This window comes from Asticcacaulis sp. (genome assembly GCF_051954415.1).
Classification (GTDB): Bacteria; Pseudomonadota; Alphaproteobacteria; order Caulobacterales; family Caulobacteraceae; genus Asticcacaulis.
The window spans coordinates 114,026-170,653 of sequence record NZ_JBQCHT010000035.1 but is presented as its reverse complement, the minus strand read 5'-3'; the positions used below and the strand labels follow the sequence as shown (position 1 = coordinate 170,653).

Genomic DNA, 56,628 nt, shown 5'->3' with positions numbered 1-56,628 from the left:
GTCGCCTGAGCGCCAAGTTCGACACGCTGAACTTCGCCATCGGTGGTTACACCGGCAAGCTCGGTCAGGAAGTCGCCGGCGGCGCCGCCACGCCGAACACCGCCACCCGCTTCAACGCCCTGGCCGCATATATCGGCGAGCGCAGCCGTTTCGGCGTCGAATATTTCTCGGCCAACGACTATTCGGCCGCCCTGGTCAAGGATCCGCTTAACGAGGACAAGGCTGACGGCGTGTCGGTCTTCGGTTCCTACCGCCTGACCCCGGTCTATACCGTGTTTGCCCGCGCTGAAGAAGTGAAGCCCTCGAAGACGCTCTCGCCGTCCAAGAAGGACAAGTACTATAACCTCGGCGTCAACTTCACGGCCTACAAGGGCATCCAGTTCGCCGCCGTCGCCAAGCACGACGAGATCACCTCGATCGGTCACAAGACCGAATCCAACGAAATCGGTATCTGGACCGAGGTTCGTTACTAAGAATTGCCGGGCGGGCCGCTGAGTGATCACGGCCCGCTTTCGCATTCGGTTGTCTTTTAAATTCCGCGCGCTGTAACAAAACTGTCGCAATAACGCGATAGAGCATCCGGACAGCCCGCAAAACATCCCTTCCAAGGAGATACGCATGTTCAAGTTTCTGAAAGTGGCCCTCGCCGCTGCCGTGATGACCGCTTCGGTCGGCTCGGCCGCCATGGCTGCCGATTCGATTTCCGGCGCCGGCGCCACCTTCCCGGCCCCGCTCTATGCCAAGTGGGCTGAAGGCTATAAGCGCTCGACCGGTATCGCGCTGAACTACCAGGCCATCGGTTCCGGCGGCGGCATCAAGCAGATCAAGGCGAAGACCGTTGATTTCGGCGCCTCCGACAAGCCACTCACCCCCGATGAACTGGACTCGGCTGGTCTCTACCAGTTCCCGACCGTTGTCGGCGGCGTTGTCCCGGCCATCAACATTCCGGGCGTCCCCACCGGTAAGCTGAAGCTGCCGGGCGCTGTCCTGGCCGATATCTTCCTCGGCAAGATCACCACCTGGAACGATCCGGCCATCGCCAAGTGGAATGCGGGCCTGAACCTGCCGGCCCTGCCGATCACCGTCGTCCACCGTTCGGACGGCTCCGGCACCACCTTCCTGTTCACCTCCTACCTCGGCATCGCCTCGCCGGAATGGAAGCAGAATGTCGGCGCCTCGGACGCCGTTGAATGGCCCGCCGGTGTTGGCGGCAAGGGTAATGACGGCGTCGCCGCCCTCGTTCGCCAGACCGCCGGTTCGATCGGTTACGTCGAATACGCCTATGTCATGAAGACCGGCATTGCCTACGCCCTGGTCGCTTCCAAGGACGCCACCTGGCCGATGCCGACCGCTGCCAACTTCAAGGCCGCGACCGCCGGCGCCGACTGGGCCCACGCCCCCGGCAACTATGTGCTGATCCTGAACCAGCCGGGCGCCAATGCCTGGCCGATCACCGGTGCCACCTTCATCCTGATGTACAAGGAACAGGCCAATGCCGCCAAGGCCGCCGAAGTTCTGAAGTTCTTCGACTATGCCTACAAGACCGGCGACTTCAACGCCAATGAGCTGTACTATGTGCCGCTGCCGGCCACGGTGAAGTCGATGATCCGCAAGCAATGGTCCGCCAATATCAAGGCGAACGGCGCCGCGGTCTATAACTCGCCGAACAAGTAAGATCAGGACGGCCTGACAAGGAAGGCGAGGATGACCTGATAGGCCATGCCTCGCCTTCTCTTGTTTCTGCTCTCCGCAGCCCTTATAGCTGCATCCCGAAGATGAACCAGGACGAGATTTATGTCTGCTGAAACCAAGTCGCCCCGCTTCGATCCGACTGACCCGATTTTTCGCTGGGTGTCGTTCGGCGCCGCCACCCTGCTGCTGGTGGTTCTGGGATCGCTGATCGCTTCCCTGGTCTATGGCGGCTGGCCGGCGCTTTCGACCTTCGGCCTGGAATTCTTCCTCAAGTTCAAGGACTGCCCGGCGGGGCATGGCGGTCATTTCTGCATCGATACGCCGTGGAATCCGGTGACCGATGTTTACAGCGCCACCGCGCCGATTGTCGGTACGATCGTCTCCTCCTTCCTCGCTCTGCTCTTCGCCCTGCCGATCGCCATTGGCGTCGCGGTTTTCCTCACGCAATTCTGCCCGCGCTATCTCGCCCAGCCCCTGTCCACGGCGGTTGAGCTTCTGGCCGGCATCCCCTCCATCGTCTACGGCATGTGGGGCCTGTTCGTTTTCGCCCCCTGGTTCGCCAAGACCATCCAGATGCCGCTCATGATCGCGGCCTCGCAGGATCCGACTTCGTGGGTCGCCAAGCTGGTGGCGGGCATCCCCAATGGCGCCAACCTCTTCACGGCCTCGATCATTCTGGCGATCATGGTCCTGCCCTATATGGCCTCGGTGTTCCGCGAGCTGTTCCGCTCCATTCCGGCGCAGGTCCGCGAAGCGGCCTTCGGTGTCGGCGCCACGCCGTTTGAAGTCACGACCTCGGTCATCATCCCCTATGTCAGAAAGGGCATGATCGGCGTGATCATGCTGGGCTTGGGCCGCGCGCTCGGCGAAACCATGGCCGTCACCTTCATCATCGGCAATTCGCACCGTTTCCCGAAGTCGCTGTTCGATTCATCCTCGACCATCGCCTCGACCATCGCCAATGAGTTCGCCGAGTCGACCTCAGACCTGCATACCTCGGCCCTGGTGGCCTTGGGTCTCATTCTCTTCCTGATCACCTTTACCGTGCTGGCGATTGCGCGCTGGCTCCTGTCCACCCAGCGTTACTAAGGAGAGACACATGGATCGCGCGCTTCGCCGTAAAATCGCCAACTACATCTTCATCGCCCTGTGCGTCATCGGCACAGCCATCGCCCTGGGCGCCCTGGCCCTGATCCTGTGGTCGCTGTTCACGCAGGGCATCGGCGGGATGAACCTGAAAATCTTTACCATGGATACGCCGGCGGCCGGTTCCGAAGGCGGCCTGCGCAACGCCATCGTGGGCTCCATACTGATGTGCGGCGTCGGCATGATCATCGCCGTCGTGGTTGGCATCCTGGCTGGCACCTGGCTGGCGGAAATCGGCGGCGACACGACCTACGGCCACGTCGTCCGGTTCCTGAATGACGTTCTGCTGTCGGCGCCCTCCATCCTGATCGGCCTGTTCGTCTACGAACTGCTGGTCTTCAAGAGCAACCCGCTGTCGCTGGGCCACTTTTCCGGCTGGGCCGGCGCCATTTCGCTGGCTATTCTGGCGACGCCGATCGTGACGCGGACGACCGAGGATATCCTCAACCTGCAACCCAATGCCCTGCGCGAAGCGGGCATGGCGCTGGGGGCCTCGCAGTTCACCACCATCCGCAGCATTATCTGGAAGGCGGCCGGCTCCGGCCTCCTGACCGGCGGCCTGCTGGGCTTTGCCCGTATCTCCGGCGAGACCGCGCCGCTGCTGTTCACGGCCCTGGGCAACCAGTTCTATAACGGCGACCTGAGCCAGCCCATGGCCAGCCTGCCGGTCACCATGTTCAATTTCGCGCTTACGCCCTACGAAGACCTCAACAAGCTGGCCTGGGCCGGTGCGCTCCTGGTCGCTGTCGCGGTGCTGGGGGTCAATATTCTTGGCCGCTGGATCGCCCGCGAAAAGAATGCCGGTCACTAAATCCTCTTTGCTCATTCAACTGAGAACACGTTCATGACAACCGACACGACCTCCCCGGATTTCAAAAGCGTCATCGTTCCGCCGCCCGAAGGCAGTCTGGTGCTTGAAATCAGGAAGCTGAACTTCTTCTATGGCCAGCATCAGGCGCTGTTCGGTGTCGATTTGCCGGTGAAGAAGAACGCCATCACCGCCCTGATCGGTCCGTCGGGCTGCGGGAAATCGACCCTGCTGCGCACGATCAACCGCATCTATGATCTCTATCCCGGCCAGCGCGCCGAGGGCGAAATCCTGTTTGAAGGTGAAAACCTGATCGGCCCCAAGGTGGACGTGGCCGCCCTGCGTGCCCGTATCGGCATGGTCTTCCAGAAGCCGACGCCATTCCCGATGTCGATCTATGACAATGTCGCCTTCGGTGTGCGCCTGCACAGTTCGAAGTCCAAGGCGGAGCTGGATGAACTGGTGGAAAGTTCGCTGCGCAAAGCGGCGCTGTGGGACGAAGTGAAGGACAAGCTGCACAAGTCTGGCCTCGGCCTTTCCGGCGGCCAGCAGCAGCGTCTGTGCGTGGCGCGCGGCATTGCCGTCAACCCGGAAATCCTGCTGCTTGACGAACCGGCCTCGGCGCTTGACCCGATTTCCACCGCCAAGCTTGAAGATACGCTGGAAGAGCTGAAGAGCGACTACACCATCGTCATTGTGACGCACAACCTGCAACAGGCGGCGCGCCTGTCGAACTATACGGGCTTCATGTTCCTCGGCAAGATGGTCGAGTTTGGCCCGACGGAAGAACTGTTCGTCAAACCGAAGGTCGACAAGACCGGCGATTATATCGGCGGTCGCTTTGGCTAATGGGGTTTGGGGCCTGTGGCCCCAAGCCTTTCCCTTCCAATAAAAAAGCCTCGCTTTTAAGAGCGAGGCTTTTTTATTGGATTGAAGAAGATGTGGGGTCACGGACCCCAAACCCCGTTCGCTCAATGCACGTACAATGTTCGCGCGTCGCTGTCGAAGGTCGTGCCATCCGTTCGCGTGGCGCGGATACTCAGCTTGTGCTCGCCCGATGTCAGCGACCCCGCCGGGAACTTGAAGTCATATTGCAGCTTTGGCCAGTTGGGATCGTATTTCAATATGTCCGGCACACGGAACGCCTCCGGATCAAGTCCATACCGCGCACGCGTCACCACCTTGCCGTCCAGCAGCACATCGACCGCGGTGACGCCCTTGGGATCGGCCGCCACGCCATGATAATTACCGGTGTCGTCGCCGGCCAGGAATTCCCCGCGCTCCGGATGAGCGATATAGGCTTGCGGGAAGAAGGCGCAGGGCGCGCCGGAAATATCACCCAGCGGATGCACCCTGACCCGCGCCGTGTAGAAATCGACGGCCATCTTGTACGGCGGCAGGGCCACGACACGGAACGGCTCTATCTCCTCGAAATTCTGGCAAAGTTTGGTGTACATCGCCACCTTGTCCGCCTCGTGATAGATATAGGACGGTTCCAGCATGGCCAGCATCACGCCCTTTCCGGCCTGTTTTTGCAGTAGGGCCGACATATCCAGCCCCCACTTGTGGCGCGCCACCACGAAGCGCGTCAGTTCGTCGTTCGGATCGTCCAGAGTATAGAAGCGGCGATGGCTGTCGCCCGATCCGGGAAACTCCATATGGACCGCGCTCATATGGCTGTTGGCCGCCCACGCCACATCCGGGCCGAAGCGTTGCTTGGCGCGGGCATCGGCGGCGGCGATATCGGGCTCAAGCAGGGACCAGTTTTCGTTTTTGAGAATATTGTGCTCGCGCAGCGCATAGGGCAGTTCCGCCGAATGGACAAAAGCCCACTGATAGGCGGTGCCGGCAATGCCGACCGCCAGCGCCATCAGCGGCGCCGTGGCGATCACGGCCATGCGCAGGTTGCGGTTGCCTTGGGTCGCGGCCCGGCTCATGAAATTTTCCAGCAGGTCCGGCACGAAGGGCAGCAGCGGAATAAAGGCCATGAAGGGCCAGTGCGGCATGATCTTCTTGTTAAAGATGGTCTGTACGCCATAGAAGAAGAGAATGACGACAAACTGCCAGGCCAGCAGGCTTTCCGGCTTGTCGCGGTCGCGGATCAGGCCATTTTTCGCGGCCACAACCATGGCGGTGAAAAAGACCGGCGTGCCCATCGCGAACTGGGTTTCAAAATAGCTCAGAAGACGGCCGGGATCGGGCTTGAACTGCGGACGGTTCAGCACATGGAACTGGATGGCCGGCCAGTCATTGAGCGCATTGTAGATCAGCGAAGGCATCAGGCCCAGCAGGGCCACGCCGGCGGTGATCCATACGCCAGGTTTGGTCCACAGCTTGCGCCCCTGCGCAGTGGCCAGCATGAAGACGACGACAGCCAGACCCGGCGCCAGGAAACGGAAATGCACCAGCAGGCCAACCGCGGCGCAAACACCGGTCAATACCCACCACTTGATCCGGTCCTGCTGAATGGCACGTATCAGGCAGCCGAGCATCAGGGCCATCAGCACCTGCAGGGCGCCTTCGGGGTAGAAGACCGTGCCATTGAGCGACAGGGGCGGCAGGAGCAGGGCGATCATGGCCGCCCACAGCGCGTTGCGGTGGCTGACCAGCGGCGTGGCCATGAAATAGACGGCGAAGGGCATCATCGTGGCGATGATCAGCGAGATGATCCGCAAGGGCAGGACGTGCCAGCCGAAGATCGTTGTCACCAGCCGCGCCAGCCAGGGAAAGCCGGCGGGAATATCGGGATAGCCGAGATCGAGATAGGCGCCGGAGACGACAAAATGGCCTTCTTCCCAGATGACATGACTGATCAGGGCGACATAGAATTTCCAGGCCAGCAGAATCGCGCCCAGTATGAAGGCGGCGCGGATCAGGCTTTTGTCATCACCCAGGAAAGGTTTTTGCAGCGCCAACGGCGGACGCTCACTATTCAGATCGTAGAATTCGGCCATGCGGTCTCCCCAGTCAGTCCCGACTTATAGCGGGCCTTGGGGAGCGGGGTAAAGACCCCTATGCCTTGACCCGTTCGCGGGTGGCTGCGGAGACGGTGTAATCGGCGGCGACCCGGACATCGCGCAGGTGGCGCACTTGGCGGATCGATTCTTCGTAGAGCGGATGGGCCTTGTAGGCGCGGAAATCTTCGATCGTGTTGAATTCGCCATAGACGATGACGTCGATCTCATTGGCGATCTGGTCGATTTTCTCGTTATAGGCGACTTCCAGCAGGGCGGCGTGCTCGATCTGGGTCAGGACGGACAGGCCGCGATAAATGGCCTCACGATCCGCTTCATTCGGGCTGGAAAACATAACGATGTGACGGATCATGGCGGCTCTTTGGGCAGGCTTTTCGTAACAAATCGAACGATCCCGTTCCCTTAAACCGTGAGGCCTATCCGTCAAGCGCCGATTTTGCCGCAGATGCTATTCGAGGGTGTTTTATTCCCCTGCCAACCCTTCGGCGTGGCCACAGGCGCGATCATGGACATGCACCGGGCGATGATAGAGATAGTTGCAGGTGTGGCCGGCGGCGATCAGCAGGGCGCCGATCACGCTCATGGCCACTTCCACATCGCTGAGCGCGGGGATAAAGGCGGCCAGGGCCAGCAGGATCAAACCGCTGACGATGGGGGCGGAAATCTGCCATTTGCGCCAGACATGCGAGGCGCGAATGGCCCACAGGCTGATCGGCGCGGCGGTCAGCACCAGGGCGGCATGGACCCAGCTTCCGGTAAAGGGGGTGAGCGCCGGCAGCAGAACGACCAGGAACGGCAGGGCCAGGCAATGCACCACGCACAGGGCGGAAAGCGCCAGAGAGGCGATATCGAGCCATTTTTTCTTCAGGTAAGGCATGGGCAGTGGTACCGTGGGGCGGCGGAAACGCCGTAGTCATGCAGATATGTTATATTGTAACTTTTTGCAAGGCCGCAGGCGAAATATAATTGTGAAGAGGGGCTATGATCACCTTTGCTGAGATAGAAAGCCAGGCCATCGAGCGCAAGGGCGACCTGGTGCCGCTGCTGCATAATCCCTTGCCGGTAAAGGCCATTGCCGCCATTCCCGATGACCGCTGGCTGTCGCAGATGACGCGCTGCATTTTCGAGGCGGGGTTCAACTGGGATCTGATCGACAGGCGCTGGCCGCAGTTCGAAGCGGCCTTTGAAAACTTCGACATTACCCGCTGGGTCTTTATGTCGGATGACGATCTCGATCATCTGCTGAAGGCGCCCGGTCTGGTGGCTAATGCGCAGAAGATCCGTTCGGTCGGCGAAAATGCCCGGTTTATTTCCGATATCGGCAAGACGCATGGCTCGGCCGGCGCCTGGTTCGCCGACTGGCCTGCAGGGCGGTATATGGAGCTGTGTCTGGAACTGAAGGCGCGCGGCGCGCGGCTCGGCGGCATAACCGGCCAGCGCATGATGCGGCGCATGGGCGTCGATGCTTTGATCCTGACCCCGACAGTTATCAAAGCGCTTAACCACTGGGGCGTGATCGAAGGCGAGCCGACTTCGAAAAAGGCTTTTCTTGCTTTGCAGGCCGTGCTGGATGACTGGCGCACTGAAACTGGATATGGCCTGAACCATATCAGTCAGATTCTGGCCTGGTCGATCGACTGAGCAGGATACCAAAATAAGACCTTGCGTATTTAATAAATCAATTTTAGTTATTTCGCCAATCCGGACCACACGGACATCGGGAGACGATAGAATGAATGCGCAACAGCGACTGGCGGACCTGCGCGCCGAGCATGAGGCCCTGATCACGGCGCCCAATGCGCCGCAGCCTCGCACTAACGGCATCTATCAACGCTGGCAAAATCCGGTCGTCACCGCCGCCCATGTGCCTCTGGAGTGGCGTTACGATTTCAACCCGCAAACCAATCCTTTCATGGCGGAGCGGATGGGCATCAATGCCACCTTTAATGCCGGGGCGATGAAATGGCAGGGGAGGTACATTGTCGTGGTCCGCGTTGAGGGCGATGACCGCAAGTCGTTCTTCGCCGTCGCCGAAAGCGTCAATGGTGTCGATGGCTTCCGTTTCTGGCCCAAGCCGGTGGTGCTGCCGCAGACAGACGACCCGGACACCAATGTCTACGATATGCGCCTGACGCAGCATGAAGATGGCTGGATCTATGGCCTCTTCTGCACCGAACGTAAGGACAAGGCCCTGCCGGACGATCTGTCAGCGGCGACGGCGCAATGCGGCATTGCCCGCACCAAGGACCTGATCGACTGGGAGCGTTTGCCGGACCTGATCACGAACTCCGGCCAGCAGCGCAATGTCGTGCTGCATCCGGAGTTTGTGGACGGTAAGTACGCGCTCTATACGCGTCCGCAGGATGGCTTTATATCGGTCGGTTCCGGCGGCGGCATCGGCTGGGGGCTGTGCGACGACATGACCAAGGCGGTGGTCGACAGGGAAGTGATCGTCGATAACAAGGCCTACCACACCATCAAGGAAATCAAGAATGGCCAGGGACCGGCGCCGATCAAGACGCCGGAGGGCTGGTTGCATCTTGCCCATGGTGTGCGCAATACGGCCGCGGGGCTGCGCTATGTGCTCTACATGTTTATGACGGCGCTGGATGAACCGTGGAAAATCATCCATGCGCCGGGCGGGCACTTCATAGCGCCGCAAGGGCCGGAGCGCGTCGGCGATGTGTCGAATGTTACCTTCTCCAATGGCTGGATCGCCGATGACGACGGCAAGGTCTTCATCTATTACGCCTCATCCGATACGCGCCTGCATGTGGCAACCTCAAGCGTGGCGCAACTGATTGATTACTGCAAAAACACGCCGGCTGATCCGCTGACCTCGGCCGCCTGCGTACAGCAGCGCATCGATCTGATAGACCGCAATGCCGCTTACCTGGCGGCCAAATGAGTCTGCGCGAGGAAGCCCGTGCTGAGAGTCTGCGTTTGCTCGACTGGTGGGCAAACCATCTGGTCGATGCCCGCGGTGGCTTTTATGGTGAGGTCGACGCCAATGACAAACTCGTATTAGACGCATCGAAAAGCATCATCCTCAATACGCGCCTGCTGTGGTTCTTCAGCGCCATGGCCGGGTGGTGGGGCGATGCACGGGCACTGACCCTGGCAAAGCGCGCGGCGGACTATATCCGCAGCTATTTTCTAGATATCGAACACGGCGGCCTATACTGGATACTGAAGGCGGACGGCCAGCCTGAAGATACGCGCAAGCAAGCGTACGCGCAGGCTTTTGCCGTCTACGCCTTCGCTGAATATCACCGCGCCACGGGCGATGCGGCCGCGCTCATCTTCGCGCACGATTTGCAGAGCCTTATCGAGGCGAAATACTGGGACGCGGAAAACGGCGGCTATATCGAGGCGCTGGACCGCCAATGGAATCCGCCGCTTGATCAGCGTCTGTCCGACAAGGATCTCGATGCGCCGAAGACGATGAATACGCACCTGCATGTGCTGGAAGCCTATACACGCCTGCATGAGGTGGCACCGACGGATGACACGCGCACGGCTTTGCACCGTATTCTCACCCTGTTTCTCGATCGCTTCGCCGGTCCAGATGGTCATCTGCGGCTGTTCTTCGACATGAACTGGAACGACCTGACGCGTTCAGTCTCCTATGGTCATGATATTGAAGCGAGCTGGCTGATCTGGGAAGCCGCTGAGGCCCTGGGCAATGAAGCCTTGCTTGTGCGGGCGCGACCAATTGTGATGGCTTTGGCGGAAACGGCGCGAGGCGAAGGCATGAGCGAGGGCGGAGCATTCAGCTATGAAAAGGGTTTTGAGGGCCACCTAGATCCGGATGGCGAATGGTGGGAGCAGGCCGAGGCATTGGTCGGCTTTGTCAATGCCTGGCAGATGACTAGCGAGGCGAACTGGCTGGACGCGGCTGAGAAGGTCTGGGCCTACACCAGGGCGCAATATGGCGCCGGTGGCGCGTCCGAATGGACCTGGTATGCGGCCTCTGCACCAAAAGATAAAATCTATAAGGCAGGGCAATGGAAGTGCCCTTATCATAACGGACGGGCCATGATCGAACTCGATCACCGGCTCGCATAAATATAACACAACAGGGGCAGGGACATGAACTTACAACCAATCGACCTCGCCATCGTCGCTGGCTATCTGCTGCTCACCGTGGGCCTTGGCTTCTGGGTGGCGAAGCTGGCTTCCGGCAGTATCCAGGGCTACTTCCTGGCGGGCAACAAACTGCCGTGGTGGGTATTGGGACTTTCCAATGCGTCCGGCATGTTCGATGTCGCCGGTACCATGTGGATGGTCGGGCTGCTGGTTGTCTATGGCCTGAAATCGGTGTTCATTCCGTGGCTGTGGCCGGTGTTCAACCAGGTGTTCCTGATGGCCTTTCTGGCGATCTGGCTGCGGCGCTCCGGCAAGCTGACTGGCGCCGAATGGATCAGTTTCCGCTTTGGCGAAGATTTCGGCGCCCGCGCCTCGCATCTGATCAATGTCGTCTTCGCCCTGATCATGGTGGTCGGGATGCTGGCCTTCGGGTTCTTGGGGATCGGCAAGCTGGCGGCTGAGTTTATCCCCTACAGGTTTTCGGCCGACCCGATGATCAATGACAAGATCTACGGCCTGATCGTCGTGGCGCTGACCACGGTCTATTCGGTCAAGGGCGGTATGTATTCGGTGGTGATGACCGAAATCCTGCAATTCTTCATCAAGTTGGTGGTGTGCATCGCCATCGCCTGGATCGCCGTGTCGCTTGTGACGCCGGAGATGATCCGCGCCGTGGTCCCGGCGGGCTGGCATGACATCTGGTTCGGCTGGAAGCTCGATCTCGACTGGGCAGGGCTGGCCCACCGCACCGCGCCGGACCAGAAGGTGGTGGCCGATACCGCCGTCTCGGTTATCTCGAAAGAAGGCTACTCCGCTTTTGGCATCTTCTTTATCCTGATGACCTTCCAGGGCGTGCTCAAGGCCATGTCAGGCCCGGCGCCCAACTATGACATGCAGCGGCTGCTGTCGGCCCGCTCGCCGATCGAGGCCGCCAAGATTTCCGGTTTTGTCAATGTGGTGCTGCTGTTCCCGCGCTATCTGATGATCGCCGGCATGGCGGTTCTTGCCCTGTGTTTCATCGGGCCGCAATGGACCCATATGCAGGCCGCGGCCGCAGCTTCGGGCCAGAGCTTCACCGGCGATATCGATTCCATCCTGCCGTGGGTGATCCGCAACTATATGCCGCCGGGCCTGATGGGTCTGGCGCTGGCGGGGATGCTGTCGGCCTTCATGGCGACCTATTCGGCCTCGCTCAATGCGGCGCCCGCTTATGTGGTCAATGACATCTACCGTAAATATATCCGCCCGGATGCGCCGCAGAAACGGCTCGTTCACCTGAGCTATGCCACCTCCCTGACCTTTGCCGTACTGGGGGCGCTGATCGGCTGGCAACTGACCTCGATCGACGGCATAGTCGGCTGGATCACGACCGGCCTCTATGGCGGCTATACGGTGGCCAATGTGATCAAGTGGTACTGGTGGCGACTGAATGGCACTGGCTATGCTGCCTCCATGGCGCTGGGCGTAGCGGTGGCCATGTGGATGGCGGTATGGAAAGATCCGGTCACCGGCCAGGCGATCAATGCGCTGGCGGCCTTTCCGTGGCTGCTGCTGGCCTGTCTGGCGGCGGCGGTGCTGGGCTCCTATGTGACCAAACCGACCGATATGGCGACCTTGAAGCTGTTCTACAAAAAGACCCGGCCCTGGGGTTTCTGGAAGCCGGTTCTGGAGGCCCTGCGCGCCGATGAGCCGGAGACCCAGCCCAATCGTGACTTCTGGCGCGATATGTTCAATTCGCTGACCGGCGTGGTGTGGCAGACGGCGATCACCGCTTCGGCTATCTTCCTTATCATCCGCGAAATGGACCGCTTCTGGCTGTCGCTCGGATTGGTGGTGCTGTGTTCGGTGGTGATGAAGTTCACCTGGTGGGACAGGATGCGGGATGAGCCGGCGTAGGATTTAATGCACGTCCCATCGTGGGATTTGCTGTTCAAATAGGGGAAGCATGTCGAGGAAATATCTCTTTATCAATCCATTTGGTGGGTATCCTGCCGGGGCTGGTATTTTCTACGAATGCAGGATTTGTGGAGAATCTGTACTATTCATGCCCGAAAATGCGGCGGCATGTGCATATAGGAATATCGTTGTTGACGCAGATGCTGGAAGGGTGTCCGTAAAGAACAAGTCAAAGTTCAAGGCGTATACAGAAGCATAGCTAGGCCTGACCGGCAAACTGCTTAAGCAAGACACCCCACCACCACGCCCTTCGGGCGCGGTCCCCCTCCCCGGCAAAGCCGGGGAGGTATAATTTTCTTGTACCTCCCCAACTTGTTGGGGAGGGGGACCGCGCCCGAAGGGCGTGGTGGTGGGGTTTCTTGCTTTGCTTCCCTTGCGCTGAACTGTAATCGTATTACATACAGTTGATATCGAAGGAGTATCTGCCGTGAAAATAGAAATCTGGTCCGATGTCATCTGTCCGTTCTGCTATATCGGCAAGGCGGAACTGGAAACCGCGCTTAAAGAATGGGGCGGCGAGGCCGATATCAGCCATCGCGCCTTTCGGCTTTCGCCCGGCCAGGCGGTGATGCCGACCGACCTGATGTTGCAGAAGAAGTACGGCATGAATGCGCAGCAGGTGACGACCAGCCAGGCGCAGGTCACGGCGCGTGCGGCACAGGCCGGGCTGGAATTTCATCTCGACGGCACACTGGCCGGTGATACCACCGATGCCCACCGCCTGATCGCCTTGGCGCAAGGCCATGGCAAGCAGGCCGAGGCCGTCGATCGGCTTTATCGTGCCTATTTCACCAACGGCCGCAATATCTTCGATCGCGCCGTGCTGCATGAGATCGGTGCGGAGCTTGGCCTGGCCGCCGCGGATATCGATGCCGCCTTCACCTCGTCCGATATCGACATGTCCATCGCGCTCGATCAGCGCCAGGCCCAGGCCTATGGCGTGCGCGGCGTGCCATTCGTGGTGGTCGATGGCAAATATGCCGTCTCGGGGGCGCAACCGGTGGCCGCTTTTCTGCAGACGCTTCAGGCCGCTGAGGCGGAGGCCAAAAAGACTCCGGTCGTCGAAGGCGATGCCTGCGGCATAGATGGCTGCGACTCCGCATAAAATAAATTGCCCGACTCAATTGGCGAAAGGGGAGGCGCGGCCTATATAGCCGTTTATCCTCCATTCCGAGCCAGTCGAAAGCGACCGTCTGATGAGTCCCTCCCAATTACAGAATGCCCCGATGCCGAAGCCAAAAGCCAAGGCATCGGAGACGATCGCCTTTCTCAAGCCCTACCTCTGGCCGTCGGACCGCACCGACCTGAAGATCCAGGTCATCTGGGCGCTGCTGGCCATGCTGGTCGGCAAGGTGCTGACCGCCTTTACGCCGCTCACCTTCAAATGGGCCACCAATGCGCTGACCGTTCATGCGCCGCAACTGGCCCATCCCGACTGGTGGACGATGATCATCGGTATGCCGCTGGTCATGGTGGCGGCCTATGGCATTGTCCGCATCCTGTTCAACGTCTTCAACAATATCCGTGACGCCATGTTCGCGGCGGTGGGGCAGCACGCCGTGCGCGGCCTGGCCAATCGCGCTTTTGTTCACCTGCACAATCTCAGCCTTCGCTTCCATCTCCAGCGCCGCACCGGCGGCCTGTCGCGGGTGATCGAACGCGGCAAGGCGGGGATTGAAACCATTATTCGCCTGACCATGATGGTCGGCATCCCCACCATTGTCGAATTCGTGCTGACCGCGGCAATCATCGCCTTCCAGTTCGACCTGATCTATGTCGCCGTCGTGGCGGTGACCGTTGTGGTCTATGTCTGGTTCTCGATCGTAGCCTCCAACTGGCGCATCTCGATCCGCAAGGACATGAACGAGGCCGACTCGGATTCGATGTCGAAGGCGGTGGATTCCCTGCTGAATTTTGAGACGGTCAAATATTTCGGCAATGAGGCGCACGAGTCCGCGCGTTATGACCGTGCCACGGCCATGTATGAAAAGGCGGCGATCAAGACCTATACCTCGCTGGCCTGGCTCAATATCGGCCAGACGGTGATCTTCGGCATTGGTATGCTGGCAGTCATGGTGATGTCGGTGCTGGAAGTGATGCACGGCACCAAGACCCTGGGCCACCTGGTCATGGTCAATGCCTATATGATGCAGCTCTCCATTCCGCTGAACTTTATCGGCACGCTGTACCGCGAAATCTCGACCGGCCTGATCGATATGGAAGCCATGTTCAAGCTGCTGGACGAGCCGCAGGAAGTCACCGACAAGGCCGATGCCCCCGATCTCGTGATCAGCGATGGCAAGGTAGCGTTCAAGGACGTGATCTTCTCTTACGATCCCGACCGCGAAATCCTCAAAGGTGTGTCGTTCGAGATTCCCGCCGGCAAGACGGTGGCGGTGGTCGGGCCTTCGGGCGCCGGCAAATCCACCCTGTCGCGCCTGCTGTTCCGCTTCTACGATGTGAAGGGCGGGTCGATCGAGATTGACGGCCAGGATATCCGTGAGGTCAACCAGGCATCCCTTCGCAAGGCCATCGGCATGGTGCCGCAGGATACGGTCCTGTTCAACGATACGGTGGGCTATAATATCGGCTATGGCCGCTATGGCGCCTCGCGCGAGGAGATCGAGGATGCTGCCGAGGCCGCCCAGATCGCCGGCTTTATCAGCACCCTGCCGAAGGGCTATGAAACCGAGGTCGGCGAGCGCGGTCTCAAGCTTTCCGGCGGGGAAAAGCAGCGCGTGGCTATTGCCCGCACCCTGCTGAAGGCCCCGCCGATCCTGATCCTCGATGAAGCCACCTCGGCGCTCGATACCCATACCGAGCGCGAAATCCAGGCGTCGCTTGATGACGTCTCGAAGAACCGCACGACCCTGGTCATCGCGCACCGTCTGTCCACGGTCGTGGGCGCCGATGAAATCCTGGTGCTGAAGGATGGCGTGGTAGCCGAGCGCGGCAGGCATTCCGACCTGATGAAGCTGAACGGCATCTATCACTCGATGTGGGAGCGTCAGCGCGCCGCCGACGCCGCCCGAGAAACGCTTGCCAAAGTCGCTGCGGAAGTCGAATAGCCATTTTCAGAGCTTGCATCATTCTGAGGCGATAGCGGTAGCGTGTGGTTGCCCTGAATATCTGTATCATCTGTGGATCAAAAACTGACTTTTGCGCGCGCTCCGGCGCCGAAAAGAAGGGAAACCACAGATGACACAGATATTCGTGATCATCTCACGCTACCGCTATCGCCAGTAAGTTAGGCTTGGAATCTTCCGCTTCGCGGGAAGGCGAAATGGTCAAAAAAAAAGCCCCTCGCGCCAAAGGGTGCGAGGGGCTTTCTTAGCTTTTTGGGCAGCTTACATCGAAGACGAAGTGGTCGTCGTCGTGGTCGTGGTCGACATGGCGGCATCCGACATGGCGGCGTCGGAGGCCGGGGCCATGGCGTCAACGGCCGGCGACGTCACCTCAGTCGAGGTTTCAGTCGTGGTCGTCGTGTCGGCCGGCTTAGAGCAGGCAGCGACCGAAAGCGAAGCGGCGGCGACGGCAGCGATAGCGATGAACTTGAACGTATTGCGCATGATTGTGATTCCTTCTCACCAAGACGTGAAGGACTATGGCGAAGGGGGCATATGGAAGCGCTGTGGCTGCGGGGCGAATTCCATAAAAATCTCATAAGGAAATTTTACGGCCCGGCTATTGAGCCACCCAGCCGCCGTCGATCGACAGGGGGGCGCCGTTGATCGCCTTGCCGGCATCCGAGCACAGGAAGACGGCCAGCGCGGTGATATCCTCCACGCTGACGAATTCGCCGGTTGGCTGAGCGGCCAGGATAACCTCCTTGATCACCTGTTCGCGCGTCATGTTACGCGCCTTCATGGTGTCGGGGATCTGCTTGTCGACCAGCGGCGTATGGACATAGCCGGGGCAGATGGCATTGGCGGTGATGCCGAAGGTGGCGCCTTCGAGCGCGATGGTCTTGGTAAAGCCCAGCAGGCCATGTTTGGCGGCGACATAGGCCGATTTGAACGGCGAGGCCACCAGCGCGTGGGCCGAGGCGATATTGACGATGCGGCCCCATTTTTTCGCCTTCATGCCGGGGAAGGCCAGGCGCGTGGTATGGAAGCTGGAGGTTAGGTTGAGGCCGATGATGGCGTCCCACTTTTCCGGCGGAAAGTCCTCGATCGGCGAGACGAACTGGATGCCGGCATTGTTGACCAGGATATCGACTCCGCCGAGATTGTCGTTGATGTCCCTGAACAGCGCCTCGATCTGATCGGCCTTTGTCAGGTCGGCGCCATTGAACCGCACCTCAACGCCATGTTCCGCCGCCAGATCAGCGCGGACCTTTTCGATCTCGGCGGCATCGCCGAAACCGTTCAGCATGATCTTCGCCCCCTGCGCCGCCAGCCCTTTCGCTATCGCCAGCCCGATGCCGCTGGTGGAACCTGTGATGAGGGCGGTCTTACCGGAGAGCGACATGGGCTTATTCCTTAGGTTTCTTGGGGGAGGAGTCTTGTGCGTGGGAAGCGACATTGAGCGCCTGCTTGCCGCATTGTTCGACAAAGGTCATGGTCGCACGGGTCTGGTCCTGGCCGTATTTCAGGCAGGTGGCGGCCCAGCGTTTCTGCAGGTCGGCCATGCTGGCCGCATCGTGCTTGGCGGCAGCCTCGTTCATCAGGGCAATGGCTTCCTGGGTGAAGGCGGCGGTATCCTCGGCATAGCGGTGCGAGGTGGTGCTGATCATCTCGATCAGGTTGATCAGGCTGCGCGCGGCGCGCTGCTGCTGGTCAGCCATCAGGCGCAGGCCATTCTCAAAGGACGAGGGGGTGGTCATGTCCGCTGACTCCTCAGGCAGATGCGGCATATTCTCAGGCGAATACCGCAAAACTATGGCGGTTTTCGCACAGTTGCGCAAACGCAAAACAACCAAAGCAGGGCTAATTCCAAGGCCATTGGCCTTGGCAAGGGCGACTGCCCGCCAAAGAACCCTATTGGGCTGTTGCGAGGAGGCCCGTGCCGCCAAAAGACTAAAAAAACCGCGCTAATTCAAAAGAATGGTGCCCAGAAGAACCTTGGCGCCCTTGCGGCCTAGGATCGCGTCGGTGGCGGCCTGAAGCTGCATGGCGATGAAATCGGTATTCACCATGGCCCTTGAGTTGAGCGTACCGGCATAGGCCTGCAGGCGGGCGACATAGGCGTCCTGAAGGCGCGGTTGATAGAGCTTGATCTGTTCGACCAGCTTGGCGTCCTCGCAATAGAGGCCCATGTCGACGCTGAGCGTGCCGTGCCGCCGGCGGCTGGCCTCGGTAAAGACGTTTATTGTCTTGAACTGCGTGTAGTTTTCGCCGCCGCCCTTTTTCTTGGGTTCGGAAGCGAAGGCAGCCGGTGCGATAAGACCGGTTGCGGCGGCAAGGGCGAGGAACTGTCTACGGATCATTTCAGCAGTCTAACCCCAGTGGCGTTAAGGTCCGGTTTATATGAGGTAAATATGAAATTTACCATAAATTCAATGGCATAAGTCAACGCGGAATTAAGGGATTCCCGGTATTTTTGATAAAGGCAAAGGGCGACGGACAAATTTCAACCTCATGAACCTGCTTCATTCACAGACCCAGCGCCTGTTGCGAAAGGTCAATTGTCCGGCGGTCAGTCTGCTGATCGTCGAGGATAATGATGCCTCGCGCCGCCTGGTGATCGAGTTGCTGCGGGCGGCCGGCTTCGTCAATCTGAGCTTTGCCCGAAATGCCGAAGAGGCGCTCGACCATTTGCAGAACCAGGCGCCGGACCTCATGCTGCTGGACTGGAACCTGCCAGGGATGTCGGGCCTGGAACTGGTGACCCTGATCCGCACGGCGGCGCACCGGCCGGATGTGCGCGTCCCGGACCCGGCTTTGCCGGTCGTCATGCTGACGGCCCGTCAGCGCGCCAATGACGTGGCGCTGGCGCGCGATGCGGGGGTCAGTGAATTCGTCGTCAAGCCGTTCTCCACCAGTTCCCTGCTGAAGGCCATCTCGTCGGCCCTGACCCGGAAGCGCCCGGCCTCGACGGCATCAGCCTCGCCCGAGCGTCGCCGCCGTAAGGCGCAACTGTTTCCAGGGCTGCTGCGGCGGCCCGAAGGCGGGGCAACGCACACGCCCGTGGAAGCCGGTCTCCAGACCTTGCGTGGCCTTATGGGCGCCCGTGGCCAGGCGCCGCAAATCGAAAATATCAATCAGGTCGTCCGGCATCTGATGGCGGAACAAGCCCAGGCGCACGCCTTTCACCGACATCTTGTCGAACAGGCGACCCAGTCCCTGAACGATTATGTGACATCAGCCGGGAAGGCTGCCGATACCGAGGTCATTGACGTGCATATCGATGCGCTGATCCGCCTGAACGAGACGCCTCACGCTGATCCCGACGAGGCCCTGAATATCGTCCGCCACCTCAAGGTGCTCGTCACCAAACGCAAAACCAGCCGCCGGCTCGCCTCCAGGGTTACCCAATGAACGCTTTCACCACTCTGGACAGCCGCGTATCGCTTAATAACACCCTGTCGAACCGGGATGTGCGCAGCCTCGCCAATCTCGGCGAGACAGCCTCGACGAGCCGTGTCCTCAACCTGTCGGCCGTCCACGTCAATTCCGCGCACGAGAAAGACTACCAGTTGCGGCCGTTCTTCCGCGATTCGCAGATGAATAAGGCCATACTGGTCAAGCATACCCTGCGCGCCAACGAACGCGAACTGTTCGGCCGTTATCGCCGCACGGCCACCAAGATTATCCTGCCTTTCGACGCGACGGACCTCAAGCTGGGCGGGCGCTCCATCCTGGTAAACCAGATCGGTTTCGATGCCTTCTGCCGCGGCTATTTCGGCGACGACATCAATGCCAATGCGGATGTGCAGATCCTGCGCCTGCTCGATCAGTTACCCTCGGTCGATCCCTTCCTGGTGCGCGAGCACTTGTCGCGTCATGGCTATAAGCCCGGCGCCTGCTATCTGAAGATTTCACCCTACGATATCCAGCGCATGATCGGCTTCGCCAATGAAGAGATCGAGCGGCTGGTGCGCACGGCCTTTTCCGGTTCGGTCGGCGGATCGGCCATCAAGCTGGCCGGCAAGATTCTCGCCAATGAGCTGGATTCCGAACTGTGGCCGCTGAAAGCCACCCTGCGCATGGCGGACGATGAGTTTTCCGACGGCATCTTTTCCTGGCGCGGCTTCCTGTATTTCAAGTGGCGCCACATCGAATTGCAGGACGAGATGCGCAAGGTACTTGAGGGGCTTTCCACCTACCAGCCGATCGGCGCCTGCGATGACGGCACGCGCGACTACCTGAAAGAGGTGCGCCCGCGCCTGGCGCAACGCATCGTCAATGCCGTTGCCAGCGTCGGCCGCACGCTGAATGTCTATGACCGGGCCTATCATGCCCTCGTGCATGGCGAAAATCCCGGCCCGTTCCGACGCTTCCTGCTCGATGGGCCGAGCCTGTTCTTTGAACTGGGGGAAAGCATCGGCATTCTCAGCCACATCGCCTCCTTCTGGAGCTACCGTATGGGGCAGTCGATGATGACCCAGCGCCTGACGCCGTTTGAATATGGCGACATCCTGATGGATTTCGAAGACTCGCTGTCGGTCGTCTCGCTGGATGACGAGGCACGCAGCGAATGATCGGCACCAGTCTCGCCTTCAGCGACGGCCTGAACCGCGCCGCCACGGACAGCGATTTTACCTCGATACGCGAGGTGCGCAACCTCGCCAACCTGAACCGCACCTGGTCGTCCTGCCGGGTGCTCAATCTCGCCAAGATCTACACGGCCTATAAGGACAATGAGGATTATCTCGCCAAGCCCCTGTTCGAGCATTCGGCGCTGAATCGCGCCCTGATCCTCAAGCACACCCTGCGGCTCGACGAACGCGATCTCTTTCCCAATGGCCGCCGCACCGTGACCAAGGTCATCCTGCCCTATGATCCCTACGACCTGCGCCTGGGCGGCCGTTCGTTCTTCGTGCGCCAGACCCAGTATGAACCGATGATGCGCACCTATCTTGGCATCGAGGACATGAGCAAGAACCGGGATGCGAAGATCCTGCGCTGTATCGACGACCTGCCGTCCCTCGATCCGTTCCTGCTGCGTGAGCATCTCGACAAGGCCGGCTGCCATCCGTCCGGCGTCTATTTCCAGATTTCGCCGCAGGATCTGAAGGCCATGACCGCCTTTACGGCGCGCGAAATTGAAAACCTGGTCAATGTGGCGCTGGGGCAGGGCAAGAACAGCCGGGGCGCCACCCGGCTGGGCAACAAGATCCTGTCGGATAATCTCAGCAAGACCCTGGCGCCCCTGCAAATGACCTTGCAGATGACCGACGAGGAATTTCAGGAAGGCATCATGTGCTGGCGCGGCTTCCTCTATTACAAATGGTGCCACGTCGAATTGCAGAGCGGCCTGCGCGATGTGCTGGGCGGCCTGGGCAGTTACCGCACCTCGGGCAGCTATGATGAGTCGCTGCGGGGGTATCTGAAAAAGGCGCGGCCGCGCATCGCCAAGGCGGTGGTCGAGATCATCAATGACGCCCGCGATACGCTTGACCACTATGACCAGGTCTATCACGCCCTGGCGGTGCGGCGCGATCCGGAACCCTTCCGCCAGTTCCTGTTGTTCGGCTCAGAACTGTTCCTCGAACTCGGCCACAAGATCGGCATCCTGAACCATATATCGTCGTTCTGGAAATACCGCATGGCGCGGCTTAACCGCAAGGGCGCGAAGCCGCTTCAGGATATCGAATTTGCCGACATGCTCGTCGATTTCGAGGCCAGCCTGTTCAACAATCTGAAGAAAGACCCGATGCGCCAGCGAGCGTAGGGGAAATCTCCTCCCCATTTCTCAAATGGGGAGGTGGCATTTGCGTAGCAAATGACGGAGGGGCGCCCCTCCACCGCTTCGCGGTCCCCCTCCCCACTTCTTAGGGAGGAGATTTTTACTTATCCATCAGCTTCTGCATGAAATAGGTATAGTCGATGGCGTACCTCCGGGCGCGTTCCGGCAGGTTGGAGGCCGCCGCATGACCGCCTTCGGTATTCTCATAATAATAGAACGGCAGGCCCATTTCCTCGAACAGGGCCGCCATCTTGCGGGCGTGGACGGGGCCCACGCGGTCGTCCTTGGTCGAGGTCTCGAACAGCGGTTCCGGATAGGCGACGCCGGCCTTCACATTGTGATAGGGCGAGATGCCACGCAGGAAGGCGCCTTCGACCGGATCGTTCGGATCGCCGTATTCGCCCTGCCACGAGGCTCCGGCCGACATTTTGGTATAGTTCACCATGTCGAGCAGAGGCACCTGCACATCGACAGCGTTCCACAGATCGGGGCGCTGGGTGAGCTGGACGCCCATCAGCAGGCCGCCATTGGAGCCACCCATGATTCCGAGGTGGCGCGGGGTGGTGATCTTTTTCGCAATCAGATCCTCGGCCACGGCCTGGAAGTCATTATAGATATTCTGGCGCTTGGTCTTGAGGCCGGCCTCATGCCAGGCCGGGCCGAATTCGCCGCCGCCGCGGATATTGGCCAGCACGAAGGCGCCGCCCTTTTCCAGCCACAGCTTGCCAATCGTACCGGAATAATAGGGCGTCGAAGAAACCTCGAACCCGCCATAGGCATTGAGGATGGTCGGCGTCGTGCCGTCGAGCGGGATGTCCTTTCGAGCAATCAGGAAGTAGGGCACTTTCGTGCCGTCCTTCGAGGTGGCCCAGAATTGCTGCACCTGGAGGCCATCTGCATCGAAGCGCGCCGGCGAGGTCTTGATCTGCTCCACCGTGCCGGTCGCCGCATCGGCATTGAGCAGGGTGTTGGGGATCAGGAAGGACGAGACGCTGACCAGCACACGGTCGCTCTGATCGTCGGTCGAGACGATATCGAGCGCCGAATTGGCAGGCAGGTCGAGTGTCTTCGCCGACCATTGGCCGCCGGTGTAATCATAGCTCCAGACCTCGCCGGTGACGTTTGACAACAGCGACAGGATCAGGCGGTCTTTCGTCTGGCTGATACCCTCGACCGACTGATGCGCATCGGGCTGGAAGAGCAGGGTGGGTTCCAGCTTCGCCGGGTCGGCAAGGGCGTTCTTCAGGTCGAACACCAGCACGGCGCCGGTCTTGAAGACCGTGCCCTTCGCCGAGGCCCAGTCCTCTTTCAGCGAATAGATCGCCTGGCCCTTCATATAGCCATTGAAGTTCGACGACTGCGGCAGGGGCAGTTCGACCGGCTTGTCACCGACATAGAAAAGCTGCTGGCTATGGAAGAAGTCGAGGCCGCGATAGGCGTAGTCCATGACATATTTGCCATCGACATCACGCAGCACGGTACGTCCGGCGCTGACATCGGATTTCGTGCCGCGATAAATTTCGACCGCCTGGTCGAGGGTCTGGCCACGCTTCAGCACCTTGGTGATGTAGGCGTAGGAGGATTCCGTGACATCGCCCGGCGTCCATTCGCGGGTGACATAGAGCGTATCGGCGTCGCGCCAGGTGACGCTCTGCTTGCCTTCGGGCAGTTCGAAGCCGCCCTTGATAAAGCTTTTCGTCGTAATATCGAACTCGCGGACAATGGTGGCGTCCTTACCACCGTCGGACAGCTCGATCAGGCAACGGGTATAGTCGGGCGCCAGGCAGTTGGCGCCTTCATAAACCCAATTCTTGCCTTCGGCCTTGGAGAGGGCGTCGATATCGAGAATGGTATCCCACTGCGGGTTGGCGGTCTTGTAGCTTTCCCAGGTCGTCTGGCGCCACAGGCCGTGCGTATGGTCGCTGTCCTGCCAGAAATTCTGCACCAGACCCTTGTGGGCGAAGGTCGGGTAGGCGATGCGGTCAGTGGCCTGGAGGATGGCCAGGGCCTCGGCTTGATTCTGCGCGAAACGCGGGTCTTTGGACAGTTTATCTATCGTGGTCTGGTTATGCGCCAGCACCCACTTCATGGCCTCGGCGCCGTCGATCTCATCGAGGAAGGCGCGCGGATCGGGGGCATCTTTCGGCGCGGTATTGGGGTTGTCGGCGACGGCCTTGGCAACTGTGGTCATGGTCTCTGCGTGCAGGGTAAAGGGAGACAGGGGCAGCGCAACCAGCGCCGTTGTCACACATAGCGATTTCAGGGAAATTTGCATCGGAGGCCCCTCATATTTCTTTTTAAGATAACGGTTGAAACTAACCGCTTTATGGGACTTGGCAAGCTGCGTTGGATTACATTTTTTTAACGCTCAGGCCGCGGGGCCTTCCTCGCAAAGGGACTGGGCGCCCCCCTCGGCGCGCGTCGCGCTTGCCAAAATGTGCGGCATTTTGGAGAAGATGGAGATTGGCTTTGAAAAAGTACTTTACAAAATAAAGTTCTTTAGTCATTTATGATGACATCTTCAAAGGAGCTGTTTATGTCAACCCTGTCCCTGACAAACGAAACGTCATTCGATGCCTCCCAACCCGCCGCGATGGAAGGCGGCATGACCTTCTGGGCGGGCCTGAGCTTCGGCGCGGCCAGCTTCGTGCAGTATCTCATTCTGTCCGGCCATATCACCCTGCCGCACCCGGCCCTGATGGGGCTGCTGTGGATGGCCGCCGCCCTTGCCTTTGTGCTGTTCGGCATTGTCTTCAAGGTGGGCAGCGATCGCCTGATGCTGCAACAGCCCGCGGTCAGGCGTTTTCGCGCGGTCTGGGGCACGCTGATCCTTGGCGCCGCTGTAGTGATCGCTGCCCTGATGATCATGATGGTCAGGTTCGGCGCCGCCGCCAATGCCAGCTTCATAATCTCGCCGGTCGCTTTGTCAGTCTACGGTGTCGGCTGGCGCGTGGCGGGGGTCATGACCGGAAAATCTTGGCCGAAATGGCTCTCATTGGGCGCTTTCGGGGCGGCGATCGGCCTGGCGCTGCTGGCCGGCCGGCCTGAACAGTCGCTGGCCTATACCGCCGCCCTCATCGTCTTCGCCATCCTGCCGGGCCTGTCGCTGCTGCTGCGTCCCACCACCAACTAATCCGAACAAGGAATAATCACGATGTCCAATCTGCAATCCGATATCGACTACATGAAATCCCTGGCCGAGGCCGGCGGCAAGGGACCGCTCAGAAATGGCGCCACCCTGTTCTGGGCCGGCCTGCTCTACGGCCTCGCCGCTATCGGCCAATATGGCATGATCGTGGGCTGGCTGCCGAAATCCGGCGCGGTCTCGGCCTTTATCTGGTTCGGCGCCAGTATTATCTTCGGCATCATCGCCACGGTTTTCTGCCTTGACCGCCTGCGCATCAAGGGATCGGTCAGCAACCGCGCCACGGCCTCGGCCTGGTCGGCGGTTGGCCTGGGGATCGTCGCCTTTCTGATCAGCGTGGCGGTGAATGCCAATATCTACCAGAACTTCGAGCCGCTCTCCTATGTCATCGCCCCGGTAATCCTGCTGTTTTACGGCATGGGCTGGTGGGTCAGCGCCCAGATGTCGGGCCTGGGCTGGCTGAAGCTGATCAGTCTCGGCAGTTTTGTCGCCGCGCCAGCCGTCTCTTGCCTGGCCGGCCAGCCGGTCCAGATGCTGGCCTATGCCGGCTGCCTGTTTCTTTTCGCCATGGTGCCGGGCCTTGTGCTGATGCGCGCTGAAAAGGTTTAAGTATGGGCGACGATTTCAATATCGAGGCCATTGACGACGTCATCCACGGCCGTCTGCGGCTGGGCGTCATGGCCTTTTTGTCGACGGCCGGTTCGGCGGATTTTCCCCTGCTGAAAAACCGGCTGCAGGCGACAGACGGCAATCTGTCGGTGCAGTTGCGCAAGCTGGAAGAGGCGGGTTATGTGCTGATCGAGAAGGCGTTTGTCGGCAAGAAGCCGCAGACCACCGTGACGCTCACCGACTCGGGACGTGCTGCCTATATCGGCTATCTCGACGCTATGCGAAAGCTGATCGCGGACTCGGAAGGATAAGTAAGAACCCCCACCACCACGCCTCAAGAGAGGCGCGGTCCCCCTCCCCAACAAGTTGGGGAGGTATAAGAAAGAAGGGGCGCGGTGGTGGGGGTTCTTACTTCCTGCCCTCACGAAAAAATCATTTCATTTGCAACCAGATCGGCGTTACAATTCCGGAAAAGAGGAGGCGCCAATGTTGGATGAAAAACACGGGATCGTCGGCGGTTATGTGCCGGAACGCGCCGACTGGACCATCGACCAGGACTGGCACCTCTACACGCCTGAGGAACACGCCACCTGGAAAACGCTGTATGAGCGCCAGATGAAGCTGATCCCCGGCCGGGCCTCGCAGCATTATCTCGACGGCCTGGCCGACCTGCCGATCACCGCCGATACCATTCCGGATTTCGAGCGCCTCTCCGACGCCTTGGAAAAGCGCACCGGCTGGCGCGTGGTGGCGGTGCCGGGCATGGTGCCGAACGATGTCTTCTTCACCCATATGGCCAATCGCCGCTTCCCGGCCGGGCAGTTTATCCGCAAAGGGCACCAGCTCGATTATCTTCAGGAACCGGACGTCTTCCACGATATCTTTGGTCATGTGCCGATGATGGTCAATCCGGTGATGGCCGACTTCATGCAGGCCTATGGCGAGGGCGGCCTCAAGGCTATGCGCCTGGGTGAACTGGACCGCATCGCGCGGCTCTACTGGTATACAGTCGAATTCGGCCTGATCGCCGAAAACAGCGATGTGCGCATCTTTGGCGGCGGTATCCTGTCATCCTTTACCGAGACGCGGTTCGCGCTGGAAAGCCCGTCGCCCAACCGTATCGGCTTCGACCTGGAACGTGTCATGCGCACGCATTACCGCATCGACGAATTCCAGGAGACCTATTTCGTCATGCCGTCGATCGATACCCTGTTCGACATGGCCAATACTGATTTCGGCCCGATCTATGAGTGGCTGAAGTCCGTGCGGGATTACGGCCTAGCCGAAGTCCTGCCGACCGATCATATCTATACCCGCGGCACGGGCGAATATCACCGGGCGCTGGCCTAAAATTTGACAGCGCGTCGCGCCCGTGGTCTGTGGTTGGAAAACGGGAGCCAACACATGTCCATCCATCGTCGTCACCTGCTGGCCAGCTTTTCGGCACTCGGCCTTGTCGGCCTGTCCGCCAATGCCGCCGCCGTCAGGCAGCCTTATCAGAAGATCGGGTTGCAACTTTATACGGTGCGTGATGCCTTCGCCGCCGATCCGGCCGGCACTCTGCAAAAGGTCAAGGCGCTGGGTTACGACTATGTCGAAACCATATCTTATGGCGGCCTGACGCCGGCGACCTTCAAGGCGAAACTGGCGGAGATCGGTCTGAGCGCACCGTCTGCCCACATCGGCCTCAATGACTGGCAAACCCGTCCCGAAGCGGCGCTCGACGACCTGGTGGCGCTGGGCGCCGAATATGCCGTGCTGGCCTGGATGCCGCCGGAAGATCGCAAGGACTGGAAGGCGCTTGGCGACAAGATGAATAAATGGGGGGCTCTGGCCAAGGCGCGCAATCTTAGCTTCGCCTATCATAACCACGATTTCGAATTCACCAAAACCGCCGGGGGCGAGATGCCCTATCATTTGCTGCTGGAAAATACCGATCCGTCGCTGGTCAATTTCGAACTGGATTGTTACTGGGCCAGCTTCGCCGGTCATGATCCGCTGCATATCCTGCAAAAGCATGGCGACCGTATTCGGATGCTGCACCTGAAGGACAAGCTGGCGGATGGTTCGATGGCGCCAGTCGGCGAGGGCACGATCGATTTCTCTGCCGTATTGGCCAAGGCGAATGAACTGGGTATCAAATATGGCTTTGTCGAACACGACAATCCGACCGATCCGTGGGCCAGCATCGCCACGAGCATACGGACTTTGAAGGGGTAAAACCCTCCTCCCTACGAAGTGGGGAGGTGGCAGCGCAGCGCTGACGGAGGGGCGCCCCACCGGCCCTACGCGCCACCTCCCCCTTATGATGGGGAGGAGAAGTAATCTATTACCCCGCCTTCGTCTGGTAATAATCCCCCAGCACGAAAAACGCCTCTTTGCGCTGGCCGGTTTCGGACAAAAGCCCCTTGCGGTTCCAGCCCTGCTGCCAGGTATTCTGGCGGCGTGGCGAACGGAAGTCCTTGAGGATCCATGGCGACATGCCGGCCAGGAAGGGAATATGGTCGGCCATTTCAAGCGTCGCCTTATAATAGCTCGCCTGGTAGTCCTCGCTGAAGCGGTGCTGCTGCGCCGGATCGTGATAGCCGTATTTCGCCCCGGCGCCGAATTCCGAGAAGATCATCGGCTTGTCGTAATCCGAATGCCAGACGGTCTTGCGGACATCTTCCAGCGTGCCGTTGCCGTACCAGCCATTATAGGTATTGATGCCGATGACATCGAGATAGGCGGCCAGCGGATCCTTGATCGAAATGTCGTTGGGGCCGTTGCTTGTGGCGGTATTGAGCGCCGCCGAAATCAGCCGCGAGCCGTCGAGATCGCGGGCTTCCTGAGCCAGCGCGCCGAGGAAATGATTGCGGGCGTCCGATACCGGCGTTTCGTTGCCCACGCTCCAGATGACGATCGAGGCGCGGTTGCGGTCGCGCAGGATGTTTTCGGCGATCATCTTTTGCGCCGCCTGGAGCGTTTCCGGGCGGGTAAAATTGGCGCTCCAGTAGACCGGGATTTCGCTCCAGACCAAAAGGCCCAGTTCATCGGCCATGCGTGTCGTCACTTCGGAATGCGGGTAATGCGCCAGCCGGACAAAATTGCCATGCAGGCCGGTCTTGATCTCGGTCAGCAGGGCGCGCGACGCTTCCGGCGTGATGCGGCGCGAGGGATTGGGGCCGAACTCTTCCTCGTGCAGAGAAATGCCGCGCAGGAAAAGCGGCTTACCATTGAGAATGATCTGGCTGCCCTTCACCTCGATGGTGCGGAAACCGATGCGGTCGGTCAGGGTATCCGTGCCCGAGATGACGGTGACGTCGTAAAGCGTCGGTGTGTCCGGCGACCAGCGTTTCAGCCCGGCCGGCGCCCTGGCCGAGAGACTGACGAGGCCATCAGCATCGGTCGTACCTTTTAAGCTCAGTTTCAGCCCCGGCACGCTGACCTCAACGGCCTGCCCGGCCTTGTCAGCGCCTTCGAGCGCCACGTCGGCGGCGATGCGGCCATCTTTTGTCAGGCGGATGAAATCATCATCGATATAGGTCTGTGGCGTGGTGACGAGCGTGACATCGCGCGTGATGCCGCCATAGGTTTCCCAGTCAGTGACGGTCGGCGGAATGGTATCGGGCGTGCGCGTCGAATCGACGGCCACGACGAGATTGTTGTCTTTCGCCCGCAACTTGTCTGTCACGTCGAAGGCGAAGGGGGTGAAGCCGCCTTCATGCTCGCCGATGACCTGGCCGTTGAGATAGACGGTGGCGCGGTAATCGGCCGCGCCGAAGCGCAGGAAAATGCGCTTGCCCGCGCTATCAGGTGCGTCGAAGCGCTTTTGATACCACATCAGGCCGTTATAATAGCGCAGTTGCGGATCGTAGCCGATCCACGAGCCGGGTATGTCGGCCACCGGCGCGCGGCCCAGGTCGTATTCATAAAGCGCGTTGGGATTGTCGCGCGATGCCTGCTCGACATTGACATCGGCGCCGCGGGTTTGGGAGACCTTGAAAGGCCGACCCAGGAAATCGGCCTGGCCGTCGCGGTAGGGGTCGACGCTGTAATGCCAGGGACCGGACAGCGAGATATTCTCTCGCCGGTCGGCATTGACCAGCACGAATTGCGGCACCAGCGCGGCATAGGCGGCGTTGTCGGCGGGCTTGGCCGGGGCCGCGTAAAGCGGCGTGGCGGCCAGGATCAGGGCGGCGACAGTGGATGCGAGAACGGGCCTGTTTTGGCGCATGACGGTTTCCTTGCCTGTTGTTTTCAGCAAGGCTATCCGCTTAAGACACCGGTGGCAAGGTGCCGCAGAATTGACCAGACATGGTGCTTGTCAAAAGCCGGACCGGCGCGCAAGATGCCATTATGCGACCTCTGCTTTCGACTGATGACCTATCCGCTCTGCCGCGGGATTTGCCTGACTGGACGCTAGAAGACGGCGGCAAGGCGATTGCGCGTCACCTTAAATTCGCCGACTTCAAACAGGCATTCGCCTTCATGACGCGGGTTGCTGCCGAGGCCGACCGGATGGATCACCATCCCGAATGGTCCAATGTCTATAATACCGTCTCGATCCGCCTGACGACGCATGATTCCGGCGGGCTCACACACAGTGACGTCAAACTGGCCCGGCTGATCGATCGGGCCGCCTCAGGCGTATAAGCCACTCACGCATTTAATTTTTATTTTTCTGTCCGTAGTTCTGGTTCTACCAATTAGTTAGTGATCCCCTGTCTTCAGGGGTCCGGCGGCGTCTATATTTAGAGGATCACGGAATACCCATGCTCGAAAAGAAAAACACCATTCTGATCGTTGATGACGAAGAAGAAATCCGCAAGATGCTGAGCATCTTTCTTGATGCGGCGGATTTCAAGGTGTGCGAATGCGATTCAGGCAAGCAGGCCCTGCGCATGAGCGCTTCGGTTCGTCCCGATCTTATCCTGCTCGATCTCGGCCTGCCCGATATCGACGGCAAGGAAGTCATCACCAAGATCCGCGAATGGTCGAATGTGCCGATCGTCGTGCTGACCGCCCGCTCGGAAGATGCCGACGCGGCTCCGGCGCTGAATACCGGCGCCGACGACTATGTCACCAAGCCTTTTTCGGCCGAAGTCCTGCTGGCGCGCATCAATGCCAACCTGCGCAAGTCTGCGGTCAAGGAGGTCGGTGATCCGGAGATCGTGCATGGGCCGATCCGTATGGATCTGGTGCGCCATGAGGTCTTCATCGATGACGAGCGCATCGGTTTCACGCCGAAGGAATATGACCTGCTGCGCTTCTTCCTGGTCAATCGCGGACGGATGCTGACGCACAAGCAGATCCTGAAGGAAGTGTGGGGCCCGGCCCACCTGGAGGATACGCAATATCTGCGCGTCTATATCGGCCAGGTGCGCGATAAGCTGGAGACCCGTCCGGGCCTCGGCAAGTCGATCGTATCGGAATCCGGCATCGGTTACCGCATGGATATGGTCAGCTAAGGTTTCGTGTACATACGGCAACACAATCCGGCAGGGTATGCCCCTGCCGGATTTTTTGTATCCGTTTTCCGAAGGGAGGGCGCATTTATTCCATCCTTATCTTCTAATCGTGGGTTGTCTTTGTATATTTATGACCGGTCGCATACCGTAAACTTAATTATCTGCGCCATTCAGGGCGGGGTTGTATAGGAGAACGCTATGCTCAACTGGATTGTCACCTTCTTTATTCTGGCCGTTATCGCGGCCTTCTTTGGTTTCACGGGCCTGGCCGGCACCTTCGCTGAAATCGCCAAGTTCATTGCCGTAATCTTCGTGGTCCTGTTCGTGGCCAGCCTGGTCTACCGCATGATCACCGGCCGCAGTGCCAATCCGCCACTATAGCTTTCTGGGCTGGAAGCTTTGATTATGAAAAACCGGCCCTGCAACGGGGCCGGTTTTTTTGTGTCTGGCAGCGATCTTCCTACGCCTTCTTATTGGCGTACCACAGGGTGAAGATAGCGCCGCCTTCGGGATGATTATGCAGTTCGATACGACCGTCGAGCAGGCGCATGATGTACTGGCTGATGGTCAGGCCGAGGCCGGTTGAGGCATTCTGCTGGTCAGTCTTTTGCAGGCGGGTGTATTTGTCGAAGACCGCTGCCTGCTTTTCCAGAGGGATGCCTTCGCCATGATCGCGGATGCGGACAAAGCCCTCATTGCCTTCCAGGCCGTATTCGACCTCGATTATTGGCTCGATGCCCGGACTGCCGGTCTTGCGGCCGCCAAATTTGAAGGCATTGTGCAGCACCAGGCCGATAGCGCGGCTGCCGAGCATCGGATCGGTCACCAGGTCATCGGCGGGCCCGATGGCGGTAATCTTGATTTCGCCCTTTGTCTTGAGCGGCCCCAAGCGCGCCAGGCTGTCATTGATCATCTGGCCGAGGCGGGCGCTTTCAAAGCGCGGCCTGACCGCATCGGCCTCGAACTTGGCCATGTCGAGAATGTTGGTAATGAAATGATCGAGACGAAAGGCTTCGGTCAGGGCCGAGCTGATCAGCGACTTGCGTTTTTCCTCGCTCAACTTGTCATACAGCATGGTCATGACCTCCAGCGAGCCGATAATGGTGGCCAGCGGCGTTTTCAGGTCATGGGATACCGACGAAAGCATCTGGCGATGCAGGTATTCACGAATCTCGTCATGTGTCGGGGAGCTTATGTCTTCGGGCTTCATAGCCATTTCTTACCAACAATGTACAGGTTGCGCAAACAGACTTGGGCGATATTCAGTAGGGGCGCAAAGAAAGGGAGCAAGGCCTTACACCTTGCTCCCTCAGGAACCGAAGCCGGTCAGCCAGGGGAAAACTGCGGCTTCGGCAATGACGGAGATCAGCGCATCACGCCAAACAGATAGAGAAGAAGAATGACGGGGATGGGCACCCCCACAAGCCACAACAATATGCCTTTCATGCCTTATCCTTTTTGTTTTGTGCCTAATGCTAATGCTTGTCGCCATCGTGCTTGTCGGCGGCGGCCTTGACGTCGGCCGAGGTCTCCGACACCGCGCTGGATGCGGCCTTGCCGGTCTTTGACAGCGCTGAGGAAGCCGCGTGGCCGGTGTCCTTCAGGGCATCGCCGACCTTGTCGATATTGTCCTTGTCGGTGGCTTCATCGGCCGCTTTGCTGACCACGGCGGGCAGGGCATCTACCGCCTTGCCGACCTGATCGCCGGCGGTCACCACATGCGTTCGGTTGTAGTACCAGACGCCGGCGACCGCGACGATCAGCAGAAGAATGACGATCAGGACAAACCGGCCAAAACCGGAGCCGCGGGTATATTCCATCATCGCTTAATCATTCCAGGTATCAGCGATATGAGCGTAGATGGCCAGTTCGCCGAAATCCTCATCAATGTCGAACAGTTCGGGAATATCGTCCTCGAAATATTCGCCGTCGATGCTGACCTGGCGGACAGGGGCAGGCTTCGGGGCGGGGAAGGGAATGATCTGGGCGTTCATGATTGTCTCCTTCATCAGGAAAATTACATCTTAGGATCCATAACCGGCGGAATTTCCGACGGCAGTTCCGGATTGCCGTCGGGCGCCGGCGGATCGTATTCCGGTGCATTGTCCGGGGGCGGAGTCGTGTCCGGGGTGGCGGGCTCGACCTCCGGATCACCGGCGGCGGCAAAGGTTTCCTCGACCGCCGGTATAAGGCCGCTGATACGGCGCAGGGCCTTCGACATTTCCTCGACCCGGCGTTCCTGGTCGGCCGAGGGGGCCACATTGCCGCCTTCGCCTTCGAAGCGCAGGAAATCGTCGAGCGACAGGGCCAGTTCCTTCTGCGCTTCAATCAGGGTGTCATAGCCGGCCTCGCTGATCTTCTGCGCGGCATCGAGACCCTTGAGATAGGTGGTGGTCCAGTCATTGAGCCGGGCTACCTGAAGCTTCACATCGGTCTTGAGGCGGGCGGCATCGCAACCGGCCAGAAGACGCTTGAGGTCATGCGACATCTTCTGGACGGATTCGATATGGTCGTGATCATAGAGCGCGGAAAGGGCCTGGGCATTCAGGGTCGCATTCAGGGCCGCGCTGCCGGCCGGCGCGCTCTTGACCTCGCTTGCGGTGACGCCCTGGCTGGTCGGGCTGGTGCGGACAGAACTGTCGCGGACGTGTGTGTCGGGCATGGCCACCTCCTCCTGCAATGGTGATGGTCTTAGCCTAGCCCCAAAGCCTGCAAGGGCTCAGTGCCTAAGCTTCGCATTGCGGATAAGGGAGCGGTAAAGGCCGTCAGGCCGGCTGACGGACCGGGATGGCGTCCAGCTTCTGCGCCAATATGCCGGGGAGGACCGGCTTGGAGATATAGTCGTCCATCCCCGCCGCCAGGCAGCGTTCGCGGTCGCCGGCCAGGGCATGGGCCGTGACCCCGATAATGGTGTGGCGCAGGGCTCCAGTCTTTTCGCCTTCGCGGATATGGCGGGTGGTATCGAGGCCGTCCATGCCGTGCATCTGCACATCCATCAGGATGGCGTGAAAAGGCGGGGAGGTTTCGATCAGGTCCAGGGCCTCGCGCCCGGATGTGGCGGCGACGGTTTCGTAGCCCAGTTCATCGAGCATCAGGTTGAGGACCATGATATTGGGCTCGTAGTCCTCGACGATCAGCACTGTCGGCTTGGCCCCTTCCGCCATGACCGGCGCCCGGTGCTCCGCTTCCGGTTCCGCAAGGCTTTCCTTCGCGGCTGTCTCCGGCGCGCGCGGCAGGTCCAGGGTAACGGTGAAGCTGGAACCGGTGCCGGGATCGCTCTCGACGACGACATCGCCACCCATCAGTTGCACCAGCGATCGGGCGATGGACAGGCCAAGACCCGAGCCGCCGAAACGCCGCGTGATGCTTTCGTCGGCCTGGGTGAATTTCTCGAAGATCAGCGGCAGCTTGTCGGCGGGGATGCCGATGCCGCTGTCGTGGACCCGGATCATCAGCCCGCAGGTGTCTTCATTTGAAGGGCGGATATGCGCCTCGATGGCGATCTCGCCGCTGTCGGTGAATTTCAGCGCATTGCTGACCAGGTTCATCAAAACCTGCTGAATCCGGGAACGATCGCCGAGCAGCCATATGCCTTGCGTCTCGTCCTCGACCCGTAAGGAGAGGCCCTTGCGCTCGATATCCGGCCCGAACATGACGCGGATATCGTGGAGGATGGCCGAGACCTGGAAGGGAATGCTTTCCAGTTCGATATGATCGTCCTCGATGCGGCTGATATCGAGCAGGTCGTTGATCAGCTTGAGCAGCAGATCGGCATTGGTGCGCAGAGTTTCAACAATCTTCTGCTGATGATCGTCGAGCGCGGTGTGCGACAGAACAGTGGCGAGGCCCGTCACCACGTTCATCGGTGTGCGGATTTCGTGGCTCATGGTGGCGAGGAAACGGCTCTTGGCCTGGTTGGCGGCCTCGGCGCGCTCCTTGGCCAGTTTTAGCTCGACGCTTTGCTGCGCATTTTCGCGCAGCAAACGCTCCTTGGTGAAGGCAGCCACCATGATGGCCGGCAGCAGGTCGAGATAGGTCTGGTTGACGTCTTTTACCGCATAGTCGGCGGCGCCTTTTTCCAGGGCTTCCAGGGCGATGCGCTCGTCGCCGCCGGCGGTCAGGATGACGGCGGGCGGCACGACGGCCAGTTCGGTCAGGCGATCGAGCATCTGCAGGCCGTTCATGCCCGGCAGGTTGTAATCGATCAGCAGCAGGTCGAAATCACGCTGGTGCAGCAGGTCGAGCGCTTCCTCGGCAGTGACGACGGTCTCGACCTTCAGTCCGATCCGTTCCATGCGCCTTTGCAGCAGGCGCGCCAGCGCCGCATCATCCTCGACATAAAGGATATTCTGCATCGCGGGGTGCGTCGTCTTGGAAACGGGGGTGTCAGGCATGGTTCAGGCACACTCAGGGACGGGTATGTGGGACGCGAACTATGGTCAACATAAGACCAAGCTTCTGTATAGCCTCGGAAAAATCGTTATAGCCCACCGGTTTGGTCATGAAGGCATTGCAGCCGAGCGCATAGCAGCGATCGATGTCGCGCGGATTATCGGTGGTGGTCAGTACGATGACCGGAATGCGCCGGGTGGTTTCGTCGGTCTTGAGGCGGCCAAGGATTTCAAACCCGTCGACATCGGGCAGGTTGAGGTCAAGCACGACAACCGTCCGGTCGAGTGGCTGGGTATGGGCCTGGCTGCCGAAGAAATAGGTCAGGGCCTCGTGGCCATCACGCAGGCGGGTGATCGGGTTGAGCACGCCGGCGCGCTGGAGATTGCGGTTGATCAGGTTAGCGTGGCCTTCGTCGTCCTCGATCAGGACCACTGAAAAGGGCTGGGTAAAGGTACTGATCATGCCGCGTCCTCTCCCTTTTCTGGACCTTTTACCGCCTGATCATTGGAGGCGGTCACGGGCATCCGCTTCGGCAGGCTGACATGGAAGGCCGTGCCGACGCCCAACTGGGACTCAAACCAGATGGCGCCGTTCATCTTGCGCAGGGTCGCCTTCACGAAGGCCATGCCCAGGCCTAAGCCGCGCACATCGCCGGTATTGCGGGCGCGGCGGAAGATATTGAAAACACGGTCGGAATCCTCGGCGTCGATACCCCGGCCATTATCGCGGAGGGTGAAGATGTAGTCGCGGCTGGTTTCCTGGCACGACATCTCGATACGCCCCGGTTCGCCGGGTTTAAGATATTTGACGGCATTATCGAGCAGGTTGGAAAAGACCTGTTCGAGCGCGATCGGATCGGTGATCAGCTTCGGCAGGGGTTTGACATTGACCTCGACCGCCTTGCTGCTGATCTCGTAGCTCTGGGCACCGAGGCACTTGTCGAACACGGCCTGGGCATCGACCAGTTCATCCCGGTAGACGAACTTACCGATGCGCGACAGGTCGAGAATGGCGGTGGTCAGGGTATCCATGCGATCGACGGCATTGCCGATGAAGCCCAGGGCCTCGGGGATATCCTTGCGCAGGATATGCTCCAGCCGCGCCCAGGTCTCCGCGCCAAGCTTTTTCTGCTGCGGTTCAAGCAGGTCGTCGACCTCCTGCACCGCCAGGGCCAGCTCATGTGAAAAGCCCTTCAGATTGACCAGGGGCGAGCGCATGTCGTGCGAGGTGATATAGGTGAAAGCTTCCATGTCGTTATTGAGCTGGCGCAGTTCTTCCTCGCGGTTTTTCTGCTCGGTGATGTCGGTATGGGTGCCGATCATTGTGCGTATCTGACCGAACTTGTCCCAGGCGCCGACACCGCGCGCCATCATCCAGCGCCAGGTGCCGTCCTTGTGTTTCAGGCGGAAGATGTTGTTGTAGGTGGGGGTCTGCTTGATTATGTAGTCGTGGCGCACCTGCATGTAGGCGTCGAAGTCATCCGGATGGACCAGGGCGCTGAAGGTGTGCATGTCCGTATCCAGCTCGTCTTCACCGTAGCCGAGCATGGCCTTGAATTCCTTGGACATATAGATGGTTTCGTTGATGAAGTTCAGCTCGAAGACGCCATCATTGGTGCCGTTCATCACGGAGCGGAAACGGGCTTCTGCGCCTTCGTTGAGCGCCCGGATGTCTTCGTTTTCGCTTTCCAGACGGATGATCAGGATGGTGCCGCACAGAACGATACCGACACCGAGGATCGTGCCGATGACGAGGATATAGAAGAAGTTGGTCTTGCGCGGTTCGACCAGGTCGCGGCGGGTCTTCACGCTGGCCAGGCGGTGGGCGATGCTGGCCTCGATGATGGCCTCGACCTCGTCCATCTGGGCGCGCTGTATGCTGAGGGCGTTCTGGCTGACCTGCCCGCGGCCATGCGCATGCATATAGTTCATCTGCGATTCCAGCAGCTTTTGCAGGCTGTCGACGCGATCGAGCAGGCTGTTGGTTTCGGCAAAGGCATTGGATTCGTAATAGGTGGCCTGGCGCAGGGCCATGATCTCGCCGGGCAGGCGGTCCGAGGCGATTTCATAGGGCTTCAGGTAGGTCTTGTCGCCCGTCAGAACGTATCCGCGCACCCCCGTTTCCATATCGACAATATCCATCAATATGTTCTTGGTGCGCCGGATATTTTCGTACTCATAACGCATGTAATCATTCAGGTTTTGCGACTTCTGGTACTGGTCATAGATGACGAGGCTGAAGGCGCACAGCGCGATCGAAATGACGCTGAAAAATGCCAGGTACAGGTGCTTGACGTTGAGTCCCCACGGCATTCTCATCAGGCTCGGCCAAAACCCCTTCGGCGCAGTAATCAACCCCTTGCCGGGATTGATAAAACCCGAGGTTTTTACATACGCAAATTGTTCTCGTGATCACGCTAATGCACGAGGCGTAATAGGGCAATAAGCGAGGAGGGGGATAATATAAAGAAGAGGTAAGGACGATTTGCGCGGACAAAGGCCAAAAATCGTCAGCGCAGCCTGGATTTCGGGGGCTTGCCCGGCTTGTTGCGCGAGGTGCGCAGGCCGGACAGGAAAGCGCCCGCCACATCGCCGACCTTGTTTATGACGGGGGCGACGATCGGGGCCTGGCTGTGAAAAATCTGCTCGACCTCGATGCGCACCCGGCCGAAAAGCTTGGCGGCGCCCCAACCGGCCACCGCCAGAATGACAAGCGCCAGGGCGGTCGTGGACAGCGCGGCCGCCGTAACACTGAGGCCGGCCGCCACAATCTGAAGATAGATCAGATACAGCAGGCCGGCGATCATGAGGGCAGACAGAAATATGCCGAACAGGCCCAGAAGCGCTGCCAGCATCAGGTTGGACACGGCGCTCATGACATGGGTCTTCGAGTCGTTGAGCTTCTTCGTGGCCGACAAAAGCTCGAGAATTCGCGTGACCCAGAACATGATTTCGACGTGTCTCCTGAAGCCGCCAGCGCCTGAATATGAGACGTCTTAACGGCGGGTTAGCAGGGCGCCCAGAATAAAGCCGGCGCCAAGCGCGATGGCGGACGAGCGGACCGGATTGGTCTTGATCTCGGTTTCGATGCGGTGCGTCGCATTCTTGCTGCCGTCAAGCGTGCGGTCGAACAGGCCGCGGACCTTCTGACCGGCTTCGTTGGCATAGCCGCTGACATCGTGGAGGATATCGTGGCTGCGGTCATTCAGGTCGCGGACGGCCTCGCGGGCATTGTCCGAGGCTTCGCGGGCGCTGCTGCGGATGTCATGTTCGGCCAGGCTCTTGGTGACATTTGCGGCGGCCTTGGTGGCGGAAGACAGCATGGGGTAATCTCCTGACTGAGGGTAACCGGAAAGCCCGGCGGTACAGATATTTCGGGGAGGAAGAAATGGGGTCACGTTCACATCAGGCTTGTCTGAAACCCAGGGGCTGGGGGGGCGGAGAAGGGCTTGAGAGAAGCGGATGTGAACGTGATGATTGAAGACTAAAGGCCGGGCTTTAAGGAAGCCATGTGCAGGCGGAGGGCCATAAATAAAGAAGCCATAAACGGGCTTCGTGACGTAAAGCGACTTACCTCATTCTTACCGGTAAACCGGCGCTCCGGTGCATCAATTTTACGGGCAAGACCTTAGGATTAAGATGGCTGCGGGGATATCCGCGGCATTGATTTTAAAGGAGAAAGCCACATGACTGTTAAAGCCAGCATCAAGGAAACCACGGGGGCCGCCGAAGAAGAACTGGGTGAAGCCCTGGGCGACGCCAAAATGGCCGACAAGGGCCGCCAGTTGCGCAATGAAGGCCGCGTTGAAAACGGCAAGACACCGAAGACGACGGTCCCCGGCACGCAGAAGGAAAAGCACCACATGGGCTCCTGAGCCCAGATGGTATGATCTGAAAAGACCTCTTCCGGCTCGGTAAGAGGTCTTTTTTATACTTATTCGGCGGCATCCCTCTGTGCGGCGGCATCATAGCCCAGGTGCGCCAGCAGATCCTTTATCTTGATCGAGGCGAAGTGGATCGAAGAATCGGCCACGCCATAAGGCATGAAGATCCATTCGCCGCAGCGCAGGGCGCCGCAGGTATAGATGACGTTGGGCACATATCCTTCACGATTGTCTTCGGAAGGCGACAACAGCGGTTCCTTTGAGCGCGCGAGGACAACACGCGGATCGTTCTTATCCAGCAGGGCAGCGCCAAGTGAATAGCGCCGTACCGGTCCGACGCCGTGGGTCAGCACCAGCCAGCCTTCGTCCAGCTCGATCGGCGAACCGCAGTTCCCCATCTGGATCAGTTCCCACGGCGCCTCCGGCCCCAGGATCTTGTCGCCATTGTTCCAGGTGTATTTATCGTCGCTCTCAAGATAAAAGATGCTCTCGTGATCGAGCCGGCCGACCGCCGCCCAGCGGCCGTTGATCTTGCGCGGAAAGAAGCCCAGTCCCTTGTGCTGCGAGGCGGCGCCGCGAAACGGCGTCAGGCGGAACGAGCGGAAATCGGAGGTCTCAAAGCATTCGCAGGCAATTTCACGGCCGTTATAGGCCGTATAGGTGCCCATGATGGCGGCGGCGCCGTTTTCATCGATGAACTTGACCATGCGCAGGTCTTCCAGGCCGTTGGTCTGCGAGCGTGTCACCGGAAACAGCACGGTTTCGGAAATCGGGCACGCCTGATGGCCATGGACGGTGATGGCGCCATCGAGCGGTGCATTGCCAAGAGGCTTGGCGGCGACGGCGAAATCGGCTTCCGGCTTCAGTTCCATCGTGCCGTCCTTATAGAAGGTGCCTTCGCGGAATGAGATGGTCGAGATGTGGCCTTCGCCGACCGTGCGCGTCGACATGATGAAATTGGTGCCGCCATTAGAATTGCTCTGGTCAGGATGCACCACCACGCTGGGGTTCATGACCGCGGCCGCCTGGTAGCTGTATTCATGGCAGAAATAGGCGCCGATCAGGGCCATGTGGTCCTCGTCCAGGTGTTCCATTCCGCCCTGCATGGCCTGCATGGCCTTGAAGCGATCGAGGAAGATACCGCGCGTTTGCCAGTGCCGGCCGGTAAAGTCGCGGTTGACGATCTCCAGCTCCTCCCTGACCGTATCGGGCGACATGGCCGAGATCGCATTGCAGATGCGGGTGACGCGTGACATCGCCCCCATGGCGCTGTCTCGCGGGTTCACGGAAATCGAAAACGGCAGGATGACGACGCGGTCCGGATTGGAGCGCAGCATTGTCGGGCTGATCAGCATGTCGGTCATTTGGTAACCCCTCAGATGGGCAGTTTAAGCAACGCAGATGACGGGTCGCCTGCACGACCCGCCTAACTTGTGAAACCTCTGTTTCGCTGACTACAGGTCAGCCTTCAGGGCCGCCCAGCTCATGGGATAAGACAGAATCGATTCCGCGCCCTGGTTGAGATTGAGGCCGTTGGGATTGAGGCCGTCATAGCAGCCACCTTCCCCATCGAGCAGCGACAGGCCGGCGGTATTTTCGCCATGGAACCAGGCGAAGGCACGCAGCGCTTCTTCCCGCCACGAATGGTCGCCGGTGATGCGCCAGGCGCTTAAAGCGGCGTCGATCGTGGCCAGCACCTCCAGCGGTTGCTGGTCGTAGAGCGGATGATCCGGGCCGTCGTCGGAGAACTTGGAATTGGGGATCGGCACGAAGACGCCATTTCTGACCTGTTTCTTCATCAGCCATTTTTGCGCGGTCAGGCCGTCTTCGACCATATCCGGTTCGGCCAAGAAGGCGCCGCCCAGGATCAAGCCTTCGCTGATGCGGGCATTGTCATAGGCCAGGTCGGGCTCGAACCACTCGTGTCCGGGGCGCGCATGAGCCTTGAAGCGCTGGTGCAGGTCGCGCGTGAAATACCGGACCAGCACCTGCATTTCCTGGCCGTCGCCGAAGACTCCGAAAGCGCGCACCAGAGACTTGATCATGACGGCGCGTGACCGCAGGCTGGTCCAGCTTTCGACCTTTGGCAGGATCTGGGTGCCGAGATCGCAGGCCCACCGCCTCAGGTCTTCCGGCAGGCCGGAGCGCGCGACATCGACCAGGGCCTCGCAGGAGCGGGCATTGCAGTCGTCGAAGCCGCCGTCATCGAGCCAGTCGCGGCCATAGGACATGAAATTGCGGAAACTGTCGCCATTCCAGGCATGGTTCAGGAAGGCGGCATAACGATAGGCCAGCGAGACCTGTTCGGCCGTCAGGGGCGTCAGGCGCGACTGCCGGGCCACCAGGGAAAGCGCGCGGGCATTGTCATCGGCACAGTAGCCATGCTGGCGATCCGGCAGACGGTACTTGCCATGCTGGAAAATGCCGCAGTCATCGGTCATGCGTTCGATGGCGGCCCAGGATGGCGGTGCCGGCAGGGCGGCGGTGTGGCGCTTCGGCGCTTCATAATGGGCCACATCGTCGGTGGCGCGGGCGACATAGGCGCCGGCGACGGCGGACCAGCGCGAGGGCTGCGCGGCCATATAGGCACGCATCGACATGTCGGCCCGGACCTCGTCGGAAGCCAGCAATTTGGTTATCGCTTCCGCGAACGCCCGGGTGTCATGGAAATCGCACAGGATGCCGACCCCATTGGCCAGGGCTTCCGTCGCATGCCAGTAGGGTGTCGAAACCGTCGGCCGGCCGAGCGCCAGGGCATAGGACAGGGTGCCGGAAGTGATCTGGGTCTCGGTCAGGTAGGGCGTAACATAGACATCCGTCGCCTGAAGAATATCGATCAGGTCATTGTCGCTGATAAAGCGGTTGATGAAGCGGATATTGTCTTCAACCCCCAGCTCATGCGCCATGGCTTTCAGGCTGTCGCGGTATTTTTCGCCTTCGTGCCGCACGAGGTGCGGGTGAGTAGCGCCGATAACGAGATAAACCACGTCGGGGCAGGTCTTGCGGATGTCCGGCAGGGCGGCGATGACCGTTTCAATACCCTTGTTGGGCGACAACAGGCCGAAAGTGGTCAGGGTCTTCTTGCCGGCCAGATGCAGATGCGGCTTGAATTCGGCGGTATCGCGCAAGGGCCGTGACGGCGCGCCGTGCGGTACGATGCTGATCTGCTCAGGCTTGACGCCATAGACGCGCTGGAGGATGTCGGCTCCCTTCTGCGCCATGGTGACAAGGGTCGAGGACAGGCGGATCAGCGCCTGCATGACCCGCTTCTGCTCGTCATTCGGCGTTTCCAGGATCGTGTGCAGGGTAGTGACGATCGGGAAATTGACGCGCTCCAGGCATTCGATCAAGTGGGCGCCGGACGGGCCGCCATAGATGCCGAATTCATGCTGCACGAAAAGCACCTGCGTGCCATCTGCATTGAGCGTTTCGGCGAGATCGCGGTAGGCGGCGATGTCATCCTGCGGAATCTGGTGCGTGACTTCGAGCGGATAATCGTAGGTCGCACCGGGATCGTTCATGGCGATAACGTCCCAGTCGGTATTCGGCAGTGCCTTGCTCAGGCAGGCATACATATCACGGGTAAAGGTGGCCAGGCCGCACTGGCGCGGCGGGAAATTGCCGATAATCGCGGCCTTCGACAGAATAACCGCCTTGCCCGATATGCTGTCATTCAGCGTCGCGGCGATGCTTTGCGGCAAACCTTCCGTTTCAACTTCGGCATCATGGGCAATTTCGAAACTGTTGGCTTGCAGCATGTCCGGGCTCCGCGAAGATGGAAGGCGCCCAGCGGAAAAGTCACAGATAAACCGTCTGAAAGAACCTTTGCGGGCGTCGATGGATGAAGGCGGCGGGGCTGATATTACCTCGCTTCTGACTGACAGTGGCGGTTCGGCTGTAAAGATTCAGTATGGTTCACGGTGCGGCGCAATAAGTGGTCCGTCACACTTGCGTGAATCAGCCTGTGCGAACCGGCGTGAAAAAGCTGTTGGCGGTCAGGCGGCCGGTGCGGGGATCATCGGTCAGGCTGGCGCCGTCGAACAGGGCACAATGCAGCACATGACTGCGATAAATCACCACGCGGTTGAATTTCGGCGCCACCGTTTCCAGCAGTTCGTAATTGGGGGTATCCGGCCCGGTATAGCCGGTCAGGCGGTCACCCAAGGTGTCCAGTTCGCTGGCAACCAGAGCCATATAGGCTTCGCGGCGGGTACGGTCGACCGATTCAAAGCCTGAGGGTATATGCCGGAAAAAGCCGGTGCCGCCGGCCTGGTCACGGCCGAGATAATGGACCATGGCCAGGCAGTGCGGATCTGGCTGGTCATAATGCGGAATCTTTTGCAGAGGCTGCATTTCCTCGGCGCGCAGGGTCGATAAGGCAAAGAAGGCGCGGGAGAGCAGCCGGCCGTCACCAATGCCGAACGCGCGCATCAGGCTGGGGCGGAGGATCGGCAGCAGCGTCTGAAGATAGGCCGGCGGCAGCGGCGCATTGAGACCGGGATAGAAGGTGGCCTCCGGCGCCGAGAAGGGGGTTTGTGTGGCGGCTTCAACCAACTGTTCCGGGTTGAGCAGAACGTCGTCTATGACGATGAGCGGATTCCGTTCTTCGCCATAATGGCGAAGTTGCACGCGGGCGGCGGGATTGACCTGGATAACGACATCGGCAGCAGACATGCCCGATCCTAGCGCAGATTTCACGGCTCTGCCGATGATTTTTTTAAGCACGAAATTTTGAACGGCGAAAATGTTGCGTCGCAATATGGATGCTTGACGCGGATAACGGCCGCTGACAGGTTTCAGTGCCAATGCGCAGATCAAAGTGTCGCAACCAGATGACATACTGCCGGCATTACCGAGGCCAGACCTTAACCCCAGATGCTCACAGGAGTCGCCAATGACCAGCAGCCATTTTGTCACCACATCCGATGGCGCCGAGATATATGTCAAGGACTGGGGGCCGAAAGAGGCGCCCGTCATCATGTTCCATCACGGCTGGCCCCTGTCGTCGGACGATTGGGACACCCAGATGCTGTATTTCCTCGGCAAGGGTTTCCGGGTCGTGGCGCATGACCGCCGCGGTCACGGCCGGTCTTCGCAGGTCAGCGACGGTCACGACATGGATCATTATGCCGCCGATGCCAATGCGGTGGTCGAACATCTCGACCTGAAGAACACTGTCCATATCGGTCACTCGACCGGTGGCGGCCAGGTGGCGCGCTATGTGGCGAAATTCGGCGGGAATGGCCGGGTTTCCAAGGCCGTGCTGATCAGCGCGGTCACGCCGATCATGCTGAAGACCGAGGCCTTTCCGCTGGGCTTGCCGATCGATGTTTTTGACGGCCTGCGCGCGCAGACGGCTAATAATCGCACTCAGTTTTACAAGGATCTGCCCATTCCCTTCTATGGCTTTAACCGCGATGGCGCCAAACCGATCGACGGCGTGATCGACAACTGGTGGCGTCAGGGCATGATGGGCAGTGCCAAAGCGCACTATGAAGGCATCAAGGCCTTTTCCGAAACCGATCTGAGCGCTGACCTGAAGGCCATCGACGTGCCGGTGCTGATCATGCACGGTGATGACGACCAGATCGTGCCTTACAAGGCGGCAGCGCTCGAAGCTATCAAGCTGGTCAAGCACGGCACACTGAAAATCTACGAAGGCTTTCCGCACGGCATGTGTACCACCCACGCTGATGTCATCAATCCGGACCTGCTAACCTTTATTCAGTCGTAGGTCGATTTTAAGGCGGCGGTCTATGTGCCGCCGCCCAGCGCCTGATACAGCGTTGAATGACGCTCCACGCCCTAACCGACAATGGTTTCCCAATGCCCGGAGGTCTCCGAACGGAACAGGGCATCGATGATGCGCATATTGATGCGGGCGTCCTCGATGCTATAGGGCAGAGGCGCCGCGCCGGTGACAGCGCGTGTGAAGGCTTCGCCCATCAGGGTATACTGGTTCGACGGTTGCAGGGTGTGCGTCACGGCAGTGGCACCATTGAAGCTTTGGCCGTCATCGATTGTGATGATCTGGGGCTTGTCGGGTGGCTGGTTGAAGGGAATGGACAGCGACAGGCGGGCCTTGTCGCCCATGATGGTAACCGCCTGGCCAGGAGTGAGCGCAGTGGAGACAGCGAAGGTAAGTTGCCGGCCATCCGCGAAATCCAGCAGGCCGGAGGTGATGGTATCGGTGCCGAAATTTTTGTCGCGGCTGATCAGGGCCATGACGCGCACCGGCTCGGCCTCGAAGAAAAAACGCCCGGCGACGATCGGATAACAACCGATATCCATCAACCCGCCGCCGCCCCACTCGACCTTGTTGCGGATATTGTTGGCGTCCATGTTGTTGTAGTTGAACCATGACTGGATGATTTTCGGCGCGCCAATCGCGCCTTCGCGGATCAGCCGGCGCGCTTCCAGCCATTGCAGGCTGTGGCGCACCATGAAGGCTTCCATGATATGAACCTTGTGGCTCACCTCGGCCAGTTGGTCGATCTCGGCGGCATTGAGCGCCATCGGCTTTTCGCACAGGACGTGCTTGCCGGCGCGGGCCGCCGCCAGGGTCATCGGCACATGCAGGTGGTTGGGCAGGGGGTTGTAGATGACCTCGATGTCGGGATCGGCCAGCAGGTCTTCGTAACTGCCATAGGCGGCTTCCAGCCCAAGCTTTTCGGCGGCATTTTTAGCGGCCGAGCCGTCACGCGAGGCAATGGCCTTTACGCGGATCAGCTCGCTCTGCATCAGCGCCGGGATCACCTTGGTGACGCCGATCTTCGCCGTGCTGAGCACGCCCCATACGGTCTTTTTCATCTATTTCAGTCTCTCGATGAGGGCCATGGCGGCCGCGGGATTCAGCACCTTATGGCCGCTGATAACATACAGGAAGACGTCGTGCGGCTTAGGCGCCTGCTTCTCGCCATAGGTTGCCAGATCGCCGGGCACCTGCCCTTCGGCGAGGGTGCGGGCGCGATAGGCCCATTCATCGAGCGCCTGTTCGCTATAGCCTTTTTCATGCTGGTCGGTGGTGCCCATGATGCGGACATAGGCGAAATCGGCAGTCAGGTCGGCGATGACCGGGAAATCGCTGTCGGCGCCGGTGATGATGGCCACGCCATAATGCCGTGCCAGGTCGACAAATTCCTTGCACTGGAAAGTGGGGTGGCGGACCTCGACGGCGTGGCGCAGGCGAACGCCATCCTGCTCCGGCGGCAGCAGCTTGAAGAAATGCTCGAAATCAGCCGGATCGAATTTTTTCGTGGCCATGAACTGCCAGTTGATCGGCCCCAGCTTTTCCTTCAGTTCGGTGATGCCGGAGCTGAGGAAACGCTCCACCGAGTCCTTTGATTCAGCGAGGTTCTTGCGGTTGGTGGCATAGCGCGTGCCCTTGACGGAAAAGATGAAGCCATCGGGCGTCTCGGCGCGCCATTTCTGAAAGGAGGAGGGCTTCTGCGCGCCGTAATAGGTGCCGTTGATCTCGATTGAGGTCAGTTTGGATGAAGCGTATTCCAACTCGCGCTTCTGCGCCAGGCCTTCGGGATAGAAGGGGCCGCGCCAGTCTTCATAGGTCCAGCCGCCGATACCGACATAGATGGTCATGTGCGTTTTCCTCCTGACAGGTCTTGCCCGATGTGGTGCCAAACTATGCCGTAAGCGCGCAACCTGTTTCTGGCAGTATTTTGCATGTTCACTTTATGTTCGTGTTGTGGCATGAGTCAAGACGGACCTCTAACACACCACGAATGAACACGAATAGACACGAATATTCTGGAATGGCCTGGAGATATTTTCCGCGATTTGCGCCGAAGACGCATTCGTGTCTATTCGTGTTCATTCGTGGTTTCGACCTTGAGTAACCAAATTGGACGGCGAACATCCCTCTACGCAAAGAAAGATCATCCATATCGATATGGATGCCTTTTTCGCGTCGGTGGAACAGCGCGATCATCCGGAGCTGCGCGGCAAGCCGGTGGCTGTGGGCGGCGGCTCTGAACGCGGCGTTGTGGCGGCGGCGAGCTATGAGGCGCGCCAGTTCGGCGTCCATTCGGCCATGCCGTCGATCACCGCCAAACGCAAATGTCCGGACCTGATTTTCGTGCGCCACCGCTTTGATGTCTACAAGCAGGTCTCGCGCCAGATCCGCGACATTTTCGAGGACTATACGCCGTTGGTCGAGCCGCTGTCGCTCGATGAAGCCTATCTTGATGTCACCGAAAACCGCAAGGGAATGGCCTCAGCCACTGAAATCGCCGAGGAAATACGGGCGCGCATCTGGGAAACGACGCAACTGACCGCCTCGGCCGGGGTCTCCTATAACAAGTTCCTCGCCAAGCTGGCATCGGACCAGAACAAGCCGAACGGCCTGTTCGTCATCAAGCCCGCGATGGGGCCGGTGTTCGCTGCCTCGCTGCCGGTGAAAAAGTTCCATGGCATCGGCCCGGCCACGGCAGCGAAAATGAACCGGCTGGGGCTCTATACGGGCGAGGATATCCGCAACCAGACGCTTGATTTCCTGGAGCAGCATTTTGGCGTCTCCGGGCGATATTACTACGGCATTTCGCGCGGCATCGATCACCGCCAGGTCAGGCCGGACCGCGAGCGCAAGTCGATCGGTGCGGAGAATACCTTCTTCACTGATACCACTGATTTCGATACCGCGTGGGGCTTTCTGCAACCGTTGATCGACAAGGTGTGGCACTATGTCGAGGCCAATGAGATCAAGGGACGGACGGTCACACTCAAGGTCAAGTTTTCCGATTTTCGCATCATTACCCGCAGCCGGTCGGGACTTGTGCCCGTGACGAGCAAGACCGAACTGACAGGGTATGTGCGGGCGTTGCTGGAGGGCGTGTTCCCGGTGGCGAAGGGCATACGTTTGCTGGGGGTGACTCTGTCGTCGCTGGGCGAACGCGAACCAACCGGGGTCGAGCAATTGAGTCTGGCGCTTTAGGCAAGATGCCCCACCACCATTTGCTCCGCGAACTTCGTTTCGCTACGCTCATGGTCCCCCTCACCAACAAGTTGGGGAGGTATAAAACTGGTTTTTTCTTGAACCTCCCCGGCTGTGCCGGGGAGGGGGACCGCGCCCGAAGGGCGGGGTGGTGGGGTTTCTTGTTTTGCTGTTGTCACATATCCTCAGCTTGTTATTCCGCGGGCGCGGGACTAAACTGATCTCATGTCTTCGCGTCCCCCATTGATCGATGGATTTGGCCGCCGCCTCAGCTATGTGCGGCTGTCGGTGACGGATCGCTGCGACCTGCGCTGCACCTACTGTATGAGCGAGCAGCAGAGCTTCCTCCCGCGCAAGGATCTGCTCAGTTTCGAAGAAATGGAGCGCCTCAGCCTATTCCTGATCGACAGCGGCGTCGAGCGCCTGCGCATTACCGGCGGCGAACCGCTGGTGCGCAAGGGCGTGCTTGAGTTCATTGCCCGGCTGGGCGCGCAGGTACATGAAGGGCGCCTGAAAGAACTGACCCTGACGACAAACGGCACCCTGCTCGAAGATGCCGCGCCTGTGCTGGCCGAAGCGGGGGTCAAGCGTATCAATGTGTCGTGTGACAGTCTGAACCCGGAAGTCTATCGCCGCATCACGCGTGGCGGCGATCTGGGCAAGGTGCTGGCAGGGATCGAAGCGGCGCAATCCGCAGGTATCCACATCAAGCTCAATGTCGTCGCCCTGGCCGAGGATAACCGTGCGGAGATTCCCGATATCATCCGCTTCGCCCATGCGCGCGGCATGGATGTATCTCTCATTGAGACCATGCCGCTGGGCGATGAGATTTCAGGCCGCGAAGCGCAATTCGTCTCCCTGAAAGATGTGCTGTCGAGCTTACGCAGTTTCTGGCAGGTCGAGGGCGTCAGCGACACGACCGGCGGCCCGGCGCGATATTATCGCATTGCAGAGACTGGGGGCAAATTGGGCCTGATCACGCCGCTCAGCCATAATTTCTGCGACACCTGCAATCGCGTGCGCATCACCTGCACCGGTCAGCTTTACATGTGCCTGGGCCAGGACGACCATGTCGATCTGCGCGCCGCCCTGCGTGAGGATGTCACGAATGCTGGCCTTCAGGCGGCGCTGAGGGAAGCCCTGGCGCACAAGCCGAAAGCGCATGATTTTTTCATTGCCGAGGCGGGGCTGGCGCAACCGGAACGTCCGCACGCGCCGGCGCGCACTATGTCGCTTACAGGTGGTTGATGTTGGCGAAGGCGGTGCCATCGGACACCTTAACTGTACTCACGTTCTGGCTGTCCAGGAACCGCATCACCGCCAGCCCGCCTTCCGCCCGTTCCAGGGCGGTGCGCAAGGGCGCGATCAGCGAGACATTCCACAGGGCGCATAGCGGATAGTCGCGTTCGCCTTTGAAATAGACGATATCGGCGGGCGGGGCCGCCAGAAGCTGCGCCACCATGTCTTCCGGCAGGTCGGGCATGTCGCACGGCGCGGTGATGACCTGCGTATCGCCGGCTGCCCTTGCCATTTCCAGCGCGCTCAGGACACCCGTCAGCGGGCCCAGGTCGATCAGGTCCGGGGCATCGAAGATCAGCGGCAGGCCGAGGCATGACAGGGGCAGGATGAGGGGGGATTCTTTTGCGCCGGCATTGATGACAAGACCGCGCACCTGGGGCTTGAGGCGGGCGATCAGGGTTTCGATCAGGGTGGAACGGCCATAGGGCGCAAAAGGCTTGTTGCCGCCCATGCGTTTGCCTTTGCCGCCGGCCAGGAGTACGAGTTGTGGTGTCATAATATGCCGGTCTGATGCTGTGGCTGCGGGTGTAAAAGCCCAGTTTAAGCCCTAAGCGCCTGAATTATAACTCTCCTTATGGGTTTTTTATAAGGCATATCCGGCTCCTTATTGGATGCTTATGCGGGCGCCCTATAGGGTTTTTGACAATCGGATGAACGGCCAGGCAGTCCGCCTGACCGCCAAGGGGCATGGCACAAGGGGCATGGAAGGCGAATGAACAGAGGCAAGACAGGACGGTTAGGCAAACAATTCAGAATGGACATGAGCGTATCGCTCGGCCTGTCCGTGGTCGCTGTCTTCTTTTTCATCAGCGGGATTATTTCATACGTCAATATTCAGACCCTGAACCGGGACAGCGAGCAGATCGCCCATACGCACGAAGTGCTGCTGGGGCTGAATAATATCCTTTCCACCATGAAGGATGCCGAAACCGGCCAGCGCGGTTTCGTCATCACCGGCCAGGAAAGCTATCTCGACCCTTATAATGACGCCCTGACCGGAATCGAGGAGCAGGTTCTGCGCATCGAGCAACTGACCCGTGACAATCCGGATCAGCAACGCCGCATCGCGCCGCTGAAATCGCATATCGCCGCCAAGCTCCAGGAACTGAGCACGGTCATCGAGATGCGCCGCAGCGAAGGTGTGCAGGCTGCCATGGCGCGCGTGGCCACCAATCGCGGCAAGGAAGACATGGATGCCATCCGCGCCCAGGTCGCTGTGATGCAGACAACCGAAAGCGGCCTGCGAAAGACGCGGGTCGCCGAGATGGACGCCGCCTACGACACGGCGGTCGCCAGCATTTCGATAACCGCCCTTATCGGTGTCCTGCTGTCGGTCGCCATCACCATCATGATCAGCCGCGCCTCGGCCGTGCGCCGCAAGGAAGAATGGTTGCAGGCCGGCCAGGTCGGGCTGTCCGCCGCCATGATGGGCGAGCAGAGACTGGATCAACTGGGTCACAGCATTCTGGCCTTTCTGACGGAATATGCCCACGCCAGTGCCGGCGCCTTCTATGCCCTGACCGATGGCGCCTATCGCCGGATGTCCACGGTGGGGGTGCCGGAGCAGGCGCCGGTGCCGGTGACGTTCACGGCGAAGGATGGCCTGCTCGGCCAGGCCGTCAGCGAAGGCAAGGCGATCATGCTGCGAGACCTGCCCGCCACGGATGAGAACCATCATCTGTCGGTCGGTGCCGCGCTGGGGCAATGGCGGCCGCGTCACCTGCTGGTAGCGCCGGCGCGATCGGAACGCCGGGTGGATGCGGTCATCGAACTCGGCTTCGTGGAACCCGTTTCTGACCTGACGCTTGACTTGATGGCGCGGGTGTCCGAATCGATCAGCATCGCCGTGCAGACAGCCAATTACCGGGCCAACCTGCAAAACCTGCTGGAAGAAACCCAGCGCCAGTCCGAGGAACTGCAAAGCCAGGGCGAGGAACTGCGCGTCAATAACGAGGAACTGGAAGAGCAGGGTCGCGCGCTCAAGGAATCGCATTTCCGCCTCGAACAGCAGCAGGCCGAGCTGGAACAGACCAATTCCCAACTGGAAGAGCAGACCGCCGCGCTTGAGCGCCAGAAAGACGATCTGGCCCGTTCGACGAAGGAGATCGAAGCCAAGGCGCGCGAACTCGAACAGGCCAGCCGCTACAAGTCCGACTTCCTGGCCAATATGTCGCACGAACTGCGCACCCCGCTCAATTCGTCGCTGATCCTGGCCAAACTGCTGGGGGATAATCCGGACGGCAACCTGACCGAGGAACAGGTCAAGTTCGCCCAGACCATCCAGTCATCCGGCAATGACCTGCTGGCCCTGATCAACGATATTCTCGACCTGTCGAAGATCGAGGCCGGCCAGATGGAAATCCGCGCCGAAAGCCTGTCCCTGGCGCGGCTGGTGAAGGACATGCAGCGCACCTTCGAGCCGATCGCGGCGCAAAAGGGCCTGGCCTTCAATGTGAAGATCGCCAGGGGACTGCCGGAGACCATCGAAACAGACCGTCAGCGCCTGGAGCAGGTGTTGAAAAATTTGCTGTCGAATGCCTTCAAGTTTACCGAAAAGGGATCGGTCGAACTGGCCCTGTCGAAGGACGGCGACGACCAGGTGGTCATGGCGGTTACCGATACCGGCATCGGCATTTCGTCGGATCACCAGGCGGCGATATTCGAAGCCTTCCGGCAGGCGGATGGCACGATCAGCCGCAAATACGGAGGCACCGGTCTTGGCCTGTCGATCTCGCGTGAACTGACCCGCCTGCTCGGCGGGGCTATCGCTCTGAAAAGCACGCCGGGCAAGGGCTCGACCTTCGCCCTGACCCTGCCGCTGGCCTATGATCCGGGGCATGTCTCCACTGCCCTGATCACGCCGCTCCTGACCGGCGCGCATGAGCCCGACGATCATGTGCTGTCCGAAACCACGCCGCCCGCCGTCAAGAGCAAGGCGGTGAGAAAGCCCCTGCCGCCCGGCCGTGTGCAGGATGACCGCGACCGGCTCGATCCGAAACGCCGCACCATACTGGTGGTGGAGGACGATGTGTCATTCGCCGGCATCCTCTATGAGCTGGCGCACGGCCAGGAATTCCAGTGCCTCGTCGCCACCTCGGCCGAAGAGGCGCTCGACATGGTGCAGCAATATACCCCGGCGGCGGTGGTGCTCGATATCGGCCTTCCGGACCATTCCGGTCTGTCGGTGCTCGATCGCCTGAAGCGTGACAACCGCACCCGTCATATTCCGGTCCATGTTGTTTCCGGCGCGGATTACCAGCATACGGCCCTGTCGCTCGGCGCCGTCGGCTACATGCTGAAACCGGTCAAGCGCGATGAACTGGTCGATGCCTTCAAGTCGCTGGAAAACCGCCTCAGCCAGCAGATGCGCCGGGTGCTGATTGTCGAGGACGATGAAGTCCAGCGCGACAGCGTGTCCCGCCTGCTGAAATCGAACGACACGGAAACCATTGCCGTCGGCACGGCGGCGGATTGCCTGGACCTGCTCAAGAGCCAGACCTTCGACTGCATGGTGCTCGATCTCACCCTGCCTGACGCCACCGGCTATTCGCTGCTGGAGACCTTGTCTCAGGAAGACGCCTATGCCTTCCCGCCGGTCATCGTCTATACCGGCCGCGACCTCTCTTACGATGACGAGCAGAAGCTGCGCCGCTATTCGTCCTCCATCATCATCAAGGGCGCCAAGTCGCCGGAGCGCCTGCTCGATGAGGTGACCCTCTTCCTGCACCAGGTCGTCTCCGAACTGTCCCCGGAACAGCAATCCCTGCTGAAAAAGGCCAAGAATCGCGACGCCATGTTGGAAGGCCGCCGCATCCTGGTGGTCGAGGATGATGTGCGCAATGTCTATGCCGTCACCAATATTTTCGAGCCCCTGGGCGCCGTGGTCTCGATCGCCCGCAATGGCCGCGAGGCGCTCGACCTGCTGGAAAAGACCAATGACCGCAAGGACAGCGACAGCGCCATAGACCTGGTGCTGATGGACGTGATGATGCCGGAAATGGATGGCCTCACCGCCACGCGCGAAATCCGCAAGCGCAAGGACTGGGCTAAATTGCCGGTCATCATGCTGACGGCCAAGGCGATGAAGGACGATCAGGAGCGCTGCCTCGACGCCGGCGCCAATGACTACATGGCCAAACCGCTCGATGTCGAAAAGCTCATTTCACTGGTGCGGGTATGGATGCCGAGGTAACAGACGTGACGCCCGCCGGGACTGTGAAAACGGAGGATATCGAAATCCGGCTGCTGCTGGAAGCGATCTTCCGCAGGTATCACTATGACTTTCGCGGCTATGCCATGGCTTCGGTCAAGCGCCGCCTGATCCAGGCGCGCGAGCATTTCCATTGCCAGACTTTTTCCGCCCTGCAGGATATGATCCTGCACGATCCCGGCATGATGACGGCCATGCTGCCCTATCTGACGGTCCAGGTCTCCGAACTGTTTCGCGATCCGCTCTATTTCAAGGCGGTCCGCGAAAAGGTGGTGCCTCACCTGAAGACCTACCCGTCGCTCAAGGTATGGATCGCCGGATGCAGCACGGGCGAGGAACTTTACTCCTTCGCTATCCTGTTCCGCGAGGAAGGGCTGTTCGACCGCACCCTGTTCTATGCCACCGATATCAATCACGATGCGCTGAAAAAAGCCGAGGCCGGGGTCTATAGTCTCGACCGGATCAAGTTGTTCACCGAGAACCATCGCCTCTCCGGCGGCAAGGGGTCGCTGTCGGATTACTACAATGCCGCCTATGGCGCGGCCTCGTTCGATAAGTCCTTGCGTAAAAATGTTGTCTTTTCCGACCACAGCCTGGCCACCGATGCGGTGTTTGCGGAGACCCAGATGGTCTCCTGCCGCAATGTGCTGATCTATTTCGATCGTGAATTGCAAGACCGCGCCATCAGCCTCTTCAAAGGCTCGCTGACGCGTAAAGGCTTTCTCGGCCTGGGATCCAAGGAGACCCTGCGCTTTTCCTCCAGCGCCGATGCCTTCAGCGATTTCGCCCACGACGAGCGCATCTATCAGAAGCGGGATGTGACATGAGCATATCTGCCAGAAGCCAGCCCTCGCCCAGGGAAGCGGCACCGCAGGCGGTGGTGATCGGCGTATCCGCCGGCGGCCTTAACGCCCTGTCGGCTATCCTGCCGCAACTGCCGGCCGATTATCCCCTGCCCGTTATGATCGTCATTCATCTGCCGCCCGACCGCGACAGCGTGGTGGCTGAACTGTTTGATGAAAAATGCGCCCTGACCGTGCGCGAGGCCGAGGACAAGGAAGATATCCTGCCGGGACATGTCTATTTCGCCCCGCCCGACTACCATCTGCTGGTCGAGGCCGATCATCGCCTGTCGCTGTCTTCGGAGGAACCGGTGCTGTTCTCGCGGCCATCGGTCGATGTGCTGTTCGAGACGGCGGCCGATGTCTATGGCGAGGGCCTGATCGGTGTCATCCTGACCGGCGCCAACCCGGACGGCGCGGCGGGCCTGAAGGCGGTCATGACCGCCGGCGGCAGGGGGCTGGTCCAGCGGCCTGATCTGTCCTACGCCAGCGCCATGCCGGAAGCCGCCCTCGAATTCAGCCCCCAGGCCGAGGCTCTCAGCCTCGAACAGATCGCCGAAAGGCTGCGGGAGGCGGTATCGTCATGAATCCTGCCCATATTCCCGTGCCGATCCTGATCGTCGACGACCTGCCGGAAAACCTGCTGTCGCTGGAAGCAGTGCTGCGCCGCGACGGACTGGAATTCATCAAGGCGCGCTCCGGCACCGAGGCGCTTGAGATCCTGCTGCGTCAGGAAGTGGCGCTCGCCCTGCTCGATGTCCAGATGCCGGAGATGGACGGCTTCGAACTGGCCGAGACCATGCGCGGGTCTGAGCGCACACGGCGCATCCCGATCATCTTCCTGACGGCTGGCGTCACCGACCGCGCGCGGCGTTTCCGCGGCTATGAGGCCGGCGCGGTCGATTTTCTCGAAAAGCCGATCGAGGCCGATATCCTGCGCTCCAAGGTCGCGGTGTTTTCCGAGCTGTACCTGCAACGCCGGCAACTGGCTGTGCAGCGCGACAATCTGAAAGCCTTCGCCGAGGAAAACCTGCGCCTGCTGAAGGAAAGCCGGGATAACGCTCAGGCGCTGAAAGAGGCGGATATCCGCAAGGACGAATTCCTGGCCACCCTGGCGCATGAACTGCGCAATCCGCTGGCGCCGATCCGCAACGGCCTGCAAATCCTGCGCATGGCGCCTGAAGGCCCGCGCGCCGAGGAGGTGCGCGGCATGATGGATCGCCAACTCACCCATATGGTGCGCCTGATCGACGACCTGCTTGATGTCTCCCGTGTGTCGCGGGGCCGCATCGATCTGCGCAAGGGCCGGATGCGCCTGCAGGAGGCCGTTCACTCGGCGCTGGAAACCTCGCGCCCGCTGATCGAGGACAACCGGCACAAACTGATCCTCGATATTCCGGCCGAACCGCTGTGGGTGGAGGGCGACCTGACGCGCCTGGCGCAGGTGGTCTCAAACCTGCTCAACAATGCCGCCAAATATACGCCGCCCGGCGGTGAAATTCGGCTGACAATGCGTGAACATGACGGTCACGCCGATATCGAGGTCGCTGATAATGGCCTGGGCATCGATCCTGACATGCTGCCGCGGGTCTTCGACCTGTTTACCCAGGCCGACCGCCATCTCGATCGCTCGCAGGGTGGGCTCGGTATCGGCCTGGCGCTGGTCAGCAAGCTGGTGGAGATGCACGGCGGCACCAGTCGCGCCGTCAGCGAAGGCGCCGGCAAGGGCAGTACCTTTACGATCAGCCTGCCCCTGATGGATACGGAGGCCGAAAGCGCCGATGAGGGGTTGCGGAAAAAACAGACAAGGGAAGCCTCGCCCCTGAAGGTGCTGATCGTCGATGACAATGTCGATTCCGCCCAGACCAGCCTGTGGATGCTTGACCTGATGGGGCACAGGGGTATGGTGGCCCATGAGGGCATCCGCGCCCTTGAGATGGCCCGTGAGCAGACACCCGATGTCGTGCTGCTGGATATCGGAATGCCGGGCATGGATGGCTATGAGGTCTGCCGGCAACTCCGGCAGATGCCCGAAATGAAAAACAAAACCGTGATCGCCCAGACCGGATGGGGGCAGGAAAGTGATCGCCAGAAGGCGTTTGCGGCCGGTTTCGACCATCACATCACCAAGCCGGTGAGTCTTGACCTGCTAACACAATTGTTGGCGGATATACGTCTCACCGCAGCAAAAGCCGGAGACCCGCAACATGGCTGACGGACCAGGTAAGGCAAATAATGGGAATGGGCCCATGCGCATCATGATCGTCGAGGATAACGAGGCCCTGGCGCAGACCACCGGCTGGTTGGTCGAAATGATCGGCTATGATTACCGGCT

Annotated in this window: 55 protein-coding genes (2 of these 55 only partly in view); 31 read left to right on the top strand and 24 right to left on the bottom strand. The window is 59.9% G+C overall.

The window, feature by feature from the left end; genetic code table 11:
* The 5 genes from ACTHND_RS13630 to pstB all read left to right on the top strand — a co-directional run.
* Positions 1–473, top strand: the 3' portion of a protein-coding gene (locus ACTHND_RS13630; protein WP_440178491.1) for a porin. Its footprint begins 553 nt before the window's first position; 473 of the gene's 1,026 nt are visible here — the last part of the coding sequence; its start codon lies off the left edge, out of view; it ends in the stop codon at positions 471–473.
* A 145-nt stretch (positions 474–618) separates the two neighbouring features.
* Complete coding sequence (gene pstS, locus ACTHND_RS13625; RefSeq protein WP_440178490.1) at positions 619–1,674, top strand: phosphate ABC transporter substrate-binding protein PstS; 1,056 nt, start codon at positions 619–621, stop codon at positions 1,672–1,674.
* Positions 1,675–1,794: 120 nt separating this feature from the next.
* Positions 1,795–2,781: a phosphate ABC transporter permease subunit PstC gene (gene pstC, locus ACTHND_RS13620; RefSeq protein ID WP_440178489.1), complete on the top strand. Its 987-nt coding sequence runs from the start codon at positions 1,795–1,797 to the stop codon at positions 2,779–2,781.
* Positions 2,782–2,791: 10 nt separating this feature from the next.
* On the top strand, positions 2,792–3,649 hold the full coding sequence (pstA, locus tag ACTHND_RS13615; protein ID WP_440178487.1) for a phosphate ABC transporter permease PstA: 858 nt from the start codon (positions 2,792–2,794) through the stop codon (positions 3,647–3,649).
* Between the two features lie 33 nt (positions 3,650–3,682).
* The gene (pstB, locus tag ACTHND_RS13610; RefSeq protein WP_090649495.1) at positions 3,683–4,495 is read left to right on the top strand and encodes a phosphate ABC transporter ATP-binding protein PstB; all 813 of its coding nucleotides are present in this window, start codon (positions 3,683–3,685) and stop codon (positions 4,493–4,495) included.
* A 122-nt stretch (positions 4,496–4,617) separates the two neighbouring features.
* On the opposite strand, the gene ACTHND_RS13605 is transcribed toward pstB, so the two are convergent.
* From ACTHND_RS13605 to ACTHND_RS13595, 3 genes are all read right to left on the bottom strand, one after another.
* Positions 4,618–6,600: an ArnT family glycosyltransferase gene (locus ACTHND_RS13605; protein WP_440178486.1), complete on the bottom strand. Its 1,983-nt coding sequence runs from the start codon at positions 6,598–6,600 to the stop codon at positions 4,618–4,620.
* 58 nt (positions 6,601–6,658) lie between these two features.
* Positions 6,659–6,973: a Dabb family protein gene (locus ACTHND_RS13600; RefSeq protein WP_440178485.1), complete on the bottom strand. Its 315-nt coding sequence runs from the start codon at positions 6,971–6,973 to the stop codon at positions 6,659–6,661.
* Positions 6,974–7,084: 111 nt separating this feature from the next.
* Positions 7,085–7,498 carry a MerC domain-containing protein gene (locus tag ACTHND_RS13595; RefSeq protein WP_440178484.1) on the bottom strand — a complete coding sequence of 138 codons (414 nt, stop codon included), beginning with the start codon at positions 7,496–7,498 and terminating at the stop codon, positions 7,085–7,087.
* A 104-nt stretch (positions 7,499–7,602) separates the two neighbouring features.
* Here ACTHND_RS13595 and ACTHND_RS13590 point away from each other — a divergent pair, with 104 nt between their 5' ends.
* From ACTHND_RS13590 to ACTHND_RS13565, 6 genes are all read left to right on the top strand, one after another.
* Entirely contained in the window at positions 7,603–8,262 is a 660-nt protein-coding gene (locus tag ACTHND_RS13590; protein ID WP_440178483.1) for a DNA-3-methyladenine glycosylase I, read from the top strand.
* Between the two features lie 91 nt (positions 8,263–8,353).
* The gene (locus ACTHND_RS13585) at positions 8,354–9,529 is read left to right on the top strand and encodes a glycoside hydrolase family 130 protein (protein WP_440178482.1); all 1,176 of its coding nucleotides are present in this window, start codon (positions 8,354–8,356) and stop codon (positions 9,527–9,529) included.
* Positions 9,526–10,689, top strand: a complete 1,164-nt coding sequence (locus tag ACTHND_RS13580) for an AGE family epimerase/isomerase (protein ID WP_440178481.1) — start codon at positions 9,526–9,528, stop codon at positions 10,687–10,689. The genes ACTHND_RS13585 and ACTHND_RS13580 overlap by 4 nt, the downstream gene beginning before the upstream one ends.
* A gap of 24 nt (positions 10,690–10,713) precedes the next feature.
* Positions 10,714–12,606, top strand: a complete 1,893-nt coding sequence (locus tag ACTHND_RS13575) for a sodium:solute symporter family protein (protein ID WP_440178480.1) — start codon at positions 10,714–10,716, stop codon at positions 12,604–12,606.
* 487 nt (positions 12,607–13,093) lie between these two features.
* Positions 13,094–13,771 carry a DsbA family oxidoreductase gene (locus ACTHND_RS13570; RefSeq protein WP_440178479.1) on the top strand — a complete coding sequence of 226 codons (678 nt, stop codon included), beginning with the start codon at positions 13,094–13,096 and terminating at the stop codon, positions 13,769–13,771.
* Positions 13,772–13,892: 121 nt separating this feature from the next.
* On the top strand, positions 13,893–15,734 hold the full coding sequence (locus tag ACTHND_RS13565; RefSeq protein ID WP_440178478.1) for an ABCB family ABC transporter ATP-binding protein/permease: 1,842 nt from the start codon (positions 13,893–13,895) through the stop codon (positions 15,732–15,734).
* Positions 15,735–16,013: 279 nt separating this feature from the next.
* Here ACTHND_RS13565 and ACTHND_RS13560 read toward each other — a convergent pair whose 3' ends face one another.
* The 4 genes from ACTHND_RS13560 to ACTHND_RS13545 all read right to left on the bottom strand — a co-directional run bounded on the left by ACTHND_RS13560 (position 16,014) and on the right by ACTHND_RS13545 (position 18,094).
* Positions 16,014–16,235: a hypothetical protein gene (locus ACTHND_RS13560; RefSeq protein ID WP_303828669.1), complete on the bottom strand. Its 222-nt coding sequence runs from the start codon at positions 16,233–16,235 to the stop codon at positions 16,014–16,016.
* Between the two features lie 115 nt (positions 16,236–16,350).
* Positions 16,351–17,136 carry a 3-hydroxybutyrate dehydrogenase gene (locus ACTHND_RS13555; RefSeq protein ID WP_440178477.1) on the bottom strand — a complete coding sequence of 262 codons (786 nt, stop codon included), beginning with the start codon at positions 17,134–17,136 and terminating at the stop codon, positions 16,351–16,353.
* Between the two features lie 4 nt (positions 17,137–17,140).
* Positions 17,141–17,491 carry a phasin gene (locus ACTHND_RS13550; RefSeq protein WP_440178476.1) on the bottom strand — a complete coding sequence of 117 codons (351 nt, stop codon included), beginning with the start codon at positions 17,489–17,491 and terminating at the stop codon, positions 17,141–17,143.
* Between the two features lie 207 nt (positions 17,492–17,698).
* On the bottom strand, positions 17,699–18,094 hold the full coding sequence (locus ACTHND_RS13545; protein WP_440178475.1) for a Tat pathway signal protein: 396 nt from the start codon (positions 18,092–18,094) through the stop codon (positions 17,699–17,701).
* Between the two features lie 151 nt (positions 18,095–18,245).
* Here ACTHND_RS13545 and ACTHND_RS13540 point away from each other — a divergent pair, with 151 nt between their 5' ends.
* The 3 genes from ACTHND_RS13540 to ACTHND_RS13530 are packed head-to-tail and all read left to right on the top strand — an operon-like array spanning position 18,246 to position 21,501.
* Complete coding sequence (locus tag ACTHND_RS13540; RefSeq protein ID WP_440178474.1) at positions 18,246–19,145, top strand: response regulator; 900 nt, start codon at positions 18,246–18,248, stop codon at positions 19,143–19,145.
* Positions 19,142–20,308, top strand: coding sequence for a hypothetical protein (locus ACTHND_RS13535; protein WP_440178473.1), 1,167 nt, complete (start codon positions 19,142–19,144; stop codon positions 20,306–20,308). Before ACTHND_RS13540 ends, ACTHND_RS13535 begins: the two co-directional genes overlap by 4 nt.
* Positions 20,305–21,501, top strand: a complete 1,197-nt coding sequence (locus tag ACTHND_RS13530) for a hypothetical protein (protein WP_440178472.1) — start codon at positions 20,305–20,307, stop codon at positions 21,499–21,501. Before ACTHND_RS13535 ends, ACTHND_RS13530 begins: the two co-directional genes overlap by 4 nt.
* Positions 21,502–21,616: 115 nt before the next feature.
* Here the strand turns inward: ACTHND_RS13530 and ACTHND_RS13525 are convergent, their stop codons facing one another.
* Entirely contained in the window at positions 21,617–23,707 is a 2,091-nt protein-coding gene (locus ACTHND_RS13525) for a prolyl oligopeptidase family serine peptidase (protein ID WP_440178532.1), read from the bottom strand.
* A gap of 345 nt (positions 23,708–24,052) precedes the next feature.
* Between ACTHND_RS13525 and ACTHND_RS13520 the strand changes: the two genes are divergently transcribed.
* The 5 genes from ACTHND_RS13520 to ACTHND_RS13500 all read left to right on the top strand — a co-directional run bounded on the left by ACTHND_RS13520 (position 24,053) and on the right by ACTHND_RS13500 (position 27,490).
* Complete coding sequence (locus ACTHND_RS13520) at positions 24,053–24,649, top strand: hypothetical protein (protein ID WP_440178471.1); 597 nt, start codon at positions 24,053–24,055, stop codon at positions 24,647–24,649.
* Between the two features lie 21 nt (positions 24,650–24,670).
* Entirely contained in the window at positions 24,671–25,270 is a 600-nt protein-coding gene (locus ACTHND_RS13515) for a hypothetical protein (protein WP_440178470.1), read from the top strand.
* 2 nt (positions 25,271–25,272) lie between these two features.
* Positions 25,273–25,581 carry a winged helix-turn-helix domain-containing protein gene (locus ACTHND_RS13510; RefSeq protein ID WP_440178469.1) on the top strand — a complete coding sequence of 103 codons (309 nt, stop codon included), beginning with the start codon at positions 25,273–25,275 and terminating at the stop codon, positions 25,579–25,581.
* Between the two features lie 175 nt (positions 25,582–25,756).
* Complete coding sequence (gene phhA, locus ACTHND_RS13505; RefSeq protein WP_440178468.1) at positions 25,757–26,620, top strand: phenylalanine 4-monooxygenase; 864 nt, start codon at positions 25,757–25,759, stop codon at positions 26,618–26,620.
* A 54-nt stretch (positions 26,621–26,674) separates the two neighbouring features.
* Positions 26,675–27,490 carry a sugar phosphate isomerase/epimerase family protein gene (locus tag ACTHND_RS13500; protein WP_440178467.1) on the top strand — a complete coding sequence of 272 codons (816 nt, stop codon included), beginning with the start codon at positions 26,675–26,677 and terminating at the stop codon, positions 27,488–27,490.
* A 109-nt stretch (positions 27,491–27,599) separates the two neighbouring features.
* Here the strand turns inward: ACTHND_RS13500 and ACTHND_RS13495 are convergent, their stop codons facing one another.
* Positions 27,600–29,486: a glycoside hydrolase family 2 protein gene (locus ACTHND_RS13495; protein ID WP_440178466.1), complete on the bottom strand. Its 1,887-nt coding sequence runs from the start codon at positions 29,484–29,486 to the stop codon at positions 27,600–27,602.
* Between the two features lie 122 nt (positions 29,487–29,608).
* Here ACTHND_RS13495 and ACTHND_RS13490 point away from each other — a divergent pair, with 122 nt between their 5' ends.
* The 3 genes from ACTHND_RS13490 (at position 29,609) to ACTHND_RS13480 (ending at position 31,101) form a co-directional block, all read left to right on the top strand.
* Positions 29,609–29,905, top strand: a complete 297-nt coding sequence (locus tag ACTHND_RS13490) for a 4a-hydroxytetrahydrobiopterin dehydratase (RefSeq protein ID WP_440178465.1) — start codon at positions 29,609–29,611, stop codon at positions 29,903–29,905.
* Positions 29,906–30,024: 119 nt separating this feature from the next.
* Positions 30,025–30,720, top strand: coding sequence for a response regulator (locus ACTHND_RS13485; RefSeq protein WP_090649556.1), 696 nt, complete (start codon positions 30,025–30,027; stop codon positions 30,718–30,720).
* Between the two features lie 198 nt (positions 30,721–30,918).
* Positions 30,919–31,101 carry a DUF1328 domain-containing protein gene (locus ACTHND_RS13480; protein WP_090649558.1) on the top strand — a complete coding sequence of 61 codons (183 nt, stop codon included), beginning with the start codon at positions 30,919–30,921 and terminating at the stop codon, positions 31,099–31,101.
* Between the two features lie 79 nt (positions 31,102–31,180).
* On the opposite strand, the gene ACTHND_RS13475 is transcribed toward ACTHND_RS13480, so the two are convergent.
* From ACTHND_RS13475 to ACTHND_RS13435, 9 genes are all read right to left on the bottom strand, one after another.
* The gene (locus tag ACTHND_RS13475) at positions 31,181–31,930 is read right to left on the bottom strand and encodes a sensor histidine kinase (protein WP_440178464.1); all 750 of its coding nucleotides are present in this window, start codon (positions 31,928–31,930) and stop codon (positions 31,181–31,183) included.
* A gap of 265 nt (positions 31,931–32,195) precedes the next feature.
* Positions 32,196–32,543 (bottom strand): hypothetical protein, encoded by a 348-nt coding sequence (locus ACTHND_RS13470; RefSeq protein ID WP_440178463.1) that lies wholly within the window; start codon positions 32,541–32,543, stop codon positions 32,196–32,198.
* A 3-nt stretch (positions 32,544–32,546) separates the two neighbouring features.
* Positions 32,547–32,714: a hypothetical protein gene (locus ACTHND_RS13465; RefSeq protein ID WP_440178462.1), complete on the bottom strand. Its 168-nt coding sequence runs from the start codon at positions 32,712–32,714 to the stop codon at positions 32,547–32,549.
* 23 nt (positions 32,715–32,737) lie between these two features.
* Positions 32,738–33,382 (bottom strand): hypothetical protein, encoded by a 645-nt coding sequence (locus ACTHND_RS13460; RefSeq protein WP_440178461.1) that lies wholly within the window; start codon positions 33,380–33,382, stop codon positions 32,738–32,740.
* 103 nt (positions 33,383–33,485) lie between these two features.
* Entirely contained in the window at positions 33,486–35,114 is a 1,629-nt protein-coding gene (locus ACTHND_RS13455) for a response regulator (protein WP_440178460.1), read from the bottom strand.
* Positions 35,115–35,127: 13 nt separating this feature from the next.
* Positions 35,128–35,574, bottom strand: coding sequence for a response regulator (locus ACTHND_RS13450; protein WP_303828653.1), 447 nt, complete (start codon positions 35,572–35,574; stop codon positions 35,128–35,130).
* A complete protein-coding gene (locus tag ACTHND_RS13445) occupies positions 35,571–37,430 on the bottom strand; it encodes a sensor histidine kinase (protein WP_440178459.1) in 1,860 nt (619 codons plus the stop codon). The genes ACTHND_RS13450 and ACTHND_RS13445 overlap by 4 nt, the downstream gene beginning before the upstream one ends.
* A gap of 191 nt (positions 37,431–37,621) precedes the next feature.
* A complete protein-coding gene (locus ACTHND_RS13440; RefSeq protein ID WP_440178458.1) occupies positions 37,622–38,059 on the bottom strand; it encodes a hypothetical protein in 438 nt (145 codons plus the stop codon).
* Between the two features lie 48 nt (positions 38,060–38,107).
* Positions 38,108–38,434 carry a DUF883 family protein gene (locus tag ACTHND_RS13435; RefSeq protein ID WP_440178457.1) on the bottom strand — a complete coding sequence of 109 codons (327 nt, stop codon included), beginning with the start codon at positions 38,432–38,434 and terminating at the stop codon, positions 38,108–38,110.
* 363 nt (positions 38,435–38,797) lie between these two features.
* Between ACTHND_RS13435 and ACTHND_RS13430 the strand changes: the two genes are divergently transcribed.
* Positions 38,798–38,986 (top strand): hypothetical protein, encoded by a 189-nt coding sequence (locus ACTHND_RS13430; protein WP_090649577.1) that lies wholly within the window; start codon positions 38,798–38,800, stop codon positions 38,984–38,986.
* A 59-nt stretch (positions 38,987–39,045) separates the two neighbouring features.
* Here the strand turns inward: ACTHND_RS13430 and ACTHND_RS13425 are convergent, their stop codons facing one another.
* The 3 genes from ACTHND_RS13425 to ACTHND_RS13415 all read right to left on the bottom strand — a co-directional run bounded on the left by ACTHND_RS13425 (position 39,046) and on the right by ACTHND_RS13415 (position 43,669).
* On the bottom strand, positions 39,046–40,359 hold the full coding sequence (locus ACTHND_RS13425; protein ID WP_440178456.1) for a glycoside hydrolase family 130 protein: 1,314 nt from the start codon (positions 40,357–40,359) through the stop codon (positions 39,046–39,048).
* A gap of 90 nt (positions 40,360–40,449) precedes the next feature.
* Positions 40,450–42,753, bottom strand: a complete 2,304-nt coding sequence (locus tag ACTHND_RS13420; RefSeq protein WP_440178455.1) for a glycosyltransferase family 4 protein — start codon at positions 42,751–42,753, stop codon at positions 40,450–40,452.
* Between the two features lie 199 nt (positions 42,754–42,952).
* Entirely contained in the window at positions 42,953–43,669 is a 717-nt protein-coding gene (locus ACTHND_RS13415) for a DUF6445 family protein (protein WP_440178454.1), read from the bottom strand.
* Between the two features lie 220 nt (positions 43,670–43,889).
* Between ACTHND_RS13415 and ACTHND_RS13410 the strand changes: the two genes are divergently transcribed.
* Positions 43,890–44,729 carry an alpha/beta fold hydrolase gene (locus ACTHND_RS13410; protein WP_440178452.1) on the top strand — a complete coding sequence of 280 codons (840 nt, stop codon included), beginning with the start codon at positions 43,890–43,892 and terminating at the stop codon, positions 44,727–44,729.
* Between the two features lie 71 nt (positions 44,730–44,800).
* Here the strand turns inward: ACTHND_RS13410 and ACTHND_RS13405 are convergent, their stop codons facing one another.
* On the bottom strand, positions 44,801–45,805 hold the full coding sequence (locus ACTHND_RS13405; RefSeq protein WP_440178451.1) for a Gfo/Idh/MocA family protein: 1,005 nt from the start codon (positions 45,803–45,805) through the stop codon (positions 44,801–44,803).
* The gene (locus ACTHND_RS13400; RefSeq protein ID WP_440178450.1) at positions 45,806–46,591 is read right to left on the bottom strand and encodes a DUF72 domain-containing protein; all 786 of its coding nucleotides are present in this window, start codon (positions 46,589–46,591) and stop codon (positions 45,806–45,808) included.
* A gap of 262 nt (positions 46,592–46,853) precedes the next feature.
* On the opposite strand from ACTHND_RS13400, the gene dinB reads away from it, so the two are divergent.
* The gene (gene dinB, locus ACTHND_RS13395; protein ID WP_440178449.1) at positions 46,854–47,942 is read left to right on the top strand and encodes a DNA polymerase IV; all 1,089 of its coding nucleotides are present in this window, start codon (positions 46,854–46,856) and stop codon (positions 47,940–47,942) included.
* 225 nt (positions 47,943–48,167) lie between these two features.
* Entirely contained in the window at positions 48,168–49,190 is a 1,023-nt protein-coding gene (gene moaA / locus ACTHND_RS13390) for a GTP 3',8-cyclase MoaA (protein ID WP_440178448.1), read from the top strand.
* Here moaA and mobA read toward each other — a convergent pair.
* Positions 49,177–49,737, bottom strand: a complete 561-nt coding sequence (gene mobA / locus ACTHND_RS13385; protein ID WP_440178447.1) for a molybdenum cofactor guanylyltransferase — start codon at positions 49,735–49,737, stop codon at positions 49,177–49,179. The genes moaA and mobA overlap by 14 nt on opposite strands.
* Positions 49,738–49,995: 258 nt before the next feature.
* Between mobA and ACTHND_RS13380 the strand changes: the two genes are divergently transcribed.
* The 5 genes in view from ACTHND_RS13380 to ACTHND_RS13360 are tightly spaced (at most 34 nt apart) and all read left to right on the top strand, a layout consistent with a single transcriptional unit that may run on beyond the window.
* On the top strand, positions 49,996–53,433 hold the full coding sequence (locus ACTHND_RS13380; protein WP_440178446.1) for a response regulator: 3,438 nt from the start codon (positions 49,996–49,998) through the stop codon (positions 53,431–53,433).
* Positions 53,418–54,278 carry a CheR family methyltransferase gene (locus ACTHND_RS13375; protein WP_440178445.1) on the top strand — a complete coding sequence of 287 codons (861 nt, stop codon included), beginning with the start codon at positions 53,418–53,420 and terminating at the stop codon, positions 54,276–54,278. Before ACTHND_RS13380 ends, ACTHND_RS13375 begins: the two co-directional genes overlap by 16 nt.
* Entirely contained in the window at positions 54,275–54,880 is a 606-nt protein-coding gene (locus ACTHND_RS13370) for a chemotaxis protein CheB (RefSeq protein ID WP_440178444.1), read from the top strand. Before ACTHND_RS13375 ends, ACTHND_RS13370 begins: the two co-directional genes overlap by 4 nt.
* On the top strand, positions 54,877–56,508 hold the full coding sequence (locus tag ACTHND_RS13365; protein ID WP_440178443.1) for a response regulator: 1,632 nt from the start codon (positions 54,877–54,879) through the stop codon (positions 56,506–56,508). The genes ACTHND_RS13370 and ACTHND_RS13365 overlap by 4 nt, the downstream gene beginning before the upstream one ends.
* A gap of 34 nt (positions 56,509–56,542) precedes the next feature.
* Positions 56,543–56,628, top strand: the beginning of a protein-coding gene (locus ACTHND_RS13360; protein ID WP_440178442.1) for a response regulator. Its footprint extends 280 nt past the window's final position; 86 of the gene's 366 nt are visible here — the first part of the coding sequence; its start codon is at positions 56,543–56,545; its stop codon lies off the right edge, out of view.

Coding starts and splice junctions, on each gene's coding strand:
- pstS (WP_440178490.1), top strand. CDS start 619: ATGTTCAAGTTTCTGAAAGTGGCCCTCGCCGCTGCCGTGATGACCGCT.
- pstC (WP_440178489.1), top strand. CDS start 1,795: ATGTCTGCTGAAACCAAGTCGCCCCGCTTCGATCCGACTGACCCGATT.
- pstA (WP_440178487.1), top strand. CDS start 2,792: ATGGATCGCGCGCTTCGCCGTAAAATCGCCAACTACATCTTCATCGCC.
- pstB (WP_090649495.1), top strand. CDS start 3,683: ATGACAACCGACACGACCTCCCCGGATTTCAAAAGCGTCATCGTTCCG.
- ACTHND_RS13605 (WP_440178486.1), bottom strand. CDS start 6,600: ATGGCCGAATTCTACGATCTGAATAGTGAGCGTCCGCCGTTGGCGCTG.
- ACTHND_RS13600 (WP_440178485.1), bottom strand. CDS start 6,973: ATGATCCGTCACATCGTTATGTTTTCCAGCCCGAATGAAGCGGATCGT.
- ACTHND_RS13595 (WP_440178484.1), bottom strand. CDS start 7,498: ATGCCTTACCTGAAGAAAAAATGGCTCGATATCGCCTCTCTGGCGCTT.
- ACTHND_RS13590 (WP_440178483.1), top strand. CDS start 7,603: ATGATCACCTTTGCTGAGATAGAAAGCCAGGCCATCGAGCGCAAGGGC.
- ACTHND_RS13585 (WP_440178482.1), top strand. CDS start 8,354: ATGAATGCGCAACAGCGACTGGCGGACCTGCGCGCCGAGCATGAGGCC.
- ACTHND_RS13580 (WP_440178481.1), top strand. CDS start 9,526: ATGAGTCTGCGCGAGGAAGCCCGTGCTGAGAGTCTGCGTTTGCTCGAC.
- ACTHND_RS13575 (WP_440178480.1), top strand. CDS start 10,714: ATGAACTTACAACCAATCGACCTCGCCATCGTCGCTGGCTATCTGCTG.
- ACTHND_RS13565 (WP_440178478.1), top strand. CDS start 13,893: ATGCCGAAGCCAAAAGCCAAGGCATCGGAGACGATCGCCTTTCTCAAG.
- ACTHND_RS13560 (WP_303828669.1), bottom strand. CDS start 16,235: ATGCGCAATACGTTCAAGTTCATCGCTATCGCTGCCGTCGCCGCCGCT.
- ACTHND_RS13555 (WP_440178477.1), bottom strand. CDS start 17,136: ATGTCGCTCTCCGGTAAGACCGCCCTCATCACAGGTTCCACCAGCGGC.
- ACTHND_RS13550 (WP_440178476.1), bottom strand. CDS start 17,491: ATGACCACCCCCTCGTCCTTTGAGAATGGCCTGCGCCTGATGGCTGAC.
- ACTHND_RS13545 (WP_440178475.1), bottom strand. CDS start 18,094: ATGATCCGTAGACAGTTCCTCGCCCTTGCCGCCGCAACCGGTCTTATC.
- ACTHND_RS13540 (WP_440178474.1), top strand. CDS start 18,246: ATGAACCTGCTTCATTCACAGACCCAGCGCCTGTTGCGAAAGGTCAAT.
- ACTHND_RS13535 (WP_440178473.1), top strand. CDS start 19,142: ATGAACGCTTTCACCACTCTGGACAGCCGCGTATCGCTTAATAACACC.
- ACTHND_RS13530 (WP_440178472.1), top strand. CDS start 20,305: ATGATCGGCACCAGTCTCGCCTTCAGCGACGGCCTGAACCGCGCCGCC.
- ACTHND_RS13525 (WP_440178532.1), bottom strand. CDS start 23,707: ATGACCACAGTTGCCAAGGCCGTCGCCGACAACCCCAATACCGCGCCG.
- ACTHND_RS13520 (WP_440178471.1), top strand. CDS start 24,053: ATGTCAACCCTGTCCCTGACAAACGAAACGTCATTCGATGCCTCCCAA.
- ACTHND_RS13515 (WP_440178470.1), top strand. CDS start 24,671: ATGTCCAATCTGCAATCCGATATCGACTACATGAAATCCCTGGCCGAG.
- ACTHND_RS13510 (WP_440178469.1), top strand. CDS start 25,273: ATGGGCGACGATTTCAATATCGAGGCCATTGACGACGTCATCCACGGC.
- phhA (WP_440178468.1), top strand. CDS start 25,757: ATGTTGGATGAAAAACACGGGATCGTCGGCGGTTATGTGCCGGAACGC.
- ACTHND_RS13500 (WP_440178467.1), top strand. CDS start 26,675: ATGTCCATCCATCGTCGTCACCTGCTGGCCAGCTTTTCGGCACTCGGC.
- ACTHND_RS13495 (WP_440178466.1), bottom strand. CDS start 29,486: ATGCGCCAAAACAGGCCCGTTCTCGCATCCACTGTCGCCGCCCTGATC.
- ACTHND_RS13490 (WP_440178465.1), top strand. CDS start 29,609: ATGCGACCTCTGCTTTCGACTGATGACCTATCCGCTCTGCCGCGGGAT.
- ACTHND_RS13485 (WP_090649556.1), top strand. CDS start 30,025: ATGCTCGAAAAGAAAAACACCATTCTGATCGTTGATGACGAAGAAGAA.
- ACTHND_RS13480 (WP_090649558.1), top strand. CDS start 30,919: ATGCTCAACTGGATTGTCACCTTCTTTATTCTGGCCGTTATCGCGGCC.
- ACTHND_RS13475 (WP_440178464.1), bottom strand. CDS start 31,930: ATGAAGCCCGAAGACATAAGCTCCCCGACACATGACGAGATTCGTGAA.
- ACTHND_RS13470 (WP_440178463.1), bottom strand. CDS start 32,543: ATGATGGAATATACCCGCGGCTCCGGTTTTGGCCGGTTTGTCCTGATC.
- ACTHND_RS13465 (WP_440178462.1), bottom strand. CDS start 32,714: ATGAACGCCCAGATCATTCCCTTCCCCGCCCCGAAGCCTGCCCCTGTC.
- ACTHND_RS13460 (WP_440178461.1), bottom strand. CDS start 33,382: ATGCCCGACACACACGTCCGCGACAGTTCTGTCCGCACCAGCCCGACC.
- ACTHND_RS13455 (WP_440178460.1), bottom strand. CDS start 35,114: ATGCCTGACACCCCCGTTTCCAAGACGACGCACCCCGCGATGCAGAAT.
- ACTHND_RS13450 (WP_303828653.1), bottom strand. CDS start 35,574: ATGATCAGTACCTTTACCCAGCCCTTTTCAGTGGTCCTGATCGAGGAC.
- ACTHND_RS13445 (WP_440178459.1), bottom strand. CDS start 37,430: ATGAGAATGCCGTGGGGACTCAACGTCAAGCACCTGTACCTGGCATTT.
- ACTHND_RS13440 (WP_440178458.1), bottom strand. CDS start 38,059: ATGTTCTGGGTCACGCGAATTCTCGAGCTTTTGTCGGCCACGAAGAAG.
- ACTHND_RS13435 (WP_440178457.1), bottom strand. CDS start 38,434: ATGCTGTCTTCCGCCACCAAGGCCGCCGCAAATGTCACCAAGAGCCTG.
- ACTHND_RS13430 (WP_090649577.1), top strand. CDS start 38,798: ATGACTGTTAAAGCCAGCATCAAGGAAACCACGGGGGCCGCCGAAGAA.
- ACTHND_RS13425 (WP_440178456.1), bottom strand. CDS start 40,359: ATGACCGACATGCTGATCAGCCCGACAATGCTGCGCTCCAATCCGGAC.
- ACTHND_RS13420 (WP_440178455.1), bottom strand. CDS start 42,753: ATGCTGCAAGCCAACAGTTTCGAAATTGCCCATGATGCCGAAGTTGAA.
- ACTHND_RS13415 (WP_440178454.1), bottom strand. CDS start 43,669: ATGTCTGCTGCCGATGTCGTTATCCAGGTCAATCCCGCCGCCCGCGTG.
- ACTHND_RS13410 (WP_440178452.1), top strand. CDS start 43,890: ATGACCAGCAGCCATTTTGTCACCACATCCGATGGCGCCGAGATATAT.
- ACTHND_RS13405 (WP_440178451.1), bottom strand. CDS start 45,805: ATGAAAAAGACCGTATGGGGCGTGCTCAGCACGGCGAAGATCGGCGTC.
- ACTHND_RS13400 (WP_440178450.1), bottom strand. CDS start 46,591: ATGACCATCTATGTCGGTATCGGCGGCTGGACCTATGAAGACTGGCGC.
- moaA (WP_440178448.1), top strand. CDS start 48,168: ATGTCTTCGCGTCCCCCATTGATCGATGGATTTGGCCGCCGCCTCAGC.
- mobA (WP_440178447.1), bottom strand. CDS start 49,737: ATGACACCACAACTCGTACTCCTGGCCGGCGGCAAAGGCAAACGCATG.
- ACTHND_RS13380 (WP_440178446.1), top strand. CDS start 49,996: ATGGACATGAGCGTATCGCTCGGCCTGTCCGTGGTCGCTGTCTTCTTT.
- ACTHND_RS13375 (WP_440178445.1), top strand. CDS start 53,418: ATGGATGCCGAGGTAACAGACGTGACGCCCGCCGGGACTGTGAAAACG.
- ACTHND_RS13370 (WP_440178444.1), top strand. CDS start 54,275: ATGAGCATATCTGCCAGAAGCCAGCCCTCGCCCAGGGAAGCGGCACCG.
- ACTHND_RS13365 (WP_440178443.1), top strand. CDS start 54,877: ATGAATCCTGCCCATATTCCCGTGCCGATCCTGATCGTCGACGACCTG.